This is a genomic window from Brachybacterium huguangmaarense (genome assembly GCF_025725725.1).
Taxonomy (GTDB): Bacteria; Actinomycetota; Actinomycetes; order Actinomycetales; family Dermabacteraceae; genus Brachybacterium; species Brachybacterium huguangmaarense.
Map to the genome: position 1 here is coordinate 57,672 of NZ_CP107020.1, position 55,887 is coordinate 113,558.

Annotated in this window: 52 protein-coding genes (2 of these 52 running past the window's edge); 23 read left to right on the plus strand and 29 right to left on the minus strand. The window is 73.2% G+C overall.

Annotated features, from left to right (window positions below; all coding sequences use genetic code 11):
- Positions 1-843, plus strand: the 3' portion of a protein-coding gene (locus BRM3_RS00300; RefSeq protein ID WP_263594129.1) for a DNA recombination protein RmuC. Its footprint begins 420 nt before the window's first position; 843 of the gene's 1,263 nt are visible here — the last part of the coding sequence; its start codon lies off the left edge, out of view; its stop codon occupies positions 841-843.
- Positions 844-1,002: 159 nt separating this feature from the next.
- On the opposite strand, the gene BRM3_RS00305 is transcribed toward BRM3_RS00300, so the two are convergent.
- A complete protein-coding gene (locus BRM3_RS00305; RefSeq protein WP_263595479.1) occupies positions 1,003-2,028 on the minus strand; it encodes a 4-hydroxy-3-methylbut-2-enyl diphosphate reductase in 1,026 nt (341 codons plus the stop codon).
- A gap of 137 nt (positions 2,029-2,165) precedes the next feature.
- On the opposite strand from BRM3_RS00305, the gene xseA reads away from it, so the two are divergent.
- Both xseA and BRM3_RS00315 read left to right on the plus strand, forming a co-directional pair.
- A complete protein-coding gene (gene xseA / locus BRM3_RS00310; protein ID WP_263594130.1) occupies positions 2,166-3,485 on the plus strand; it encodes an exodeoxyribonuclease VII large subunit in 1,320 nt (439 codons plus the stop codon).
- The gene (locus BRM3_RS00315; RefSeq protein WP_263594131.1) at positions 3,482-3,814 is read left to right on the plus strand and encodes an exodeoxyribonuclease VII small subunit; all 333 of its coding nucleotides are present in this window, start codon (positions 3,482-3,484) and stop codon (positions 3,812-3,814) included. Before xseA ends, BRM3_RS00315 begins: the two co-directional genes overlap by 4 nt.
- A 304-nt stretch (positions 3,815-4,118) precedes the next feature.
- On the opposite strand, the gene BRM3_RS00320 is transcribed toward BRM3_RS00315, so the two are convergent.
- Positions 4,119-4,766, minus strand: coding sequence for a DUF4245 family protein (locus tag BRM3_RS00320; RefSeq protein ID WP_263594132.1), 648 nt, complete (start codon positions 4,764-4,766; stop codon positions 4,119-4,121).
- Positions 4,767-4,906: 140 nt separating this feature from the next.
- Between BRM3_RS00320 and BRM3_RS00325 the strand changes: the two genes are divergently transcribed.
- The 4 genes from BRM3_RS00325 (at position 4,907) to BRM3_RS00340 (ending at position 10,574) form a co-directional block, all read left to right on the plus strand.
- Positions 4,907-5,818: a carbohydrate kinase family protein gene (locus BRM3_RS00325; RefSeq protein WP_263594133.1), complete on the plus strand. Its 912-nt coding sequence runs from the start codon at positions 4,907-4,909 to the stop codon at positions 5,816-5,818.
- Positions 5,819-5,935: 117 nt separating this feature from the next.
- Positions 5,936-7,330 carry a class II fumarate hydratase gene (locus BRM3_RS00330; RefSeq protein ID WP_263594134.1) on the plus strand — a complete coding sequence of 465 codons (1,395 nt, stop codon included), beginning with the start codon at positions 5,936-5,938 and terminating at the stop codon, positions 7,328-7,330.
- Between the two features lie 216 nt (positions 7,331-7,546).
- Complete coding sequence (locus BRM3_RS00335) at positions 7,547-9,022, plus strand: PhoH family protein (RefSeq protein WP_263594135.1); 1,476 nt, start codon at positions 7,547-7,549, stop codon at positions 9,020-9,022.
- Positions 9,023-9,653: 631 nt separating this feature from the next.
- Entirely contained in the window at positions 9,654-10,574 is a 921-nt protein-coding gene (locus tag BRM3_RS00340) for an endonuclease domain-containing protein (RefSeq protein ID WP_263594136.1), read from the plus strand.
- A gap of 659 nt (positions 10,575-11,233) precedes the next feature.
- Here BRM3_RS00340 and BRM3_RS00345 read toward each other — a convergent pair.
- Positions 11,234-11,992 (minus strand): isoprenyl transferase, encoded by a 759-nt coding sequence (locus tag BRM3_RS00345; RefSeq protein WP_263594137.1) that lies wholly within the window; start codon positions 11,990-11,992, stop codon positions 11,234-11,236.
- Positions 11,993-12,228: 236 nt separating this feature from the next.
- Between BRM3_RS00345 and trhA the strand changes: the two genes are divergently transcribed.
- Entirely contained in the window at positions 12,229-13,065 is an 837-nt protein-coding gene (gene trhA / locus BRM3_RS00350) for a PAQR family membrane homeostasis protein TrhA (protein WP_263594138.1), read from the plus strand.
- Positions 13,066-13,147: 82 nt separating this feature from the next.
- On the opposite strand, the gene BRM3_RS00355 is transcribed toward trhA, so the two are convergent.
- Positions 13,148-13,477, minus strand: a complete 330-nt coding sequence (locus BRM3_RS00355) for a hypothetical protein (RefSeq protein WP_263594139.1) — start codon at positions 13,475-13,477, stop codon at positions 13,148-13,150.
- Positions 13,474-14,358, minus strand: a complete 885-nt coding sequence (gene mca / locus BRM3_RS00360; protein WP_263594140.1) for a mycothiol conjugate amidase Mca — start codon at positions 14,356-14,358, stop codon at positions 13,474-13,476. Before mca ends, BRM3_RS00355 begins: the two co-directional genes overlap by 4 nt.
- Positions 14,359-14,616: 258 nt before the next feature.
- Here mca and BRM3_RS00365 point away from each other — a divergent pair, with 258 nt between their 5' ends.
- Together BRM3_RS00365 and greA are read left to right on the plus strand one after the other, a co-directional pair.
- Entirely contained in the window at positions 14,617-15,006 is a 390-nt protein-coding gene (locus BRM3_RS00365) for a DUF4307 domain-containing protein (protein WP_263594141.1), read from the plus strand.
- Between the two features lie 233 nt (positions 15,007-15,239).
- A complete protein-coding gene (gene greA / locus BRM3_RS00370) occupies positions 15,240-15,728 on the plus strand; it encodes a transcription elongation factor GreA (RefSeq protein WP_263594142.1) in 489 nt (162 codons plus the stop codon).
- 251 nt (positions 15,729-15,979) lie between these two features.
- Here greA and BRM3_RS00375 read toward each other — a convergent pair whose 3' ends face one another.
- Both BRM3_RS00375 and BRM3_RS00380 read right to left on the minus strand, forming a co-directional pair.
- Positions 15,980-17,176: an AI-2E family transporter gene (locus BRM3_RS00375; RefSeq protein WP_263594143.1), complete on the minus strand. Its 1,197-nt coding sequence runs from the start codon at positions 17,174-17,176 to the stop codon at positions 15,980-15,982.
- 42 nt (positions 17,177-17,218) lie between these two features.
- Entirely contained in the window at positions 17,219-18,400 is a 1,182-nt protein-coding gene (locus BRM3_RS00380) for an AI-2E family transporter (protein ID WP_263594144.1), read from the minus strand.
- Positions 18,401-18,572: 172 nt separating this feature from the next.
- Here BRM3_RS00380 and BRM3_RS00385 point away from each other — a divergent pair, with 172 nt between their 5' ends.
- The 3 genes from BRM3_RS00385 (at position 18,573) to BRM3_RS00395 (ending at position 22,379) form a co-directional block, all read left to right on the plus strand.
- A complete protein-coding gene (locus tag BRM3_RS00385; RefSeq protein ID WP_263594145.1) occupies positions 18,573-19,742 on the plus strand; it encodes a glutamate--cysteine ligase in 1,170 nt (389 codons plus the stop codon).
- A 109-nt stretch (positions 19,743-19,851) separates the two neighbouring features.
- Complete coding sequence (locus BRM3_RS00390; RefSeq protein WP_263594146.1) at positions 19,852-20,664, plus strand: ABC transporter ATP-binding protein; 813 nt, start codon at positions 19,852-19,854, stop codon at positions 20,662-20,664.
- Positions 20,661-22,379 carry a hypothetical protein gene (locus BRM3_RS00395; RefSeq protein WP_263594147.1) on the plus strand — a complete coding sequence of 573 codons (1,719 nt, stop codon included), beginning with the start codon at positions 20,661-20,663 and terminating at the stop codon, positions 22,377-22,379. The genes BRM3_RS00390 and BRM3_RS00395 overlap by 4 nt, the downstream gene beginning before the upstream one ends.
- A 48-nt stretch (positions 22,380-22,427) precedes the next feature.
- Here BRM3_RS00395 and BRM3_RS00400 read toward each other — a convergent pair whose 3' ends face one another.
- From BRM3_RS00400 to glmS, 7 genes are read right to left on the minus strand one after another with little or no spacing between them, the layout of a single operon-like run.
- On the minus strand, positions 22,428-22,919 hold the full coding sequence (locus tag BRM3_RS00400) for a GNAT family N-acetyltransferase (protein ID WP_263594148.1): 492 nt from the start codon (positions 22,917-22,919) through the stop codon (positions 22,428-22,430).
- A gap of 4 nt (positions 22,920-22,923) precedes the next feature.
- Entirely contained in the window at positions 22,924-23,646 is a 723-nt protein-coding gene (gene tsaB, locus BRM3_RS00405) for a tRNA (adenosine(37)-N6)-threonylcarbamoyltransferase complex dimerization subunit type 1 TsaB (protein WP_263594149.1), read from the minus strand.
- Position 23,647: 1 nt separating this feature from the next.
- The gene (gene tsaE, locus BRM3_RS00410; RefSeq protein WP_263594150.1) at positions 23,648-24,226 is read right to left on the minus strand and encodes a tRNA (adenosine(37)-N6)-threonylcarbamoyltransferase complex ATPase subunit type 1 TsaE; all 579 of its coding nucleotides are present in this window, start codon (positions 24,224-24,226) and stop codon (positions 23,648-23,650) included.
- A complete protein-coding gene (gene alr, locus BRM3_RS00415) occupies positions 24,223-25,404 on the minus strand; it encodes an alanine racemase (protein ID WP_263594151.1) in 1,182 nt (393 codons plus the stop codon). Before alr ends, tsaE begins: the two co-directional genes overlap by 4 nt.
- Positions 25,401-26,891 carry an NAD(P)H-hydrate epimerase gene (locus BRM3_RS00420; protein WP_263594152.1) on the minus strand — a complete coding sequence of 497 codons (1,491 nt, stop codon included), beginning with the start codon at positions 26,889-26,891 and terminating at the stop codon, positions 25,401-25,403. The genes alr and BRM3_RS00420 overlap by 4 nt, the downstream gene beginning before the upstream one ends.
- Positions 26,888-27,397, minus strand: coding sequence for a holo-ACP synthase (locus BRM3_RS00425; protein WP_318152420.1), 510 nt, complete (start codon positions 27,395-27,397; stop codon positions 26,888-26,890). The genes BRM3_RS00420 and BRM3_RS00425 overlap by 4 nt, the downstream gene beginning before the upstream one ends.
- A 10-nt stretch (positions 27,398-27,407) precedes the next feature.
- Positions 27,408-29,300, minus strand: coding sequence for a glutamine--fructose-6-phosphate transaminase (isomerizing) (glmS, locus tag BRM3_RS00430; protein ID WP_263594153.1), 1,893 nt, complete (start codon positions 29,298-29,300; stop codon positions 27,408-27,410).
- A gap of 200 nt (positions 29,301-29,500) precedes the next feature.
- On the opposite strand from glmS, the gene coaA reads away from it, so the two are divergent.
- Entirely contained in the window at positions 29,501-30,457 is a 957-nt protein-coding gene (gene coaA, locus BRM3_RS00435; RefSeq protein WP_263594154.1) for a type I pantothenate kinase, read from the plus strand.
- Between the two features lie 22 nt (positions 30,458-30,479).
- Here coaA and glmM read toward each other — a convergent pair whose 3' ends face one another.
- The 4 genes from glmM to truA all read right to left on the minus strand — a co-directional run bounded on the left by glmM (position 30,480) and on the right by truA (position 34,314).
- Complete coding sequence (glmM, locus tag BRM3_RS00440) at positions 30,480-31,826, minus strand: phosphoglucosamine mutase (protein WP_263594155.1); 1,347 nt, start codon at positions 31,824-31,826, stop codon at positions 30,480-30,482.
- A 119-nt stretch (positions 31,827-31,945) separates the two neighbouring features.
- Positions 31,946-32,437: a 30S ribosomal protein S9 gene (rpsI, locus tag BRM3_RS00445; protein WP_263594156.1), complete on the minus strand. Its 492-nt coding sequence runs from the start codon at positions 32,435-32,437 to the stop codon at positions 31,946-31,948.
- Positions 32,438-32,489: 52 nt separating this feature from the next.
- Complete coding sequence (rplM, locus tag BRM3_RS00450; RefSeq protein ID WP_263594157.1) at positions 32,490-32,933, minus strand: 50S ribosomal protein L13; 444 nt, start codon at positions 32,931-32,933, stop codon at positions 32,490-32,492.
- A 361-nt stretch (positions 32,934-33,294) separates the two neighbouring features.
- Positions 33,295-34,314 (minus strand): tRNA pseudouridine(38-40) synthase TruA, encoded by a 1,020-nt coding sequence (gene truA, locus BRM3_RS00455; protein ID WP_263594158.1) that lies wholly within the window; start codon positions 34,312-34,314, stop codon positions 33,295-33,297.
- 37 nt (positions 34,315-34,351) lie between these two features.
- On the opposite strand from truA, the gene purD reads away from it, so the two are divergent.
- The gene (gene purD, locus BRM3_RS00460) at positions 34,352-35,656 is read left to right on the plus strand and encodes a phosphoribosylamine--glycine ligase (protein WP_263594159.1); all 1,305 of its coding nucleotides are present in this window, start codon (positions 34,352-34,354) and stop codon (positions 35,654-35,656) included.
- A complete protein-coding gene (locus tag BRM3_RS00465) occupies positions 35,653-36,567 on the plus strand; it encodes a phosphoribosylaminoimidazolesuccinocarboxamide synthase (protein ID WP_263594160.1) in 915 nt (304 codons plus the stop codon). Before purD ends, BRM3_RS00465 begins: the two co-directional genes overlap by 4 nt.
- Positions 36,568-36,891: 324 nt before the next feature.
- On the opposite strand, the gene BRM3_RS00470 is transcribed toward BRM3_RS00465, so the two are convergent.
- The 5 genes from BRM3_RS00470 to BRM3_RS00490 form a co-directional block, all read right to left on the minus strand.
- The gene (locus tag BRM3_RS00470; RefSeq protein ID WP_263594161.1) at positions 36,892-37,608 is read right to left on the minus strand and encodes an MBL fold metallo-hydrolase; all 717 of its coding nucleotides are present in this window, start codon (positions 37,606-37,608) and stop codon (positions 36,892-36,894) included.
- Between the two features lie 97 nt (positions 37,609-37,705).
- Entirely contained in the window at positions 37,706-38,542 is an 837-nt protein-coding gene (locus tag BRM3_RS00475; protein ID WP_263594162.1) for a carbohydrate ABC transporter permease, read from the minus strand.
- Positions 38,539-39,489, minus strand: coding sequence for a carbohydrate ABC transporter permease (locus BRM3_RS00480; protein ID WP_263594163.1), 951 nt, complete (start codon positions 39,487-39,489; stop codon positions 38,539-38,541). The genes BRM3_RS00475 and BRM3_RS00480 overlap by 4 nt, the downstream gene beginning before the upstream one ends.
- A 4-nt stretch (positions 39,490-39,493) precedes the next feature.
- Complete coding sequence (locus tag BRM3_RS00485) at positions 39,494-40,795, minus strand: ABC transporter substrate-binding protein (protein WP_263594164.1); 1,302 nt, start codon at positions 40,793-40,795, stop codon at positions 39,494-39,496.
- Between the two features lie 22 nt (positions 40,796-40,817).
- On the minus strand, positions 40,818-42,080 hold the full coding sequence (locus BRM3_RS00490; RefSeq protein ID WP_263594165.1) for an aminotransferase class V-fold PLP-dependent enzyme: 1,263 nt from the start codon (positions 42,078-42,080) through the stop codon (positions 40,818-40,820).
- A 239-nt stretch (positions 42,081-42,319) separates the two neighbouring features.
- Between BRM3_RS00490 and BRM3_RS00495 the strand changes: the two genes are divergently transcribed.
- The 3 genes from BRM3_RS00495 (at position 42,320) to purQ (ending at position 44,141) form a co-directional block, all read left to right on the plus strand.
- A complete protein-coding gene (locus BRM3_RS00495; RefSeq protein WP_263594166.1) occupies positions 42,320-43,009 on the plus strand; it encodes a FadR/GntR family transcriptional regulator in 690 nt (229 codons plus the stop codon).
- 125 nt (positions 43,010-43,134) lie between these two features.
- Positions 43,135-43,416 carry a phosphoribosylformylglycinamidine synthase subunit PurS gene (purS, locus tag BRM3_RS00500; protein WP_263594167.1) on the plus strand — a complete coding sequence of 94 codons (282 nt, stop codon included), beginning with the start codon at positions 43,135-43,137 and terminating at the stop codon, positions 43,414-43,416.
- Complete coding sequence (gene purQ / locus BRM3_RS00505; RefSeq protein ID WP_263594168.1) at positions 43,416-44,141, plus strand: phosphoribosylformylglycinamidine synthase subunit PurQ; 726 nt, start codon at positions 43,416-43,418, stop codon at positions 44,139-44,141. Before purS ends, purQ begins: the two co-directional genes overlap by 1 nt.
- A 59-nt stretch (positions 44,142-44,200) precedes the next feature.
- On the opposite strand, the gene BRM3_RS00510 is transcribed toward purQ, so the two are convergent.
- From BRM3_RS00510 to BRM3_RS00520, 3 genes are all read right to left on the minus strand, one after another.
- Complete coding sequence (locus BRM3_RS00510) at positions 44,201-44,512, minus strand: winged helix-turn-helix domain-containing protein (protein WP_263594169.1); 312 nt, start codon at positions 44,510-44,512, stop codon at positions 44,201-44,203.
- Entirely contained in the window at positions 44,509-45,009 is a 501-nt protein-coding gene (locus tag BRM3_RS00515; RefSeq protein ID WP_263594170.1) for a hypothetical protein, read from the minus strand. The genes BRM3_RS00510 and BRM3_RS00515 overlap by 4 nt, the downstream gene beginning before the upstream one ends.
- Before the next feature lie 181 nt (positions 45,010-45,190).
- The gene (locus BRM3_RS00520) at positions 45,191-46,459 is read right to left on the minus strand and encodes a class I SAM-dependent methyltransferase (RefSeq protein ID WP_263594171.1); all 1,269 of its coding nucleotides are present in this window, start codon (positions 46,457-46,459) and stop codon (positions 45,191-45,193) included.
- A 47-nt stretch (positions 46,460-46,506) separates the two neighbouring features.
- Between BRM3_RS00520 and BRM3_RS00525 the strand changes: the two genes are divergently transcribed.
- Positions 46,507-47,490 (plus strand): nucleoside hydrolase, encoded by a 984-nt coding sequence (locus tag BRM3_RS00525; RefSeq protein WP_263594172.1) that lies wholly within the window; start codon positions 46,507-46,509, stop codon positions 47,488-47,490.
- On the opposite strand, the gene BRM3_RS00530 is transcribed toward BRM3_RS00525, so the two are convergent.
- From BRM3_RS00530 to BRM3_RS00540, 3 genes are read right to left on the minus strand one after another with little or no spacing between them, the layout of a single operon-like run.
- Positions 47,479-48,372, minus strand: coding sequence for a MaoC/PaaZ C-terminal domain-containing protein (locus BRM3_RS00530; RefSeq protein WP_263594173.1), 894 nt, complete (start codon positions 48,370-48,372; stop codon positions 47,479-47,481). The genes BRM3_RS00525 and BRM3_RS00530 overlap by 12 nt on opposite strands.
- 26 nt (positions 48,373-48,398) lie before the next feature.
- On the minus strand, positions 48,399-49,766 hold the full coding sequence (locus tag BRM3_RS00535) for a 3-oxoacyl-ACP reductase (protein ID WP_263594174.1): 1,368 nt from the start codon (positions 49,764-49,766) through the stop codon (positions 48,399-48,401).
- Position 49,767: 1 nt separating this feature from the next.
- Positions 49,768-51,138, minus strand: coding sequence for an acetyl-CoA C-acetyltransferase (locus BRM3_RS00540; RefSeq protein ID WP_263594175.1), 1,371 nt, complete (start codon positions 51,136-51,138; stop codon positions 49,768-49,770).
- Positions 51,139-51,212: 74 nt separating this feature from the next.
- Here BRM3_RS00540 and BRM3_RS00545 point away from each other — a divergent pair, with 74 nt between their 5' ends.
- From BRM3_RS00545 to purL, 3 genes are all read left to right on the plus strand, one after another.
- Positions 51,213-51,941: a TetR/AcrR family transcriptional regulator gene (locus BRM3_RS00545; RefSeq protein WP_263594176.1), complete on the plus strand. Its 729-nt coding sequence runs from the start codon at positions 51,213-51,215 to the stop codon at positions 51,939-51,941.
- A complete protein-coding gene (locus tag BRM3_RS00550) occupies positions 51,938-54,094 on the plus strand; it encodes an acyl-CoA dehydrogenase family protein (RefSeq protein ID WP_263594177.1) in 2,157 nt (718 codons plus the stop codon). The genes BRM3_RS00545 and BRM3_RS00550 overlap by 4 nt, the downstream gene beginning before the upstream one ends.
- Positions 54,095-54,207: 113 nt before the next feature.
- Positions 54,208-55,887: the 5' portion of a phosphoribosylformylglycinamidine synthase subunit PurL gene (gene purL / locus BRM3_RS00555; RefSeq protein WP_263594178.1), read on the plus strand. It continues 672 nt past the right edge of the window; only the first 1,680 of its 2,352 coding nucleotides appear in the window; it begins with the start codon at positions 54,208-54,210; its stop codon lies beyond the right edge, outside the window.

Below are 55,887 nucleotides of genomic sequence, written 5' to 3' on the forward strand. Positions count from 1 at the left end.
CTCACCGCAGCGCTGCGCGCGCCGACCGCCCGTGGACGCTGGGGCGAGGTCCAGCTGCGCCGGATCGTCGAGGCTGCGGGCATGCTCGACCACGTCGACTTCACCGAGCAGCACTCCGGGCGCGCCGTGTCCGGCGACGCCGGCCAACGCCCCGACATGGTCGTGCACCTCGCGGGCGACCGTCATGTGGTGATCGACGCCAAAGCCCCCATGGACGCCTACCTCGACGCGATCGAGGCCGACGACCCGCAGGCCTCGGCCTCGAGCCGTCGCGCGCACGCCAAGGCCCTGCGGGGGCACGTGGACCGGCTCGGCGCGAAGGCCTACTGGTCGGCGCTCGGGGACTCCCCCGAGTTCGTCGTGCTGTTCGTGCCGTCCGACGGGGTGCTCGCGGCGGCACTCGAGGCAGACCCGGGCCTGCTCGAGCACGCCTTCTCCCAGGATGTCGTGGTCGCCTCCCCCGCGACGCTGGTCGCGCTGCTGCGCACGGTCGCGCACACATGGCGCACCGACGCCCTCAACCGCGACGCGCGCACCGTGCTCGACGCCGGCCGCGAGCTGCACCATCGGCTGGGCACGATGACCTCGCACCTGAGCCGGCTGGGCAGGGCGCTCGACACGTCGGTCGCCTCGTTCAACGACACCGTCGGGTCGCTGCAGTCGCGTGTGCTCGTCACCGCGCGCCGCTTCGAGGAGATGTCGCTCGTGTCGTCGCCGCTCGAGGATCCCGAGCAGCTCACCCGCCGCGCCCGACGGCTGTCCGAGGAGGAGATCGCCGACCTCGCAGGGGGCAGTCGCTCCGAGGGGCGCGACGAGGAGGGGACGGCGAGCGCGACCGCCTGACGTCGGCGGGACCGGCCTCCGACGACGGCATCGTGGGGGCGCCGGGCAACTGCCTCGCGCACCGGATCGGCCGCACGCGACCGTCCCCCATCGGGCTCAGCTCGGGATCGGCTCCTGGTCGGCCGGGTCGCTCGGCGCCCGGCCAGCGTCGGCTCGGTCTCAGGCGACGCCGTCGTTGCAGGCGTCGGCCGCGCGCTGGGACGGGCGTGTACGCCGGTCCTTCTCGCCCTTGGCCTTCATGTCCTGGCGCAGCTCGCGCGGCAGGGAGAACATGAGGTCCTCGGTGGCGGTGCGCACCGGCACCACGTCCCCGTAGCCGCGCTCGGCGAGCGTGGCCAGCAGCTCCTCGACGAGCACCTCGGGCACCGACGCGCCGGAGGTGACCCCCACGGTCTCGACGCCCTCGAACCACTCGTCGCGCAGCTCGGCGACGTCGTCGATACGATGCGCGGCGGAGGCTCCCGCCTCCTTGGCGACCTCCATCAGGCGCACGGAGTTCGAGGAGTTCGAGGATCCCACCACGAGCACCAGATCGGAGTCGGGGGCGATCTTCTTGACCGCCACCTGCCGGTTCTGCGTCGCGTAGCAGATGTCGTCGCTCGGCGGCGAGGACAGCAGCGGGAACCGGGTGCGCAGACGGTCGACGGTCTCCATCGTCTCGTCCACGCTCAGGGTGGTCTGGGACAGCCACACCACCTTCGAGGGATCGCGCACCTCGATGTCGTCCACATCGTCGGGCGAGTTGACGATCCGGGTGTGGTCGGGCGCCTCGCCGGCCGTGCCCTCGACCTCCTCGTGGCCCGTGTGCCCCACGAGCAGGATGTCGTAGTCCTCCTTGGCGAAGCGCACGGCCTCCTTATGCACCTTCGTGACGAGGGGGCAGGTCGCGTCGATCGTGCGGAGGTTGCGGGCGGCGGCCATCTCCCGGACGCGCGGGGAGATCCCGTGCGCGGAGAAGATGACGAGGGAGCCCTCGGGCACCTCGTCGACCTCGGTCACGAAGACGGCACCCTGCTTGCGCAGGCGGTCGACCACGAACTTGTTGTGCACGATCTCGTGGCGCACGTACACGGTCTCGTCGTAGTGCTCGAGGGCCCGTTCGACGGCCACCACGGCTCGATCGACACCCGCGCAGTATCCGCGCGGCTCGGCCAGGAGGACTCGTCGTGTGCTCACGCCCTCCATCGTACGGAAGGCCCTGGTCCCGGGAAGATCGGTGCCGCGCATGTCACGGAACCTCCACACGTCCCGCTCATGCACACGCCTCCGTGCCGCCCGCGCCCGGCATCTCGAAAGTCGCCGCCCCGTGCCAGAGTGGACCCATGACCGATCCGACCGCCCCGCCGGGGGCCGAGAGCCCGCAGGAGCTCGCCGCGACCGCGGCTCAGACCACGCCGGAGAACCCGTGGCCCCTGCGTCTGCTGAGCGTCAAGGTCGGCGAGTACGTGGCCCGCATGTCCCCCATCTGGGTCGAGGGAGAGCTCGTGCAGCTCAACCGGCGCCCCGGCAGCGGCCTGGCGTTCATGACGCTGCGCGACGTCGAGGTCGACATGTCGTTCTCAGTGCCCGTGCGCGAGCACGTGCTGCGCACCCTCTCGATCGATCTCGTGCCCGGAGCCCGCGTGGTCATCCACGCCAAGCCCACCTTCTGGACCAAACGCGGCAGCCTGCAGCTCGAAGCCGACGACATCCGGCCCGTCGGTCTCGGCGAGCTGCTCGCGCGCCTCGAGCACATCAAACGGGTGCTCGCGGCCGAGGGCCTGTTCGACGCCTCCCGCAAGAAGCCGCTGCCGTTCCTGCCCACCGTCGTGGGCCTCATCTGCGGCCGCGCCTCCGCCGCCGAGCGCGACGTCGTGGTCAACGCCGAGCGCCGCTGGCCCGCCGTGCGCTTCGCGATCAGGGAGGTCGCCGTCCAGGGCGACCGGGCCGTGCGCGAGGTCTCCGCGGCGCTGCGCGAGCTCGACGCGATGGAGGACGTCGACGTCATCATCGTCTCGCGCGGGGGCGGCTCGATGGAGGACCTCCTGCCGTTCTCCGACGAGCAGCTGGTGCGGCTCGTCGCCGCGGCCCAGACCCCCATCGTCTCGGCGATCGGGCACGAGGTGGACACCCCGCTCGTGGACCTCGCCGCCGATGTCCGGGCCTCGACGCCCACCGACGCCGCCAAACGCGTCGTGCCCGACATCCAGGCCGAGCTCGAACAGCTGACGCTGGGCCGCACCCGCCTGCGCACGGCGATCCGAGGCCGCCTCGAGCGTGAGCAGTCAGCGCTCGACGCGATCCGCTCGCGTCCCGTGCTGGACCAGCCCATCTCGATCCTCGCGGGCCGCGCCGACGAGATCCGCTCCCGCATCAGCCTGGCCCGCACCATCGCCCGCGCCCGGCTCGACCGCGCCGACGACGAGGTCATGCACCTCGCCCGCCAGATCCGGGCGCTCTCGCCGCTCGCGACCCTCGAGCGCGGCTACGCGGTGGTCCAGGACGCCGCCGGCGCCGTGGTCCGCTCCCCCGAGCAGGCGCCCGTCGGCGCCGCCCTGTCGGTACGGGTCGCGAGCGGCCGCTTCGGCGCCGAGCGCACCGAGCTGGACCCGTACGAGTCCCCTGCCCCCAGCCCCGAACGATCCGCCGAGGAGAACGCATGAGCCCCGCCAAGAAGACCCCCGCCGCCGACGCCGAGCCGGCGGTCGAGATCGACGAGACGGCCACCGAGCCCGTGGAGACCACGGCCGAGGGCGAGGGCGCCCTGCCCGCCGACATCGCCGCGCTCAGCTATGAGGCGGCGCGCGACCAGCTGGTCGACATCGTGCGGCGTCTCGAGTCCGGGCAGGGCGGCCTCGAGGACTCGATCGGGCTGTGGGAGCGCGGCGAGCTGCTCGCCACGCGGTGCCAGCAGTGGCTCGACGGGGCGCGCGTCCGGCTCGACGAGGCGGTCGCAGCACGCGGCCGCGGCACGGACGGCCACGCCGGCTGAGACGACGGCGCGCCGAACGCCCGAGTAGACGGCGCCCCGCCGCCGACTGCCCGAGTGAGAAGGCGCCCCGCCGCCGACTGCCCGAGTGAGAAGACGCCCCGCCGCCGGCCGCCCGAGTGAGAAGACGCCGAACCGGCCGCCCGAGTGAGAGTGCGCGGCGCCGACCACTCGAGTGAGAAGGCGTCGAGCCGAGCGCCCGAGACCAGACACGCCTCCGGGGCGTACCGAGCCGTCCTGATCAGCCCGGGCGCGGCGGGCCGCACGGTGCGACACGAGTCCGGGCACCGCGCCGTGCCCGCCCTGGTCAGCCCCGCGCGGACTCGACCGCTGCCTGGGCCACCTGGGCGAGCTCGGCCTGTGTCGTCCGGCCCGTGACGAGCACGCCGGAGCCCTCGGCCGGGCACGCGAGGCCACGCGCGTCCGTCTCCTCGCCGCCGGTGTACACGTCGCACGTCATATCGCCGACGGCGACGGTGCCGTCGCTGCGGGCCCCGGGGATCGTGTCCTGCAGGAGCGCCGGCGTGATCTCCCCCGCCTGGGTGAGCGTCACGAGCGTGGCAGACGGCGAGGAGTAGCGGACGGTCCAGCGCGGGTCCGTGCCGTCGGCGTACCGCGCGTTCGAGGCGGTCCAGTCCGTGCCCAGGTCGGGCACCGCCACCGTGAACGGGGCGATCTCCTGGGCACGCTCGGCGCTCGCGGCCACGTCCACCCGGCTGTTCTCCGGCACCTCGCGATCGGGGTCGTTGCCCACCCCGAAGAACAGCATCCCGACCACGGCCACCAGCACGAGAGTGATGACGAGGGCCCACACCACGCTGCGCATCGTCGTGTTCTCCGCGAACGACGCGTACCGCGACTTCGTCGGCGCCGGCGGATCGGCCTGCGGCGGCTCGGTGATCTGCGCCGGCGCGGGCGACGGGGTCTGCTCGGAGGACGGCGTGGGCTCGGACATGGCTCCATTGTCCCCGCTCCCGCGTCCCACCCCGACATCACGGGGCCGCGAGCGCCGTCGGGCCCGCGGACGTGTCCTGTGGTTCCACCGCCCTTCGTGCATCGTTCGACCCGAGCGCCAGAACCTGCGATGATCGGAGCGTGAACGCGAGATTCCTCACCGTCGGCGAATCGCTGACCGACATCGTCGTCAATGCGGACGGCGTCCATTCCGAGTACCCGGGCGGCTCGCCCATGAACGTCGCCGTGGCGCTGGGGCGGCTGGGACACGAGTCCCACCTCCTGACGCGGATCGGCCCGGACGACCGTGGCCGCGAGATCAAGGACCACGTCGAGGCGTCGCACGTGCAGCTCACCCCGGGCAGCGTCGACGAGACCCCCACCTCGACCGCCCGGGCCACCCTCAAGGCCGACGGCGGGGCCGACTACGTCTTCGACCTCGTGTGGGATCCGGACTCCCGGGGCCTGCCCGAGCAGGTCGACGCGGTGCACACGTCCTCGATCGCCGCGGTCCTCGACCCGGGCGCCGCGACCGTCGCCGACGTCCTGGCCCGCTACGCGCCGTCGGCGACCATCAGCTACGACCCCAACGCCCGCCCCGACCTGATGGGGGATCCCACGCGCACCCGCGCCCTCGTCGAGGCGATCATCGCGCGGGCGGACGTCGTGAAGTCCTCCGACGAGGACGTCGCATGGCTCTACGGTACCGACGACCTCGAGGACGTCGTCGCCTCGTGGCGCGAGCTGGGCCCGGCGTTCACCGTCATGACCCGTGGCGGCAAGGGCGCCGTCGGCTTCGCCGCCTCCGGGCGCGTCGACATCGACCCCGTCCGCGTCGACGTCGCCGACACCGTGGGCGCCGGCGACACCTTCTCGGCCGGCATCCTGCACGCCCTCGGCGAGCGCGATCTGCTGGGCTCGACCCACGCCGAGCAGCTGCGCGCGATCGACACCGACGACCTCTCCGCCGTGCTCGGCTTCGCCGCCGGCCTGGCCGCCATCACGGTCTCCCGGCCGGGCGCCAACCCGCCCTGGTCGCACGAGCTCACCTGACCTCTCGGCCCGGGCGCGACGTTCGTGGCACCACCCTGCCCCTGCGCGTCCGGCCGCCTTGCCCCCATCCGCCCGGCCGCCCGCCGCGAGCGACCTCGACTCCCCCAGGAGACCCGCATGACCGACATCGACTACCGCATCGAGCACGACACCATGGGCGAGGTCCGCGTGCCCGCCTCGGCCCTCTACCGCGCCCAGACCCAGCGCGCCGTCGAGAACTTCCCCATCTCCGGCCAGGGTCTCGAGCCCGCGCACATCCACGCCCTCGCCCAGGTCAAGAAGGCCGCCGCCCGCGCCAACCTCGAGCTCGAGGTCCTGGACCAGGAGATCGCCGCCGCCATCGTCGCCGCCGCCGACTCCGTCATCGCGGGCGAGCACGACGACCAGTTCCCGGTCGACACCTACCAGACGGGCTCGGGCACGAGCTCGAACATGAACATGAACGAGGTGCTCGCGACCCTCGCCTCGACCGACACGCTGCAGGTCCACCCCAACGACCACGTGAATGCCTCGCAGTCCTCCAACGACGTGTTCCCGACCTCGGTGCACGTGGCCGTGACCTCGGCCGTCGTGAACCACCTGCTGCCCTCCCTCGACCACCTCGCCGCGTCGCTCGAGACCAAGGCCGAGGCCTGGAAGAACGTCGTGAAGTCCGGACGCACGCACCTCATGGACGCGACCCCCGTGACGCTCGGCCAGGAGTTCGGCGGGTACGCCGCCGCGATCCGCTACGGCATCGAGCGCGTCGAGGCGGCCCTGCCCCGCACCGCCGAGGTGCCCCTGGGCGGCACCGCCGTCGGCACCGGCATCAACACGCCCACCGGCTTCCCGCAGCGGGTGATCGAGCTGCTCGGCGAGCAGACCGAGCTCGAGCTCACCGAGGCGCGCAACCACTTCGAGGCGCAGGGCGCCCGCGACGGCCTCGTCGAGATGTCGGGGGCGCTGCGCACGATCGCCGTGTCCCTCACCAAGATCTGCAACGACCTGCGCTGGATGGGCTCGGGCCCCAACACCGGCCTCGGCGAGATCGCGATCCCGGACCTGCAGCCGGGCAGCTCGATCATGCCGGGCAAGGTCAACCCCGTGATCCCCGAGGCCGTCCTCATGGTCTGCGCGAAGGTCGTCGGCAACGACGCGACGGTCGCCTGGGGCGGCGCTCAGGGCTCGTTCGAGCTCAACGTGCAGATCCCGATCATGGGCACGAGCCTGCTGGAGTCCATCCGCCTGCTCGCCAACGCCGCGACCGCGCTCGCCGACAAGACGGTCGACGGTCTCGTGGCGAACGAGGAGAAGGCCCGCTTCTACGCCGAGGCCTCCCCGTCGATCGTCACCCCCCTCAACAAGCTGATCGGCTACGAGAACGCCGCCAAGATCGCCAAGCACGCCGTCGCCGAGGGCATCTCGGTGCGCGAGTCGACCCTCGACCTGGGCTTCGTCGAGCGCGGCGAGCTGACCGAGGAGCAGTTGGACGCCGCCCTCGACGTGCTGTCCATGACCTCCCCGAAGGCCTGATCCGCACCGCCGCATCCCGCCACCCGGCGCTGCGTCGGCGCCCCGTCCGTGTCACCGCTCGCGTGGTGGACCAGGCGGGGCGTCGTCGTGTCCGGGCCGGAGGCGACCGCCGGGTCACAGCTCGGTGAACTCTGGTCGGCCGCCGCGTCCTGGCCCGGATCGCACCGCGGGCGGGTCTAGTCTGCGAGACAGGCAGTGGACCAGACGGAGGAATCCATGGACGACACCGCAGCACCGACCCTGACCCTGGGATTCGACGGGACGGGGGTGACGGAGCAGCCCGGTGGCGTCGGGGCGGTCTCGACCGGATCGTCCTCCGCGAGCCTCTCCCCCGCCCCGCCCGTCGTGCCGTCGCTCGGCGCGAGCGCCGCCCAGGAGCAGATCGACGGGCTCGACGCCACGACCACCCTCACCTACGTGCTCGACACGTCCGTGCTGCTGGCCGACCCGCTCTCGCTGACCCGCTTCGCCGAGCACGACATCGTGCTGCCGATTGTCGTCATCACCGAGCTCGAGTCCAAGCGCCATCACCCCGAGCTCGGCTACTTCGCACGCCAGGCCCTGCGGATCCTCGACGACCTGCGGGACAAGCACGGCAACCTCTCGGTCCCCCTGCCCATCGGGGCCGACGGCGGTCACGTCCAGGTGGAGCTGAACCACCAGTCGGTCGCCGCCCTGCCGGACGGCTTCCGGCTCGGTGACAACGACACGCGCATCCTCGCGGTCGCCAAGAACCTGCAGCTCGAGGGCAAGCAGGTGGTCCTCGTGTCCAAGGACCTGCCGATGCGCATCAAGGCCTCGGCGTCCGGCATCCATGCGGAGGAGTACCGGGCCGAGCTCGCGCGCGACCGCGGCTACACCGGCATGGTCACGGCGAGCATCGATGAGGAGGCGATGAGCGCCCTCTACGACGGGCAGCCCATCACGGTCCCCGAGATCGCCCATCAGCCGGTGCACACCGGCGTCACCCTCACGAGCCCGCGCGGCTCCGCGCTCGGGCGGCTCACGCGCGGAGGCCAGGTGCGCCTCGTGCCGGGCGACCAGAGCGTGTTCGGGGTGACGGGTCGCAGCGCCGAGCAGCGCATCGCGATCGACCTGCTCCAGGACGACGCGATCGGCATCGTGAGCCTCGGCGGCCGCGCGGGCACCGGCAAGAGCGCCCTGGCGCTGTGCGCGGGGCTCGAGGCCGTGCTCGAGAGGCGCACGCAGCGCAAGATCATGGTGTTCCGGCCGCTGTACGCCGTGGGCGGGCAGGAGCTCGGCTACCTGCCCGGCGACCAGGGCGAGAAGATGGGCCCGTGGGGGCAGGCTGTGTTCGACACCCTCGGCTCGATGGTCTCGCAGAACGTCATCGACGAGGTGCTCTCCCGGGGCATGCTCGAGGTGCTTCCCCTGACCCACATCCGCGGGCGCTCCCTGCACGACGCCTTCGTGATCGTCGACGAGGCCCAGTCGCTCGAGCGCAACGTGCTGCTCACGATGCTCTCGCGGATCGGGCAGAACTCCCGCGTGGTCCTGACCCACGACATCGCCCAGCGCGACAACCTGCGGATCGGCCGCTACGACGGGATCGCGAGCGTGGTCGAGGCGCTCAAGGCCCACGAGCTGTTCGCCCACGTCACCCTCCAGCGCTCCGAGCGGTCCAAGGTCGCGGAGCTGGTCACGCACGTCCTCGACGAGCCGGTGCTGTGAGGTCTGGGCGGTGAGGTCTGCGCGGCGAGGTCTGTGCGGCGAGGTCTGTGCAGTAGGGCCTGGTGAAGGGCGAGTTCACGCCGGGTGAGGGCCGCATTCGCACCGCTCACGAGGATCCCCGGCCCGTGAGGAGACGTTCGCCGCGCGAGGGGTCGACGCTGAGGGGCACCGTACGGTCGGCAGTGCCTGACCGGGGGCGAGGGCTGATCAAGTTCCGCCCCGGCGACCGGGCGCGACGGCTGCTCGATTTCCGCCCCGCCCCCCACGAGAGCTGACCGCCGGGCGGTGTACTCGCCCCCGTGGTCGCGGGAGGGACGCTGGTGATGTGCACTGGCGATATAGCCAGTGCACATCACCAGCGTCCCATCCAGAACACAGGCGCCCGGTACATCGCCTGTCGCCAGCCCAGACCTCGCCGCCCCACACCTCGCCGGCCCGGGCCTCGCCGGCGACCGGCGACCAGGGACCGCCACCAGCCGACCAGCGACACTCGAGCACCGACGACTGGACTGCGCTCTGGCCGGCGCACAGCGAGCGCCGCCACCCGCAGCTCCTCCCTCCCCACGCACGAGTTGTTCACCGCTGCGGCCTGGGGCGGTCGACGCAGAGCCGCATCTGGTCCGATCGTCGGATGGACGTCCCCGGCATCACCCACAAATCCGCCCTGCCCCGACGAGGCATCGAGCACCGACAGATCCGCACGTGGCTGCGCACGGGCGCGATCCGTGGCGTCGGGGCGTGGTACGTGACGCCCGACGCTCCAACTGATCTGGTCGCGCTCCTCTCGCACGGCGTGCGTCCCACGTGCTTGGACGCGGCCGCGCTGCACGGGCTCTGGACTCCCCTCCACCCCGGCGTGCATGCCTTCCGGCCTCGACGCGCACCGAGCACACGGCCGGATGACCCGTTCCTGCTGCCCTTGCGCCGGCGTCTGGATCCGGTAACCGGCCGGCTTCTGCCTCCTCCCGATGCCGAGACCGGCCGAACCCGACAGCCCCAACCGCTGGTCCTGCACAGTCCGGCGCCTCGGACATGGCCCGACGACGACCCCGTGCCGTCCCTCGCGGTGACGCTCGCACACGCCGCGCGCTGCCTGCCGGCCGTGAAGACGGCGATCCTCATCGAGTCGGCGCTGAACCAGGGTCAGCTCAGCGCCCTGGACCTCGCCGACCTCCTGGGCGCCCTCCCCCAGAGGCTCCGCGTCCCTCTGTCCCGCGTGCGCGTCGATGCGCAGTCCGGAACGGAGACCGCCGTGCGCTGGTGGCTGGAAGGGCTGCGGGTCGCCGTCCGCTCTCAGGTGCAGCTGCTGCCCGCGGCCAGGGTCGACCTGCTCGTCGGCACGAACTGGGTGATCGAGTGCGACAGCCGTCGCTTCCACGATGCGCCGGAGCAGTATCGCGAGGACCGCCGACGCGATCTGGCCCTGATCGCCCGCGGCTACACCGTCACCCGGCTGACCTGGGAGCAGGTCTTCCTCGAGTGGGAGCAGACCGAGCAGATGCTGCTCACGATCCTCCACCGACGCGATCATCGGCGAGCCCTGCCTGCCTGACGCCGCCGGACCCGAGGTGCGGAGGGTCGGAGTGCGTGCTCGCGGGGGTCGGAGTGCGTGCTCGCGGGGGCCGGAGTGCGTGCTTGCGGGGGCCGGAGTGCGTGCTCGCGGGGGCCGGCGTGCGTGCTCGCGGGGGGCCGGAGTGCGTGCTCGCGGGGGCCGTGGTCGCGGACGGGACCCTGGTGATGTGCACTGGCCATATCGCCAGTGCACATCACCAGCATCCCGCGCAGAACACCGCACCGGCACAGGTGCCCTGGCACCCCCACTCCCAGAGGTCCCGGCACCCCGGCTCACCAGCCGGCGCGGCCCGGCGCCCCGTTTCACCAGCCCCGCCCGGCAGCCCGGCCTACCAGCCAGCCGGCCCGGCACCCCTGCTCACAGGCCGGCGCCTCCGCTCACGTCCCGGCCCAGCAGCCCAGCTCACCAGCCCGCCAGGCCGGGCACCCCGGCTCACCAGCCAGCCCGACCCGGCACCCCGGCTCACCAGCCGGCCCGACCCGGCACCCCGTTTCACCAGCCGGCCCGACCCGGCACCCCGGCTCACCAGCCGGCCCGACCCGGCACCCCGTTTCACCAGCCTGGCCCGAGCCAGTACCCAGGCTCGCTCGCCCGGCCCAACCCGGAACCCCGGCTCACCGACCCGACCACGTCCCCGCTCAGATGCCGAAACGGCGCTCGCGGCGGCAGTAGTCGCGCAGGGCGCGCAGGAAGTCGACCCGGCGGAAGCCCGGCCAGTAGGTCTCGCAGAACCAGTATTCGGAGTGCACGGACTGCCAGAGCAGGAACCCGGACATGCGCTGCTCGCCCGAGGTGCGGATGATGAGATCGGGGTCCGGCTGTCCTCGCGTGTACAGGTGCTCGGAGATCGCGTCGATGCTGATCGACTGCGCGACCTCCTCGGGACTCCTCCCGGCGGCGGCGCCGTCGAGGATCAGCTCGCGCACCGCGTCGACGATCTCCTGGCGCCCGCCGTAGCCGATGGCGAGGTTCACGACCAGGGTGCGGGTCACCTCGGCGTCGTCCAGCACGGCCGCGATGCGCTCGTGCACGCGCGGCGGCAGCAGCTCCGGGCTCCCGGCGATGCGCACCGAGTAGCCCGCGGCGGAGTACTCCTCGACCGCCTCGGCGATGATCTCGTAGAGCGCCTCGAGCTCCTCGGGCGGCCGCGAGAAGTTGTCGGTCGACAGCATCCACACCGTCACCAGCGGGATCGACAGCTCCTCGCACCAGGTGAGGAACTCGGTGATCTTGGCGGCGCCCTGGCGGTGCCCCTCGGCGGTGGTCGCCCCGGAGGCCTTGGCCCAGCGACGGTTGCCGTCGACGATCACGCCGACGTGCCGCGGCAGCCGGTCGGACCCCAGCTCCTTGGCCAGGCGACGCTCGTAGACGCGATGCAGGATCCCGTCGGCGTCCATGGGCCCTCCTCGTCGTCACTGCACGCGGCCCGCGCACGAGCCCCGTTCGGGTCGCGGCATCGGAGCCGACCGCGCCATTATGTCGGACCTGGGAGGGAGCCGAGTGCCGCACCACGCAGGATGCGCGCAATCGTCACGGGATCTTCGCCGCCCGCCGAGGCCGCCCCGCCCCGGAGATCACCCGGACGCGGCTCGCACCCCTCGATGGTTACGGAACCGTAGGTTACGCTGACGCCATGACCGGATCCTCCACCTCCCGTCCGGGGGCGACCGCGACCACCGGCCGCGCTCCGCACGCCGAGACCGCGCCCGACGACACCCGCGGCGCGACCACGCCGAGCGCGCCCGACGGATCCCACGCGGCCCCCGACCCCGCCGAGCCCGAGGCCGTCTCCCCCGGCGCGCACCGCGCCGCCCTCCGCCGGGCCCGGGCGCTCGGCCAGCAGCTGCCCAAGCCCCGCCTGCGCGGCATGATCCACCTGGTCACCTTCCCCACGGCCATGATCGCGGGGCTCCTGCTCGTGGCCTTCGGCGACGACCTGCCCACGCGCATGGCGTGCGTCGTGTTCGTGGTGACGTCGGGGCTGCTGTTCGGGATCAGCGCGACCTACCACCGCGGGACCTGGCGGCCCGAGCACGCGCTCATGCTGCGGCGCTTCGACCACGCCAACATCTTCATGATCATCGCGGGCACCTACACCCCGCTCGCGGTCTCCCTGCTCGACCGGCACGACGCGACGATCCTGCTCACGATCTGCTGGGCCGGAGCCGCCGTCGGCGTCGCCTTCCGGCTGCTGTGGACGGGCGCGCCGCGCTGGCTGTACGTGCCGGCGTACGTCGCGCTCGGCTGGGTCGCGATCTTCTACATGCCCGCGTTCCTCGCGGGAGGCGGCTGGGGCGTCGTGTCGCTCATCGTGGCCGGCGGCATCTGCTACACGCTCGGCGCCGTCGTCTACGGCATCAAGCGGCCCAACCCGTCACCGCGCTGGTTCGGGTTCCACGAGATCTTCCACGCGTTCACGGTCGGCGGCTTCGCGTGCCACTTCGCGGCCGTCGCCCTCGCGATCGCCTGAGGTCGACCGCTCCCGGCGCCGCTCCCGGCGCCTCACGGCGCGAGGCCCCTCGGCCCGTCAGCGCCGGACGGGCGGCGGAGTCTCAGCGACGCAGGTCGTCGCCCGGGTCCGGCGTCCGATCGGGCCCGCCGTCGCCGTGAGCCCGACGGTCCTCGTCGTCGGCGGCCGGGTCCTCGCCCGCCTCGCGTGCCGCGTCCTCGTCGCGATGGCGCTCGGCCACCCGGGCCCGCGCCTGCACCCGTCGGATGCGGCGGGTCATGTCCAGGATCAGCAGGAGCGTCGCGAGGCCGATGAGGAACACGACGATGAACCCCGCGACGCCCGGCGTCACCGAGGTGGGGGTGAAGTCCCCGCCGTCGGAAGGGCCCTCCGCCAGCACGGTCAGGCCGGCCGTCAGCAGCGCGCCGCTCATCGCAGTCCCGCGAACACGTCGGTCTCGGGCAGCGTGACACCGATGCGGGAGGTCCGCAGCTCGTAGTCGTCCGTCGGCCACGCCTCGTGCAGCACGTCGTTGCCGACCGCGAAGAAGAAGCCCTCCGGATCGACCTGGGTCGCGTGGGCGCGCAGCGCGTCGTCCCGCAGGTCGAGGTAGTCGCTCACGTCGACGCGGGTGGTGATGAGCCGGTCGGACTCCTCGTCGAAGTGCATGAGCATCTGCTCGATGTCGTCCGAGGCGCGATGGTGGGCCCGCAGGTAGCGGGCGATCGCCGAGAAGCGCTGCCGGGAGAAGCCGTTGATGTAGTAGAGCTTCGTGACGCTCCACGGCTCGCCCAGCTCGGGGGCGAATGCGGGGTCGGCGGCCCATTCGAAGGCGGCGATGCTCACCCGGTGGGTCATGATGTGATCCGGGTGGGGGTAGCCGCCGTTCTCGTCGTACGTGGTCATCACGTGCGGGCGCAGGCGCCGCACGGCCTCGACGAGCGGGCGCGCCGCGGTCTCGAGGTCGAGCGTCGCGAAGCTGCCCTCGGGCAGGGCCGGGAGCGGGTCGCCCTCGGGCAGCCCGGAGTCCACGAAGCCGAGCCACTCGTGGTCGAAGCCGATCACCTGCTGGGCCGCCGCCATCTCGCGGCGCCGCACGGCGGGGAGATCGGCGAGCGCCTCGGTGTCCTCGCGCATCTTGGGGTTCAGGATGTCCCCGCGCTCGCCGCCCGTGCACGTGATCACGGTGACCTTCACGCCCTCGCGCACATAGCGGGCCAGGGAGGCGGCCCCCTTGCTCGACTCGTCGTCGGGGTGAGCGTGAACGGCCACCAGGCGCAGCTGGTCGGTCGGCTCGGTCGCGGTCTCGGTCACGTGGTCCTCGGTTCGGTCTGGGCGGGCGCCGGCGAGCGGCGTCCGACGATGCTCGGGCAACCCCACGAGGCTACGCCACGCGCGTCCGCGTGCGATGCGCGCGCGGGGCTTTCGGACGCGGGACACATCAGGGCCTGCTCGGCCCGGACGGGGCCCCGGCTGCGCTCGAGACGGCATGACCCGGACCGCCCGCCGCGCCTGCCGTCTCGACGGTCCGGCCGCACCCCCGCGTCCAGCTGACTCTGGGAGACTGGGGCCATGTCTGCCGCCCCCGACCGTCTGCGCGACCGCTACGGCCGCCCGACCTCCCGCCGCCGCCCCATCGCCCTGCTCGTGGTGGTCGGCATCGTCTTCCTCGCCGTCGTCGTGTTCGTCGGGATCCGGTTCGCCGATCAGCCGGTCCGGGCCAAGGCCGTCTCCTACGACCACCTGGGCGCGCAGCGCATCTCCCTCACCTTCGAGCTGACGGCGAGTCCCGACACGCCCGTGCACTGCACGGTGCAGGCGCTCGACAAGACCCGTGGCCAGGTGGGCTTCATGGCCGTGGACATCCCGCCCCACAGCGAGCGGCAGTCCCTCCAGACGGTCGAGATCGCGACCCAGGGCGAGGCCGTCTCGGCCGACGTGGTCGAGTGCGAGAAGGCCTGACGCGGCCCTCCCGCACCGGGGCGGACGCATCCATCGGTGCGCCCGCCGCGGCGCCGGCAGCCGTGTCGTGGCGCACACGGTGTAAACTGTCCGAATTCACGGTGACGTGACACGCGGGGCACGTGCGAACAGCACATGTGCCCCGCTTCTTCATCACGTGGGGCCGATCCGCTCCGCACGGTCCGTCACCGGTCGCATCGACCATCACCATCCACCACGAACGAGGAGTACCCGTGAGCACTCAGCCCGGCGCCGCCTGGCTCACCCAGGAGGCATACGACCGTCTGTCCAAGGAGCTCGAGAACCTCGAGGGCCCGGGCCGCACGGAGATCGCCGAGCGCATCGCCGCGGCTCGCGACGAGGGCGATCTGAAGGAGAACGGCGGCTACCATGCGGCACGCGAGGAGCAGGGCAAGATGGAGGCACGCATCGCCGAGCTCCAGCGCCTGCTCAAGAACGCCGTCGTGGGCGAGTCCCCCAAGGACGACGGCGTCGTCGAGCCCGGCATGGTCGTGACGATCGACCTCGCCGGCCGCGAGCGCACCTTCCTGCTCGGCAACCGTGAGATCGCCGACGGCGACGACCTCGAGGTCTATTCGACGGAGTCGCCCCTGGGCGCCGCCATCGAGGGCTCGAAGGTCGGCGAGACCGTCGACTACACGGCCCCCAACGGCAACAAGCTCAGCATCAAGATCCTGAACGCCAAGCCCTACAAGGCCTGACCGCACCCGGCCCAGCACGACGGCCCGGCGCCTCTCGGTGCCGGGCCGTCGTCATGCCGGTTTATCATCACGCCGGCCGGTTGCCATGCCATGCCCGTCGTCACGCCGGGCTGTCACCACGCCGTACCCGTCGCAGGTGCCCGTCGTCCCGGGCCCGCGCCCGTCGTGGCGGGCGACAAGACGCGCGACCGCCCCGCTGCGCCGTCGCGTGCCGTCCTGATGCCGCGTGGGCGCGCGACCCCGGCGCCCCGTCAGCGGCGGCGGACCGGGCTCAGCGTGCGCAGCCGCGCGGCCGCCATCTCGCGGGCGCGTGAGGCGAACAGGGCGGCGGTGCCGGTGTCCCGGCCGAGCTCGGGGGCTGGGTCGCGCCCGGCGAGCTGCTGCAGCGTGGCGTTGAGGAAGGCGGCGAGCGGGATCGCGAAGAGGGCGCCCGGGATGCCTGCCGTCTCGGCGCCGAGGGCGACCCCGAGGAACACCCCCAGGGGGTGCAGGCTGACCGCGCGGCCCATCATGAACGGGTGCAGGATGTCCGCCTCGATGAAGTGCACGGCGATCACGATCGCGACCATCACGAGCGCCATCACCCACGACTTGAGCACGAGCACGAGCAGCACCGCGATCGCACCGGAGACCACGGCGCCGATGAGCGGGATGAACGAGAACAGGAACACGATCAGGAACACGGGCATGGCGTAGGAGCCGAGCCCGAGGGCCGCGGTCCCGATCCCGATGCCGGTGCCGTTGATCGTCGCCACCAGGATCTGCGTGCGGCAGTAGGCCGAGAGCGCCTTCCACCCGCGCCGGAACGCCTCGTGCGTGGGCACGCGGGCGGCCGCCGGCATCAGCCCGAGCACCCAGCGCCAGATGCGCTCGCCGTCCTTGAGCAGGAAGAACAGCGTGAACAGGCAGATGAGGATGCCGGTGATGGTGCTGCCGACCGTCTCCACCCCGGACAGCGCGCCCTGGACGAGCGCCTCGGAGTTGGCCTGGAGGCGCCGCACGAGCTCCTCCTCGGCCTGGGTCAGCGTCGGCTGGTCCAGGCCCAAGGTGTCCCTCGCGAAGGTCGTGAGCTGCTCGAAGCCGTGGACCGCCTTGTCCTGGATGTCGGCGAACTGGGTGAGCAGCTGCTGGCCCGCGAGCGTGGTCATGCCGACCACCACGAGGATGAGACCCACGAGCGCGATGCCGCTCGCCGCGCCGCGGCCGAGGAAGGTGTGGCGCGCGAGCAGGTTCACCAAGGGTGTCAGCAGGGCCGCGAGCAGGATGGCCACGAGGAAGGGCACGACGAGCGGCATGACCTGCCGCATCCCCCACAGCACGACCGCCACGAGGGCGATGACGAGCAGCAGGCGCCACGACCAGGCGGCGGCGCGCCGCATGCCGATCGGGATCTCCTCGACCTCCGGCGGCTGGGACGGGGTGCGAAGGGGACGGCGAATGCGGGCCATGGCGGCTGCCTCCAGAGCGGATCGGAGCGCCGCGCAGGTCTCTCAGGCGCGGCGCAAGGGCTTCGGGCGGGAAGCGTACGCCTCGGCGGCCGCATAGTCGGTCCCCAGCTCGGGCGAGGGATCGTGCCCGGCCAGATACAGCACCGTGGCGTTGACGAAGGCGATGAGCGGGATCGCGAACAGGGCGCCCGCGATGCCCGCGAGCATCGACCCCACCATGACGCCGAGGAACACGGCGAGCGGGTGCAGCTCGACGGCCTTGCCCATGAGGAAGGGCTGCAGCACGTTGCCTTCGATCTGCTGGACGGCGATCACGACGCCGACCATGACGATCGCGAGCACCCACGACTTGAGCACGAGCACGAGCAGGGCGGCGATCGCGCCCGAGACGATCGCGCCGACGAGCGGCACGAAGGAGAACAGGAAGACGATCAGCCACACCGGGACGGCGTAGCCCGCGAGCCCCATGGCGAGCATGCCGATGGAGATGCCGGTCGCGTCGACGGCGGCCACCAGGATCTGGGTGCGCATGTACGCCGAGAGGGCCTTCCAGCCGCGCCGCACGGCCTCGTGCGTGGGCACGCGCGCGGGCGCGGGGAGCAGACGGACCACCCAGCGCCAGATCCCGCTGCCGCCCGAGAGCAGGAAGAAGAGCGTGAACAGGGCGATCACGATGCCGGTGACGACGTTGCCCACCGTGGTCACGCCCGTCATCGCGCCCGAGGCGATCGTGCCGGCGTTCTCCTGGAGCTTCGTGACCAGCTCGGTGATCGCGTCGCTGATCGTCGAGTCGTCGATCTGGAGGGTCCCCGTGACCCAGTCCGCGAGCTGGTTGAAGCCCGTCACGGCCTTGTCCTGGATGTCGCTCCACTGCGAGAAGAGCTGTCGGCCGGCAAGCGTGAACATGCCGATCACGAGCAGGATCAGCCCCACCAGGGCGATGCCGCTCGCGGCCGCGCGGCCCAGGAAGGTGTGGTCGGTCAGCAGGCGCACGACCGGGGTCAGGATCGTCGCCAGCAGGATCGCGACGAGCAGCGGGATCACGATCGTCGCGACCTTGGTCAGCGCCCAGATCACGACCACGCCGAGGGCGAGGACGAGCAGGATCCGCCACGACCACGCGGCCGCTCGGCGCATCCCGATGGGGATCTCGCGCACCTCCTGCGGCTGTGCCGGGGCGTCCTCGCGATCGGAACGGAGCCGGGAGAGGGATCGGACGGACATCGGTGCTCCTTCGAGCGGGTGCGGGGCCAGGAGCACGGCCGGGCCGGGTCAGGGGAACTCTATCGAACGGCTCGCGCCGCGCCCGGGTCGCCCGACCGGATGATCGGTCGTCGGGCCCGTGCGCCCGGACGACGGGCCCGGCTCCACGGAGGTGCCTGCGACAATGGCGCGCATGGCCACCCCGGCACCCATCCCCGTCGCCCCCTCCCGCCGTTCGACGCTCGGCGTCGAGTGGGAGCTGCTGCTCGTCGACCGCGACTCCGGCCACGCCCGCCAGTGCGCGGCCGCCGTGCTCGAGGCCGTGCACGACGCGCACGCCGGTCACTCCGGCATCGTGGGCGAGCTGCTGCAGAACACCGTGGAGCTCGTAACGGGCGTGTGCACGACCGTGGGCGAGGCGGGCGAGGACCTTCAGCGCTCGCTCGACCGGGTGCGCCGGGCGGCCGGCCCGATGCGGGTCGACGTCACGGGCGCCGGCGCCCATCCCTTCTCCCGCTGGGAGGAGCAGCAGGTCACCGACGCCGACCGCTACTCGACGCTGATCGACCGCACCCAGTGGTGGGGGCGCCAGATGACGATCTACGGGGTCCACGTGCACGTCGGGATCGAGGATCCGTCGACGATGCTGCCGATCATGAACGCGCTCCTGACGGAGGCGGCGTCGCTCCTGTCGCTCTCGGCCTCGAGCCCCTACTGGCAGGGCGAGGCGACCCGCTACGCCTCCAACCGCTCCCTGCTGTTCCAGCAGCTGCCCACGGCGGGCCTCCCCTACCAGTTCGACACGTGGGCGGACTACGAGTCCTACGTGACCGACATGCTCACCATGGGCGTGATCGACCAGCTCAACGAGATCCGCTGGGACATCCGCCCGGTGCCCGCCTTCGGCACGATCGAGATGCGCGTCGCCGACTCCATGTCGACGCTGCGGGAGGTGCTCGCCGTGGCCGCTCTCGTGCAGTGCCTCGTCGAGGACTTCGCCACCCGGCTCGAGGCGGGCGAGGTGCTGCCGCGTCTGACGCCGTGGCAGGTGGCCGAGAACAAGTGGCGCGCCGCCCGCTACGGGATGGAGGCGATCCTCGTCGTGGGCGAGGACAACGCCGAGGAGCTCGTGACCGACCATGTGCGCGGCCTCCTGGACCGTCTCGCGCCCGTCGCGGAGCGTCTGGGATGCGATCGGGAGCTCGCGGGCGTCGAGGACATCCTGAGGCGCGGCGCCTCGTACCAGCGTCAGCTCGCGGTGGCCGCGCGCGAGGGCGCCACCGGGCGCGACATCGTGCGCCATCTCGTCGCCGAGACCGAGGGCGACGTCCTGCTCGGGCCCGACGGGCGCGCCGGCCGCTGAGCCCCGCACGACCTCGCCGCGAGGCCCGGGCCAGTCCCGACGAAAGTCGGGGTCGCCCTGGCCGCAGGAGGCGTCGCGATCCGTGTCACACGGACCGTAGCCTGAGCGCATGAGCAGCCAGACACTCCCCGCCCCCGAGCCCGCCGCACCTGCTGCGGGCGACATCGCCCTGGCGCTGCGGGGCCTCACGAAGTCCTTCGATCGCACCGAGGTGGTCCACCAGATCGGGCTCGACGTGCCCGCGGGATCGTTCTACGGGCTGGTCGGTCCCAACGGCGCCGGCAAGACCACGACCCTGTCGATGGCGACCGGCCTGCTGCGGCCCGACGCGGGCGAGGCGCACGTGCTCGGCGTCGACATGTGGCGCGAGCCGGAGCGCGCGAAAGCCCACCTGGGCGTGCTCGCCGACGGACTGCGGACCTTCGACCGCCTCACGGGGCGCGAGCTGCTGACCTACTGCGGGCTCATCCGCGGGATGGAGGCCTCCGTGGTCGAGGAGCGCACCGACTCCCTGCTGCAGGCGCTCGGCCTGGCCGACCAGGAGGGCAAGCTCGTGGTCGACTACTCGGCCGGCATGACCAAGAAGATCCTGCTCGCGTGCGCGCTCATCCATGCGCCGCGGCTGCTCGTCCTCGACGAGCCGCTCGAGGCCGTCGACCCGGTCTCGGGCGAGGTGATCCGCACGATCCTGCGCCGCTTCGTGGCGGGCGGCGGCACCGTGATCCTCTCGAGCCACGTCATGCAGCTCGTCGAGGAGCTGTGCAGCCACGTCGCGATCATCGCCGAGGGGCGCGTGCTCACCGCCGGCACGCTCGACGAGGTCCGAGCGGGCGGCTCCCTCGTCCAGCGCTTCGTGGACATGGTCGGCGGGGCCGACGTGTCCGAGGGCAGCCTGTCCTGGCTCGAGGAGGACGCGCGATGAGCGGCACCGCGACCTCGACCCCTGCGCTGCACGCGGTCGGCGGCGTCGGCTACGGCACCGTGCCGCCCGGCACGCTGGTGCGCCTGCTGGTCCGGCTCAAGTGGACGCTGTGGAAGCGCTCCTTCCGCAAGAACATCGGCAAGATCATCGGCACCGCGTTCGGCGCCCTCTACGGCCTCGGCGGTCTCGCCGGGCTGACGGCGGCGCTGCTGGCCACGGCGCTTCTGGTCGACGGGGCCGGGCCCGACGCGTTCGGGCTCGTGGTCCGCGGGCTCGGGGTGGCCGCGGTGCTGCTGTGGGTGCTCGTCCCCCTGTTCGCGTTCGGCCTCGACGACACCCTCGACCCGCGGCGCTTCGCGACCCTGCCGCGCAGCGCTCGCGAGCTGCAGGTGGGCCTGTTCGCCGCCGCCGCGCTGTCCCTGCCGTCGCTGTTCACCCTGGTCGGCGTGCTCATCGCCTCGGTGTGCGAGGCGATCTGGCTGCTCGTCTCGGCGGTCCCGGGCACGGGCGGCACGATCGGCGGCCTGATCGTGCTGCTGCCCGCGAACCTGCTCGGCCTCGCGCTGTGCCTGCTCCTGCCCCGTGCCGTGCTCGCGCAGTCCGCGACCCGGCAGTCCTCGCGGCGCGGCCGGGAGCTCGGCGGCATCATCGCGATGATCGTGATGATCGCGGCCATCTACGGGGCGTCGCTGCTGGGGCAGAGCCTCGGCGAGGGCGGCGTGGGCTTCTCGCTCTGGCTGCCGGTCGAGGCGATCGGGTGGCTCGCCTGGACGCCGTTCGGCGCGGCCTTCGCGGTCCCCGTCGACATCGCCGAGGGCCATGTCCTCACGGGCCTCGTGCGGCTCGTGATCGCCGCGGCGGCGGTCGTGCTCGTGTGGCTGTGGTGGCGGCGCTCGATCGCCCTCGCGCTGCGCTCGGCCCTGCTGGGCGAGGCGTCCTCGGGCAGCGCGAAGGTCACCGCCCTCGTGCCCCGTGGCCTGCCCTCGAACGCGCTGGGCGCCTCGACAGGCCGGTCCCTGCGGTACTGGCGACGCGACGCCCGCTACATCGCGGCGGTCGCGATCCTGCCGGTCCTCGTCGTGTTCTTCACGCTCATGGGGCTCATCACCGAGCCGCAGCAGTACGTCGCGATCGGCGCCGTGGTGTTCGTGTGCGGCATGTCGTCGATCTCGATCACCAACGAGCTGGGCTTCGACGGGCCGGCCGGCTGGGTCAACATCACGGCGGGCATGCCGACGCGTGCGAACCTGGCCGGTCGCATCCTCGCGATGGCCACGTTCGCGGTGCCCTTCGCCGTGATCGCCTCCGTGGTGGTGCCGCTCGTCTTCGGCCGCGCCCCGCTGATCCTGCCCGTCCTGCTCGGCAGCATCGGCGTGATGATGTCGGCGTGGGGCACGTCGTGCCTGGGCTCGGTGCTCCTGCCGTATCCCACGGCGGCGCCCGGCACCAACCCGCTGCGGGACCGGTCCTCGAGCTCGGCCGCCGCCATGCTCGGCACCTTCGCGGCGATGATCGGCATGTGGGTGCCCCAGCTCCCCTCGATCGCGCTCGCGATCGTGGCGATCGTCCTGGGCTCCACGGCGATGCTCGTGGGCGCCGGGGCCCTCGCGGTGGTCCTCGGGGCGCTCACCCTGTGGCTGTGCCTGCGGGGCGCGTCCTCGATCCTGTCGCGTCGCTACGTGGACGTGTTCCAGAAGGTGCGGGCCTTCGTCTGACCGCCCTCGCGGCGCCGGCTCCGGCAGGGCCCGCTCCCCGAGGCCCTGTCAGAGCTCGCGACGCATGACGAGGGCGTCGATGCGGCGGCCTCGGATCCGGTAGTAGCCGCGGCGCCGGCCGATCTCGGCGTAGCCGGCGCGCGTGTAGACGGCCCGGGCCCGGTCGTTGTCCTCGCGGACCTCGAGCAGGAGCGCCCCGGCCCCGCCCTCGCGGGCCCGTTCCTCGCACCAGCCCAGCAGGGCGCGTCCGATGCCCTCGCCGGGGCGGGCGGTGCCGATCGTGTGCAGGTCGGCGGTGTCGCCGGCGATCATGATGCCGGCGTAGCCGAGGATCTCGCCGGTCCCGCTCTCCTCGGCGATCACGTACCGCCGGTCGGGGTGCTCGATCTCCTCGGCGAGCTGGAACACGGTCCAGGCCTCGTCGGGGAACAGCTCGAGCTCGAGGAACGCGAGGGCCATGGCGTCGTCCACGATGGCCGGTCGCAGCGACCAGCCCGTCGGCCCCACGGCCTCGACGGCGCCGTCGAGGGGCGACGTCACGTGCTCAGCGCCCCAGGGCGCTCTTGCGCGCGGTCGGCTTGGCGGCGTCGGGCTCGCGCAGGTACAGCGGCGCGGTCGAGGAGAGGTCCTCCCCCGCGGCGCGCTCGAGCGCGGCGGCCCGCAGCAGATGACCGGCGTCGACGTGGCGCAGGTCCGCGGTGGCGGGCAGCAGCTCCGGGTACAGGTGGGCGCCGGAGCCGACGAGCACGTCGCACGCGCGCAGCGAGTCGGCGATGTCGGCGGGGGCGTGCACCGCGGGGCCGTCGGTGCGGCGCAGCGAGCCGGCCGACGCGACGTAGCGCGCGTGGTAGACCTCGCGGCGGCGCGCGTCGAGGGCGACGGCCACGGTGAGCTCCTCGGGTTCCTCGGCGGTCGCGACGGGCCCCGGCACGATGGCGCCGATCGCGGCCTGGTGGGCGAGGGCGTCGAGCGAGCACAGGCCCAGGAGCGGCACGTCGAGCACGGCCGACAGCGTGCGCGCGACGACCAGGCCCACCCGCAGCCCCGTGAAGGGCCCCGGTCCGCGGCCGGCGACGATGCCGGTGAGGTCGCCGCGTCCGATGCCGGCCCGTTCCAGGGCCTCGTCGACGAGGCCGAGGAGGACCTCGTCGTGGTGCCGGGCGCGGTCGTCTCCGACGACCGCGCGCACCGTGCAGTCGGCGGCGTCGCGCGGGTCGTCGGCGACGGCGACGCTCACGGCGCCGGAGGTGTCGATGCCGAGCCACATGTCAGTTCTCTCCTGGGATCGCGGTGAGGTCGGCGCGCAGCGCCGCGACGGCGTCCGCGTCCCAGCGGGGGCCGATCGGGGTGAGGCGGAGGGTGCGCGGCTCGTCGAGCGCGTCCCCGTCGCCGTCGGCCGGGGCGTCCACGACGTCGGGGCGCTCGAGCTCGAGCAGCAGGTGGGAGTCGGCGAGCTGCTCGACGCGGTCGCGGCCCCACTCGATCACGGTCACGGCGTCGTCGACGTCCGCGTCGAGGTCGAGGTCGTCGATGTCGACGCCGCCGCCCAGGCGGTAGGCGTCGACGTGCACGAGGGCGGGGCCGCCCGTGAGCGACGGGTGCACGCGCGAGATGACGAAGGTGGGCGAGGCCACGGCGCCGCGCACGCCGAGCGCCTGCCCGAGGCCCTGGGTGAAGGTGGTCTTGCCGGCGCCGAGCGGACCGTCGAGCACGAGCAGGTCTCCGGCGCGCAGGTGCCGGGCGAGCACCCGGGCCACCTCGCGGGAGCCCTCGGCGTTCGCCGTGCGCACCGTGAGGACGCCCGGTGCCGGCGTGCCGAGCCCGGTGCCGCCGGTCGCCTCCGTCACGACTGGACCTCCCGCGTCACCCGGCTGCTCACCGACGTGAGCATCTCGTAGGGGATGGTGCCGGCCGCGCGCGCCCAGTCCTCGGCGGTCGGCACGGTGCCGTCGTCCAGGACGGCCTGGGCGCGCTCGCCGAACAGGATCACCTGGTCGCCGGACTGCGCCTTGGAGTCGGGGCCGAGGTCTATCACGATCTGGTCCATCGAGATGCGGCCCACCTGGCGGGCGGTCTGGTCGCCGATGCGGGTGCGCACCATGACGTCGACCTGGCCGGAGGCCGCGCGGTGCAGCCCGTCGGCGTAGCCGATGGGCACGAGGCCGAGCCGGGTGGGGGCGGGCGTGGTGTAGGTGTGCCCGTAGCCGACGTGCTGACCGGCCTCGACGTCCTTGACGAGGGCGAGCCGGCTCGTGAGGGACATGGCCGGGCGCAGGCGCTTGCCGTCGGGCAGGGGCAGCGGCGGGTAGCCGTACAGGGCGATGCCGGGGCGCACGATATCGCGGTGGAGGTCGGGCCGCGAGATGGTGGCCGCGGAGTTGGCGACGTGCTGGAGCGGCACGGGGCCGGTCTCCTGGCCGAGGATCTCGCACGCGGCGTCGAACTCGTCGATCTGCCGGTCGGTCTCGGGGTCGGCGGGGTCGTCGGCGACCGACAGATGGGTCCAGGCCGCGACCAGCTGGACGTGGTCGTCCTCGCCGATCTCCCCTCCCAGGCCCGCGACCTGGGAGGTGAGCACGCCGTTGCGCCCCATGCCCGAGTCGATCTTGACGTGCACGCGCGCGCGCCGATCGACGGAGCGGGCGGCCTCGGAGACCAGGCGCAGCATCTTGAGGGAGCCGACGGACACGTCGATGCCCGCGTCGATCACCTCGGGCAGCACCTCGGCGGCCGTGACCGGCTCGTACAGCCACGTGAAGATGGGGACGTCGAGGCCCGCCCGCGCGAGCGCGAGCGCGGAGGCGGGATGGGCGACGCCGAGCCACGTGGCGCCGCCCTCGAGGGCGGCGCGGGCGGCGGTCAGCATGCCGTGCCCGTAGCCGTCGGCCTTGACGATCGCCATGAGCGCCGTCTGCTCCTCGAGCAGGGAGGCCATCGCCCGCGTGTTGTGCGTGATCGCGCCGGGATCGATCACCGCACGGTTGGGGATGTGCCGCGGGTCCTCCGCGGGTATGGCGACGCTCATGCTCCTCCTCGGGATGCGACCGTGGTGATCGCGCCGCCCAGGATAGCGGTGAGCACGGCGGGCACGTGCTCGGCCACGTCGAGGGCCACGAGCGGGGCGGTGCCGCCCCGGCTCGCCGCGACCCCGGCGCGGCCGTGCACGGAGGCGGCGAGCGCGGCGGCGAGGGGCCCTGGCAGGCCGGCGGCGAGCAGGGTGCCCAGGATGCCGCCGAGCACGTCGCCGGTGCCCGCGGTGCCGAGCCAGGGCGTGGCCTCGGCCTGGGAGTACAGGCGGTCGGGGGCGTCGCCGTCGGCCACGAGGGTGACCTCGCCCTTGAGCAGCACGGTCGCGCCCGTGGCCCGGGCGAGCTCGCCGGCCAGGCGCGCCGGCGGGAGCGACGAGGGCAGGTCGAGGGCCTCGGCGAGACGGGCCGCCTCGCCCGCGTGCGGGGTCAGGACCACGTGCGAGGGCAGGCGGTCGCCGGGGCGGATCGCGCTGAGCGCGCCGGCGTCGAGCACGCCGACCGCGTCCTCGGCGCACAGCTCCTCGACGCCCCGGCGGCAGCGGGGGTCCTCGGGGGACAGCCCGGAGCCGATCACGACGGCCTGGTGGCGGCCGTCGGCGCCGACCACCTCGGGGCGGCGCGCGAGGATCATGTCCCGCACGGCCGCGGGACCGCGGTAGCGGACCATGCCGGCGCCGGCCCGGGCGGCGCCGCTCGCCGAGAGGACCCCGGCGCCCGGGAAGTCGGCCGAGCCGGCGTCGATCGTCACGACCCCGCGCGAGTACTTCTGGTCGGCGGGACCGGGCACGGGCCACAGCTCGCGCACGTCCTCGGTCTCGAGGCGTCGCACGGCCGGCTCGGAGGGCAGGTGCGGGGCGAGCCCGAGGTCGACGAGGTCGACGCGTCCGACGTGCGCGGCCGCTCCGGGCAGGAGGAGGCCGGCCTTGACCGCCCCCATGGTGACGGTGAGCTCGGCGCGCACGGCGTCGTCGGCGGCCTCGCCCGTCGTGGCGTCCACGCCCGTGGGCACGTCGACCGCGACGACGGAGGCCGGGCTCGCGTTCGCGGCGGCGAGGATGGCCGCGAGCTCGTCGGACAGCTCGGGCCGGCCGCCGATGCCGAGCACGCCGTCCACGACGAGATCGGCGTCCCCGAGCAGGCGCGCGGTCTGCTCGTCGGCGCCGCGGGCTCGGTGGAGACAGCCCCCGGCACGGCTCAGGGCGGCGGCGCCGGCGTCGTGCAGGGCCGCCTCGGTCTGCACGGCGGTCACGGCCGCGCCGCGGCGGGCCAGGTGCGCGCCGGCGAAAAGGGCGTCGCCGCCGTTGGAGCCCGGGCCCACGAGCAGCACGACGCGCGAGCCGGGGACCGTCCCGGCGCGCTCGCGCAGGAGGGGCAGGCAGCGGGCGGCGAGCGCGGCCGCCGCCCGCTGCATGAGGGGCACGTCGGCGTCGAGCAGGGGGCGCTCCGCGCGCCGCACGTCCTCGGCCGTGTAGGCGGTGATCATCGGGGCTCCTTCGCGGTCGGGTCGTCGTCCGTGGCCGTGCGCACGGTCCGCTCGGCGACGACGATGGCGGTCGCGACCCCTCCGTCGTGCGACAGGGAGAGGTGCAGGTGGGTGACGCCGAGGGCGCGCGCACACCGCTCGGTCGCGCCGCGCAGCACGAGGTAGGGGCGCCCGTCCGCGGTGCGCTCGACCGTGACGTCCTGCCACGAGAAGTCCCCGGGATGGCCGAGCGCCTTGCCCACGGCCTCCTTGGCGGCGACGCGGCCGGCGCGCGAGGCGTCGGACAGGGACCGCTCGCTCGGGGTGAGCAGGCGGTCGACCAGCGCAGGCGTGCGGTGCAGGGAGTCGACGAGGCGCACGATGTCCACGACGTCGACGCCGACGCCCACCACCGTCCCGTCGAGGCGGGGGAGGTATCGGGCGCCGGCGTCGTCGTGCGGGTCGTCGGGGCTCGTCGAGCCCGTGGGCTCGGGGGTGTCGGAGGGCTCTGCCGCGGGTGTCAGCACACCGGCAGTATCACTCGACCGTGACCGACTTGGCGAGGTTGCGGGGCTGGTCGACGTCGAGGCCCTTGGCGGTTGCGAGCTCGCATGCGAAGATCTGCAGCGGGATGATCGTCAGCAGCGGCGCGAACAGGGCGCGGGTCGCGGGCACCCGGATCACGACGTCGGCGTACGGCTCGACGGCGGCGTCGCCCTCCTCGGCGATCACGAGGGTGCGGGCGCCGCGGGCGCGGATCTCCTGGATGTTGGAGACGACCTTGGAGTGCAGCGAGTCGCGGCCGCCCGGGGAGGGCACGATCACGAACACCGGCTGGCCCTCCTCGACCAGCGCGATCGGCCCGTGCTTGAGCTCGCCCGCGGCGAAACCCTCGGCGTGGATGTAGGCGATCTCCTTGAGCTTGAGGGCGCCCTCCATCGCGGTCGGGTACCCGACGTGGCGGCCGAGGAACAGCACCGAGGTGGCCTCGCGCATCTGGCGGGCGAGGTCCTCGACCTGGCCCGAGGCGTCGAGCACGTCCTGGACCTTCGCGGGGATCTCCTCGAGGTCGGCCATGATGGCGCCGATCTCGTCGGGGAACAGGTTGCCGCGCACCTGGGCGAGGTAGAGGCCCAGCAGGTAGCAGGCGGCGATCTGGCCGAGGTAGGCCTTGGTCGAGGCGACCGCGATCTCCGGGCCGACGTGCAGGTACAGGGCGGCGTCGGCCTCGCGCGGGATGGTCGAGCCGCGCGTGTTGCAGATCGCGACGACCTTGGCGCCCTGCTCCTGGGCGTGGCGCACGGCCATCAGGGTGTCCATGGTCTCGCCGGACTGGGAGATGGCCACGACGAGCGTCTTCTCGGTGACGACGGGGTCGCGGTAGCGGAACTCGTGGGCGAGCTCGACCTCGACCGGGATGCGGCACCAGTGCTCGATCGCGTACTTGACGACGGAGCCGGCGTTGGCGGCGGTGCCGCACGCGACCACGACGATCTTGTCGATGCTGCGCAGCACGGACTCGTCGATCTTCATCTCGTCGAGGTGGAGGCGCCCGTTCTCCATGCGGCCGCGCAGGGTGTCGGCGACGGCCGAGGCCTGCTCGTGGATCTCCTTGGCCATGAAGGACGGGTAGCCGCCCTTCTGGGCCGCGGTCGCGTCCCACTCGATCGTGTAGCGCTTGGCGTCGGTCACGGGGGCGCCGTCGAAGGTGATCACGGAGACGGCGTCGGCGGTGACGGTGACGATCTGGTCCTGACCGATCTCGAGCGCCTCCTTGGTGGCGTCGACGAAGGCGGCGACATCGGAGCCGAGGAAGTTCTCCCCCTCGCCGAGCCCGACCACGAGCGGGGAGTTGCGGCGGGCGGCGACCACCCGGTCCGGGGTGTCGATGTGCACGGCCAGCAGGGTGAAGGCGCCCTCGAGGTGCGCGACGACGCGGCGCATGGCCTCGGTCAGGTCGGTGTGGTCGGTGCCGGCCTCGTCCTCCATCCGCTCCATCTCGCGGGCGACGAGGTGCGCGGCGACCTCGGAGTCGGTCTCGGAGCGGAACTCGAAGCCCTCGGCCTCGAGCTCGGCCTTGAGCGGGGCGAAGTTCTCGATGATGCCGTTGTGCACGAGCGCGAGCTCGCCGTGGCGTCCGCCGCGGTGCGGGTGAGCGTTGCCGTCGGTGGGCGCGCCGTGGGTGGCCCAGCGGGTGTGGCCGATCGCGACCTGGCTGTCGGAGGCCTCGTGGCCCGCGACGGCCTCGCGGAGGTTGGCGATCTTGCCGGCGCGCTTGTCGATGCGCACCTGGTTCTCGTCGATCACGGCGACGCCCGCGGAGTCGTAGCCGCGGTACTCGAGGCGGGTCAGGCCCGCGAGCACGACCTCGACGGGGCGGGGGGAGGGGCTGGAGGGACGGGGCCCTGCGTATCCGACGATTCCACACATGGGCTCCACAGTAGTGAGGCGCATGCCCCTGGCCAGGGCGTTCGGCCGCTCCGAGCGAGGTGTCCGTCACGAACGCGCCGGTCGCTGCCCGGCCGTGCGCGAGCGTGCACGGGTCCCGTCACGATCGGGCACGCGTCCGGGAGCCCTCGGTCGTGGTGAATGCGCGCGAGGCGAGCGTGCGCCTGGAACAATGTCGCCCCATGAGCTACACCGGGGTGCGCAGCACCGCCACGCCGTTCGACGAGATCCCCCGCGAGGACTGGGCGCGGCTGTCGCGTCAGACCCCGCTGCCGCTGTCGGAGGACGACGTGGCCCGGCTGCGCGGCCTGGGCGACCGGCTGGACCTCCAGGAGGTCGACGACGTCTACCGTCCGATCTCCCGGCTGCTCGCGATGCAGGTCGAGGCGGCCCAGAGCCTGCGGCGTGCCCGCGAGGAGTTCCTCGCCGAGGACCAGCGCCGGACGCCGTACGTGATCGGCGTGGCCGGCTCGGTCGCGGCCGGCAAGTCCACGACGGCGCGCCTGCTGCGCGAGCTGATGGCGCGCTGGCCGTCCACGCCGCGGGTGCAGCTCGTGACGACCGACGGGTTCCTGCGCCCCAACGCCGAGCTCGAGCGGAGGGGCATCATGCACCGCAAGGGCTTCCCCGAGAGCTACGACCGGCGCGCGCTGCTGCGGTTCGTCGCCGACGTGAAGTCGGGGCAGGACCGCGTCGAGGCCCCCGTCTACTCCCACCTGGTCTACGACATCCTCGAGGACGAGAAGGTCGTGGTGGAGCGCCCGGACGTGCTGATCCTCGAGGGCCTCAACGTGCTGCAGCCGCCCCTGCCGCGGCGGGACGGGCGGATCGGGCTCGCGGTCTCGGACTACTTCGACTTCTCGGTGTACGTCGACGCGAAGGCCGAGGACGTGCGGCGCTGGTACGTCGACCGCTTCCTGCGCCTGCGCGAGACGGCGTTCACCGACCCGCAGTCGTACTTCCGGCGCTACGCGGCCCTCACCGACGGGGAGGCGCGCGCGACGGCGCACCGGATCTGGGACACGATCAACGGACCCAACCTGGTCGAGAACGTGCTGCCGACGCGCGGCCGCGCGGACCTCGTGCTGCGCAAGGGCGGCGACCACCAGGTGCACAGCGTGCTGCTGCGCCGGCTCTGAGGCCGCGCGCCCCGCGGCGGCGTCAGAGGGCGAGGCGCTCGGCGACGATCTCGGAGAGGCGGTCGGTGATGGTCTGGGCCTGCCCGAGGGTCGCGGCCTCGACCATCACGCGCACGACGGGCTCGGTGCCCGAGGGGCGCAGCAGCACCCGGCCGGTGTCGCCGAGCTCCTGCTCGGCCTCAGCGACGGCCTGGAGCACGCCGTGGTCGATGCCGGCGCGGGTCTTGTCGACGCCCTTGACGTTGACCATCACCTGCGGGAGGCGGTCGACCACGGCCGCGAGCTCGGCGAGCGTGGAGCCGGTCTCGGCCATGCGCTGCAGGAGGTGCAGGGCCGTCAGCTCGCCGTCGCCGGTCGTGGCGTGGCGGCTCATGACGACGTGCCCGGACTGCTCGCCGCCCAGGGGGTGGTTGCCGCGGCGCATCTCCTCGAGCACGTAGCGGTCCCCGACGGCGGTCTGCACGAGGGCGATGCCCGCCTTGCGCATCGCGATCCGCAGCCCCAGGTTCGACATCACGGTCGCCACGAGGGTGTGGTCGGGCAGCTCGCCGCGCTCGTCGAGCGCGAGCGCGAGGATGCCCATGATCTGGTCGCCGTCGACCACGGAGCCGTCGGCGTCGACCGCGAGGCAGCGGTCGGCGTCCCCGTCGAAGGCGACGCCCGCGTCGGCGCCGAGGCGGACCACGGCCTCCTGGAGACCCTCGAGGTGCGTCGAGCCGCAGTCCTCGTTGATGAGCTTGCCGTCGGTGCGGTCCCCGATCACGTGGACCGTCGCACCCGCCGCGCGCAGGGCCGCGGGCCCGCTCTCGTAGGCGGCGCCGTTGGCGCAGTCGGCGACGACGGTCAGGCCGTCGAGCGGACGCGACAGGGTCTGCACGAGGTGGCCGACGTACTGGTCGACGGCGTGGGGGTAGGGGCGGATGGTGCCGACGCGGTCCCCCTGCGGGCGGTCCCACTGCTCGTGCATGCGCGCCTCGACGGCGTCCTCGACCTCGTCGGGCAGCTTGGTGCCGCCGCGCGCGAAGAACTTGATGCCGTTGTCGGCGGCCGGGTTGTGGGACGCCGAGAGCATGACGCCCAGGTCGGCGCCGGAGGACTGCACGAGGTAGGCGAGGCCGGGGGTCGCGAGCACGCCCGCGTCCTCGACGTCGACGCCCGCGGAGGCGAGGCCCGCGCTCACCGCGGCGGCGAGGAAGTCGCCGGAGGGGCGCGTGTCGCGGGCGATGATCGCGCGCGGGCGGGCGCCGTCGAAGGCGCCCAGGGTCGCCAGGACGTGGGCGGCGGCGACGGACAGCTCGACGGCGAGCTCCGCCGTGATGTCCACGTTCGCGCGTCCGCGGACGCCGTCGGTGCCGAACAGTCGAGCCATGGGGATCCTCGTTCTCGTCTCGGGTCGGGGGGAACCGGTCGCACCCTATCGTGCCCGCATGCGACGAGACCCCCGACCGTGTCCGGTCGGGGGTCTCGGCTGCGAGATCGAGGGATCGATCAGCGCTTGGAGTACTGCGGCGCCTTGCGGGCCTTCTTGAGACCCGCCTTCTTGCGCTCGATGACGCGCGCGTCGCGCGTCAGGAAGCCGGCCTTCTTGAGGGCGGGGCGGTTGCTCTCCTCGTCGATCTGGTTGAGAGCGCGGGCGATGCCGAGGCGCAGCGCGCCGGCCTGCCCGGAGACGCCGCCGCCGTGGATGCGGGCGACCACGTCGAAGCGGCCCTGGAGGTCGAGCAGACGGAACGGCTCGTTGACCTCCTGCTGGTGGACCTTGTTGGGGAAGTAGGTCTCCAGGTCGCGGCCGTTGATGGTCCAGGTCCCGGTGCCGGGGACGAGGCGCACGCGGGCGACGGCCTCCTTGCGACGGCCGGTGCCGCCGCCGGGGGCGGTCACGGACGTGCCGCGGCCGACGGGGGCCTCATCCGTGGACTCGGTGGTGTAGCTGCTCGGGACGTTCTCGTCCTCGACGACAGTGGGGGTGGTCTCGGTCACGGTTCTCCTCAGTTGTGTCCGTGCTGCAGGGCGATGCGCGGGCGAGCGCCCGTCACTGCGCCACCTGATCGATGGTGAAGGGCTGCGGCTTCTGCGCCGCATGGGGGTGCTCGCCGCCCTTGTAGACCTTGAGCTTCTTGAGCTGCTCGCCGGCCAGCTTGTTGTGGGGGAGCATGCCCTTGATGGCCTTCTCCACCGCCATCTCCGGGCGCTTCTCGAGCAGCTCGGAGTACTTGACGCTGCGGAGACCGCCCGGGTAGCCGGAGTGACGGTAGGCCAGCTTGGTCTCCCGCTTGTTACCGGTCAGCGCGACCTTGTCGGCGTTAATGATGATGACGTAGTCGCCTGCATCCACGTGGGGTGCGAAGACCGGCTTGTGCTTGCCCCGGAGCAGCTGAGCAGCCTGGGAAGCGAGCCGGCCGAGGACGACATCCGTTGCGTCGATGACGTACCAGGAACGCTCGACATCGCCGGGCTTCGGGGTGAACGTACGCACTCGTGCCTTCTTCTCTCGTTGTGGCGAGTCGGACCCGTGCGTGCACGGCTGTGCACTCGGGGACCGCTCGCGATTCGATGGACCGTGGACACGCTTCCTTCGGTTAAAGCATGACCTCATCGCCGCGCCCTGATCCCCGAGCCGCGAGGGTTCGCGGGCGGATCGGCTGTGCGTGTGAGGAGCCCTTTCGCGCCGGGCGTGAGAAATCGGCAGCGTTCAGGCGCGCACAAGGCACGACAACGGTCAACAGTAGTGGTCCGCATCGGTGCGGGTCAACGCCGACTCATGCGCCCGCTCTCCCTCCGCACGCCCGTGACCTGCGGATCCTTCGTGCCTGCGCTCGAATGTGTCGGAGTCCACGTCAGGCGCGGCGGGCTCGCGTGCGCTGAGCCTGCGCGCCGAGCAGGTGATCGGGCGGGTACTCGACGTGCTCGAGGGTCAGCCCGGTCGGCGGCGCCATGGGCGCGGCGCCCACGTCGTCGCGGCGCGCGGCGCTGCGGGTGCGGGCGGCGAGCACCCGGCGCGGCCAGTCCTCGTCGCGCCGCCCCTCGCCGACGGCGAGCATCGTGCCCACCAGGGAGCGGACCATGTGATGGCAGAACGCGTCGGCCTGCACGGACGCGACGACGAGCCCCTCGTCGCGGCGGCCCGGCCCCGGCCGCTCCCACGTGAGCTCGCGCAGGGTGCGCACCGTGGTCGCCCCCTCGCGCGGACGGCAGAAGGACAGGAAGTCGTGCTCGCCGAGCAGGGCCGCGCTCGCGCGCGCCATCGCCGCGACGTCGAGGGCGCGCCGGTGGCGCAGCACGTCGTGGCGCACGGGGTCGTGCACGGCCGGGCCGTCGGAGATGCGATAGCGGTAGCGGCGGGAGACGGCGCCGAAGCGGGCGTCGAAGTCTGCGGAGACCTCGCGCGCGAAGCGGACCACGACGTCGGCGGGGAGGACCCCGGTCAGGCGCGTCAGCAGGGAGTCGGCCGCCGGGCGGTCCGAGCGGCCGGGCAGGGCCGCGACCACCTCGCGCGGCAGATCGAGGTGCACCACCTGGCCGCGCGCGTGCACGCCGGTGTCGGTGCGCCCGGCCACGGTCACCGTGACCAGGGTGCGGGTCACCCGGGCGAGCGCGGCCTCGAGCTCGCCCTGCACGGTGCGCAGGCCGGGCTGGGCGGCCCAGCCGTGGAAGTCCGTGCCGTCGTAGGCGAGGTCGAGGCGCAGTCTCACCGCGTCAGCGCCCGCGTCAGCGCCGGCGACCGAGCCGCCCGCGTCCGGGGCGGGTCCGCCGGCGACCGCGTCGTCCGGCGTCGCCGTCTCGTGGGCCCGGCTCGGACCGTCCGTGACAGCCTGGGGCGCCGGGGCTCGCTCGGCGTCGGACGGCTCTGGGACCATGGGGCCCGATGCTAGCTGGATCGGTACTGTGGGCGCTGTGAAGATCCTCGTCATCGGGACCGGCGGCCGCGAGCACGCGATCGTCCGCCGGCTCTCCCAGGACTCCCCCGCCCCCGAGCTGCACGCGGCCCCGGGCAACCCCGGCATCGCAGCGCTCGCGACCTGCCACGACGTCGCGCTCGGCGACCTCGACGCGCTCACGGCGCTCGCCGTCGAGCTCGCGGTCGACCTCGTCGTCGTCGGCCCCGAGGCGCCCCTCGTCGCGGGCCTCGCGGATCGCCTGCGGGAGGCCGGGCTCACCGTGTTCGGCCCCTCGCAGGCGGCCGCACGGCTCGAGGGCTCGAAGTCGTGGGCCAAGGACGTCATGGCCGGCGCGGGCGTGCCCACGGCGCGGGCCGTGACGGTCTCGCAGGCCGAGCGCCTCGCGGCGGGCCTCGACATCGTCAACCCGCTGGGCGACGTGCCCTTCGTGGTCAAGGCCGACGGGCTCGCGGCCGGCAAGGGCGTCGTCGTCACCGAGGACCGCGAGCTCGCCCTCGACCACGGCCGGGCGTGCATCGACGCCGGCGGGTCGGTCGTGCTCGAGGAGTATCTCGACGGCCCGGAGGTCTCGCTGTTCTGCATCGCCGACGGCACCCGGGTGGTGCCGCTGGCCCCCGCGCAGGACTTCAAGCGGGCCTTCGAGCACGACGAGGGTCCCAACACGGGCGGCATGGGTGCCTACTCCCCCCTCCCCTGGGCTCCCGAGGGTCTCGTCGACGAGGTGGTCCGCACCGTGGCCGAGCCGACCGTCGCCGAACTCGCGCGCCTCGGCGCCCCGTTCGTCGGCGTGCTCTACTGCGGGCTCGCGCTCACCGCGCGCGGGGTGCGCGTGGTCGAGTTCAACGCCCGCTTCGGCGATCCCGAGACCCAGGTCGTGCTCGAGCGCCTCGCCTCCCCACTGGGCCCGCTGCTGCTGGCCGCCGCGCGCGGTGACGTGCGCGCGGCGGGAGAGCCCGCCTGGCGCGACGAGTCCGCCGTCGCCGTGGTCGTGGCCTCCCAGGGATATCCGGCCTCCGCCCGCACCGGCGATCCGATCGACGGGGTCGAGGCCGCCGAGCGACAGGGCGCGCACGTCATCCACGCCGGCACCGCCCTCGATGCGACGGGTGCCCTCGTGAGTGCGGGCGGCCGCGTGCTGGCCGTCGTCGGCACCGGACGCGATCTCGCCGGCGCCCGCGAGGTCGCCCTCGCCGGCGCCGAGGCGATCGTGCTCGAGGGATCCCATCACCGCGGCGACATCGCCCTCGCCGCCGCCGAGGACGAGGCCCGCCGCCCCCACACCCCCCAGGAGAGCGCATGACCACCTCCGCCCATCCCCTGACCGAGGCTCCCGAGCTGCCCGGCTGGGACCGTGCCGTCAGCGGCAAGGTCCGCGAGCTGTACGTGCCCGCGGGCGAGGACCCCGCGAGCGCACAGCAGGTGCTCGTCGTCGCGACCGACCGCATCAGCGCGTACGACCACGCCCTGGCTCCCGGCATCCCCGACAAGGGCCGGATCCTCACGGCGATGAGCCTGTTCTGGTTCGAGCAGCTCGCCGACGTCGTCGCCCACCACGTGCTGTCCTCGACCGACGTGCCCGAGGCCGTCGCGGGGCGCGCCCTGCTGTGCCGGGGCCTGGACATGGTGCCCCTCGAGTGCGTCGTGCGCGGCTACCTGACCGGCTCGGGCCTCGCGGACTATCAGCGCGACGGCGCGGTGGGCGGCCACGCGCTGCCCGCGGGCCTCGTCGAGGCCTCGCGCCTCCCGCGCCCCCTGTTCACGCCGTCGACCAAGGCGGAGCAGGGCGAGCACGACGAGAACATCACGGTGGACTCCGCGCGCGCACGCCTCGGCGACGAGCTCGTCGAGCAGCTCGAGCAGCTCTCCCTCGCGGTCTACAACCGGGCCCAGCGGGTCGCGCTCGAGCGAGGGATCGTGCTCGCCGACACCAAGCTCGAGTTCGGCCACGCGCGCGCCGACGGCACCCTCACGCTCGGCGACGAGGTGCTCACCCCGGACTCCTCGCGCTTCTGGTTCAAGGACACCTACCGCGAGGGCCTGGTCCAGCCGAGCCTCGACAAGCAGTACGTGCGCGACTGGCTGACCTCGGACGCCTCGGGCTGGGACCGCGGCGGCGACGAGCCGCCGCCCGAGCTGCCCGCGCACGTGGTCGAGGCGACCCGCGACCGGTACGTCGAGGCCTACGAGCGCCTCACCGGCCGCACCTTCTGACCGCGTCGGCTCTGGCGCGGTCGAAGGCCCAGGGCGGGACGAACGTCGCGGGGCAGCACGAGAGGTCGCGGCACGAGAGGTGGCGGCACGAACGTCACACGGCCTCACGCACGAAAGGTCGCGGCACGGACGTCACGCAGCGGCACCTGGGCGCTCTGCGAGGAGCCGCCGCGTGACGCTCCGCTGCCCGGCCGCCCCGATGGTCGAATGCCACCTCACGGCACCTATCGGGCGAATAGGTGCCGTGAGGTGACATTCGCGGGTGATCGGACCGGACAGCGGGGCCAGGCTCACGACCCCGCCCACCTCAGAACCGCTCAGACCTCAGGCTCCCGGCCCCGCCACCTCGATCCAGCCGTCCTCGGGCCAGTCCCGCACCTCGGTGCCCTCGGGCGCGAGGTTCGTGGACTGGGAGACGAAGATCGGGCGTCCGGCGGGGCTGACGATCGCGTCGTGGACCGGGAGCGCGAGGCGCGGCGCGACCTCGCGCAGGAAGTCGATCGTCTCGTGCATCTTCGACCAGGGCGCGACGACGGCGAAGGCGAGCACGTCGATGCCCCGGAACTCCTCGATCACCTCGAGCGAGTCGCCCGTGACGCCCAGACGCGGCTCCCCCTCTCCCGAGATCACGAGGCCCGAGTTGCCCACCCGCGGGATGTCGGGGTGGATGACCGCGTGCCAGCCGCCGACCCCCGCCACGTCGAGGCCGCCCACGTGCGCGGTCCCGCCCGCCGGCAGGGGCACGAGCTGCCCCTCGGCGAAGGAGACCTCGACGGCGCCGCCGGGCAGCGCCTCCCCCGCCGCGAGCGCGGCGCAGGTCTGGGGCTCGGCCACCACGGGGATGCCGGGATGGGCCTCGAGCACCTCGGCGAGCAGGGCGGGCGCGACGTGATCGGCGTGCTGATGCGTGATCACGACGCCGTCGAGGGAGCGCAGCGCGCGCACCTCCTCGGCCGCGGCGAGGCTGCCGGGATCGATGAGCAGGCGCGTCCCGGCCGCCTCGACGAGGAGGCAGGAGTGCTGCAGATGACGGATCTTCATGACGGGTCTCCTTCGCGTCCGGACGGGCCGACGGCGGCGCGGGCGTGCCTCCCGCGCGAGCGCGCGACATGACAGGGAGCGCTCACGGCGGGCGCGGTCAGCCCTTCGTCGCGCCCGCCGTCAACCCTGCCACGATCCAGCGGCTCGCGAGACCGAACAGCACCATCGTGGGCAGCACCGTCAGCACCGCGGCCGCCGACAGCGGCCCCCACTCGATGTTGAAGCTCGTGATGAAGCCGTTGAGCGCCGTGGGGATGGTGCGCCGGTCGTCGGTGTTCATGAGCGTGACGGACAGGAACAGCTCGTTCCAGCAGTTCACGAAGTTGAAGATGAACGTCGCGATGAGGCCGGGCCCCATGATGGGCAGGACGATCCGCAGCAGCGCGCCGAAGCGGCTCAGGCCGTCGATCATGGCGGCCTCCTCGAGCTCCTCGGGCACGTTGTCGAAGAACCCCTTGAGCATGATCGAGGAGAACGGGATGCACACGGCGATGTAGACGAGCACGAGCCCCTGCCGGGTGTCGACCAGGCGGAAGTTCACCATCATCTGGTAGAGCGGCCCGAGCGCGATGAACGCGGGGATCATCTGGGTCACGAGGAAGGCGAGCATGACGGCGCCGCGGCCGCGGAAGGCGAAGCGCGACATGACGTACGCGCTCAGGATCGCGATCACCGTCGCCACCGCGGCGGCCGCGAGGCTCACCGTGAGGCTCGAGTACATGTTCCAGCCGAACGTGGTCTTGCGGAACAGGTCCACGTAGTTGACCAGCGTGGGCGCGTGGGGCAGGTACTGCACCGGGTAGGAGGCGATGTCCGCCGGGGACTTCAGGGAGCTCACCACGATCCAGTACAGCGGGAACAGGGTGATGAGCATCCAGATGCTGAGGCCGGCGACCCGGAGCACCTTGAGGGGCACGGTGTCCTTGTCGATCATCGGTCGTCCTTCGAGAGGGCCTTGAGGTAGACGCTGGCGAAGACCAGCAGCAGCACCATCACCGTGAGGCCGAGGGCCGAGGCCACGCCGTAGTTGCCCTGCTGGGTGAACTGGACCATCCAGGTGGTGGCGATGTGGGTCTGGTCGGCGGGTCCGCCGCCGGTCATGGCCCAGATCAGGTCGGGGAAGTTGAAGATCCAGATGACCCGCAGCAGCACCGTGAGCATGAGCGTGGAGCGGATGTAGGGGATCACCACGCTGAACAGGGTGCGGGCCCTGCCGGCGCCGTCGATCGCGGCGGCCTCGCGCAGCTCGTCGGGGACCGACTGCAGCGCCGCGAGGATCATCATCGCGAAGAAGGTGACCCCGTACCAGATGTTCGCGAGGATCACCGCCGTGAACGCGAGGTTGGGGTTGGCGAGCCACGGGATCGGCGAGTCGATCAGGCCGACCTTCGTGAGCAGGTCGTTGACCACGCCGAACTCGGAGTTGAACATCCAGCGAAACAGCAGGCCGATGAGGAAGCCCGAGACCGCCCACGGGTAGAACACGAGCGCCTGGTAGAGGCCGCGGAAGCGGAAGCTCTTGCGCAGCCACAGGGCGATCGCGAAGCCGATCACGAGCTGCGGCACGAGGGACGCCACGACCCACACGACCGTGTTCAGCAGGATCCTGCCGAAGGCGGGGTCCGCGAGGATCGTGCGGAAGTTCGCGAGCCCCACGAAGGGCGTCTCGGTGAGGTTCCAGAGGTTCCAGTCGCGGAAGGCCATCTGGCTGCCGCGGATCATCGGGTAGTAGGTGAACAGGACCACGAACACGATGGCCGGGGCGAGGAAGGCGAGGATGAGCAGCGCGGTGCGCACGCTGAACCGTCGCCGGCGGACCGGGGCTCCCGCGGCGGGGCGCCGGCCCCGGCCCGAGCCCCGGGCCGGGGCTGCGCTGCTCATCGGCTCACGCCTTCCACTTCTCGGTCCAGAACCCGTCCCAGCCCTTGAGCAGGTCGGCGGTGGTCATGCCGCCCGTGAGCACCTTCTGCAGATCCGCCTCGGAGCGCTGCATCCACTCGGTCCACCACGAGACGCCGCGGGGCTCCTCGCACGAGAGGTATGTGTCGGGCTCGGACGTCATGGTCACGTACGCGGCCCACGGGCCGGTCTTGAAGAACTCGTCCTCGGACGCCGACTTCTGGATCGGGACCAGGCTGTTCTTCTCGGCGAAGGTCGTGGACGGGTCCTTGCCGGCGAGCCACTGCACGAGCTTGACGGCGGCCTCCTTGTTCTTCGCGCTCTCGGCCACACCCCAGCCGGCGGTCGCCATCGGCCACGCCGCCTTGCCGGTGGGACCGGTGACGTTGGGGGCCACGTCCCACTGGTCGTCGGTCAGGGAGGACTCGCGCACGGCCGCGATCACCTCGGGGTCTTGGAGCAGGAAGGCCGTCGAGCCGTTGGTGAAGCCCTGCACCATCTCGGCGTAGCCCCACGCGACCGAGGACTCCGGGGAGCCGGTCGTGAACAGCTCGACGTAGGTGTCCAGGCCCTGCTGCGACTCGGGCGAGACGAAGATGGTCGAGCCGTCGGCGAGCTTGTAGGCGTTGGTCAGGTCGAGGTTGTCGGCGTTGTAGGCCTCGAGCACGCTCATGAGCTGGCCGGCCGAGTTGGTGCCGCCGCGGAAGGCGTAGCCGTAGCGATTCTTGGCGGGGTCCTGGATCTTCGCGGCCTGCTCGACGAGCGCGTCCCACGTGGCGGGCGGCCCGTCGAAGCCGGCCTCCTTCACGAGGTCCGTGCGGTAGTACAGGCTGAGCCCGTAGAAGCCGTACGGGATGAAGTAGCTCTTGCCGTCCTGGGCGGTCGAGAACTTCTGGGCCTGCTCGGTGAGGTCGGCGAAGCCCGACCACGCCTTGGTCTCCTTGGTCATGTCGTACAGCCAGCCGTTGTTGCTGAAGGGGCCGACGGTCAGGTCGCGCACCTCGAGCACGTCGATCCCGGAGCCGGCCTGCAGCATCTGCTGGATCTTCTGGTCGGCCTGCTCGGTGGGCGGGGAGACGAGCTTGACGGTGATGCCCTCGTTCTCCTTCTCGAACTGGTCGAGGAGGCTGCGCAGCAGCGCCGTCCGGTCCGGGCTGGTCAGGCTCTCCACCATCTGCAGCTCGTTGCCGGAGCTCGAGCCTCCCCCGGGGCTGTCGCACGCGGCCAGGGCGGTCACGGCGAGGCCGCCGGCACCCGCCATCATGAAGTCCCTGCGTCGAATGGTCATGGCCATTCCCTTTCCTGAGTGGTCAGCCGATCCCTCGAACGAGGGCCGGCACGCCCGACGAGGCCATCGCCTGGATGTCGTCGGGTGTCGTATAGGCATGGGCGGACAGCCGGACGTAGGCCCGGCCCTCGAACTCGGTGAACGAGACCACGAGCCCGGTGCTGTCCATGAAGGGGACCCGCAGCGCGTCCACCTCGTCGTGGGTCCAGGTCCTCTCGCCGGGCAGCCGCAGCAGCCGCATCGGGCCCACCGCCTGTCCGACGTCGGGCACGGGGTCCTCGACGCCGGACTCGGCGAGCGCGGCGCCCACCTCGTGCTCGGCGAGGTCCATCATCGCGGCGCTGTGGGAGCGGATCGCGTCCCAGCCGATCTCGTGCTCGAGATGCTCGGCGGCGTGGGGAGCGGCGAGCCACGCGGTGAGGTCGAGCGTGCCCTGGTGGTCGAAGCGCTCGGGGTAGCCCAGCGTCGCGCCCCACGAGTCGATGAGCGGCATCAGGTCGAGCGCCGGTCCGGCCGCGGTCTCGTGGGCCGCGATCACGGCGGTGCCGCGCGGCGCGCACCAGAACTTGTGGAGGTTGCCGACCCAGGCGTCGGCCTTGGTCTCGATCGCGGCGGGCAGCACGCCGGGGCTGTGGGCGCCGTCGACGAGCACGCGCACGCCGTGGGCGTGGGCCAGGTCGCAGATCGCCGCGGTCGGGAAGGCACGGGCGGTGGGCGAGGTGACCTGGTCGACGACCAGGAGGTCGGCCCGGTTCGCGGCGAGGTGGGTCTCGAGGCGACCGAGCACGTCCTCGGGCGTGGCGTCGAGCGGGATGTGCACGCGCGAGGCGGTGCCCCCGGACTCGCGGGCCAGGCGCTCGGCGCCCATGGTCACGGCGCCGTAGCCGTGGTCGGTCGTGACCACGTGTACGGGGCGGCGCTCGGCCAGCAGGGTCCGGTAGACGATCGAGGCGCCCGCGCTCGCGTTGGCGACGAGCGCGGCCGAGCCCGGCTCGGCGCCCAGGCGGTGCGCGACCGCGGCGCGCGCCCGGGCGACGTGCCCGGGGAGCTCGACGAACCACTTGACGGGGTTCGCCTCCATCTGCGCGCGGAACTCGGCCTGCTTCTCGAGCGTGGCCGTCGGCACGGCGCCGAAGGAGCCGTGGTTCAGATGCCGGTAGGCGGGGTCGAGCCGCCACAGCTGCGCCGCGGGCAGGCCGCTACGGGTGAGCAGCCCCGCGGACGGCGCGTCGGCCTGCTGTCGTGTGGATCGCTCCGATCCGATGAGCGTCTGCTCAGCTCCCATGCCGTCTCCGTCGTCCTCGCGCGATGGCGGCGCATGTGCGCCTGCCCAGATCGTCTGACAGGTTCGCTGAAACAGCGACGAAAACGCATCCTCCGTTACCAACTTGCAACTATCTGTCTGACAGATTCGTCGATCTGCGCCCCAGACCCACGGCTCGCACACGTGCGGCCACTACCATCGGAGGCGCCACCGGCGAGGATCCCGGCGGGGGCTGGGCCGAGGGCCCGAGGAGGGACACGATGAGCGCCAAGGTCGAGCAGGCCGTCGAGGGGCTGCGCGCGATGATCGCCTCCGGGCGCCTGCGGCCCGGCGACCGCCTGCCGAGCGAGGCGGATCTGTGCGAGCGCCTGGACGTGTCCCGCAGCTCCCTGCGCGAGGCGCAGAAGATGCTCGCCGTGGCCGGGGTGCTGATCTCGCGCACAGGCTCGGGCACCTATGTCTCCGCCCTCTCGGCCGACGACTTCATGTCGGGCCTGCGCATCGCCGTCCCGCTGCTCCCGCTCGAGCAGTTCCTCGAGCTCCTCGACCTGCGCTGCGTGCTCGAGGGGCACGCGGCGGCCGCCGCGGCGGCCTCGTTCGACGACGCCCGGCGCCATCGCCTCCTCGAGCTGGCCGCGAAGATCGCCGCCCAGCCGTGGGACGCGGACGCCGAGGGCCTCGACGACGCGTTCCACCGCCTGCTCGCCGACGGGACCGACAACGCCTCCTTGCGCACGCTGCTCGCGATCATCCGCGAGCGCAGCCACCACTACCGCCTGCTCGACGGCGCGAGCGGCGCGGAGCTCAAGCGCTCGAGCGACGAGGCGCATCGCCGGATCGCCGAGGCGGTGCTCGCGCGCGACCCCGAGGCCGCACGGGTCGAGGCGCAGCAACACGTCATGACCACGCGGCGCTGGCTCGCGAGCATGCGTCCGGACCCCGAGCCCTGAGACCGGGGCCCGGCGTCCCGATCGGGCCGGGCCGCGCGGTCTCCCGGCCTCCGGCGGGGCCAGCGGATCGCCTCGCCCCTCATCTAGACTGTCGACGCCCGAGCACCCTGGCCCCAGGAGATCCCATGCCACGAGTCGTGGTCCACGTCATGCCCAAGCCCGAGATCCTCGACCCGCAGGGCAAGGCGGTCGCCGGCGCCCTCCCCCGCCTGGGCTTCGACGGCATCTCGAACGTCCGCCAGGGCAAGCGCTTCGAGCTCGAGGTGGAGGGCGAGGTCACCGACACGGTCCTCGCCCGTCTGCGCGAGGCCGCCGAGACGCTCCTGTCCAACCCCGTGATCGAGGACGTCGTCGAGATCGAGGTCGACCGCACCGGGGCCTCGTCCGCGTCGGAGGCGAGCGCCTGATGCGCATCGGCGTCGTCACCTTCCCGGGCACGCTCGACGACCGGGACGCCCTGCGCGCCGTCCGCCTGGCCGGCGGGGAGGGCGTGCCCCTCTGGCATGCCGACGACGACCTGCTCGACGTCGACGCCGTGGTCCTGCCGGGAGGATTCTCCTACGGCGACTACCTGCGGGCCGGCGCGATCAGCCGCTTCGCGCCCATGATGGATCGCGTGGCCGACGCCGCCCGGGGCGGCATGCCCGTGCTCGGCATCTGCAACGGCTTCCAGATCCTGTGCGAGTCCCACCTCCTGCCGGGATCGATGATCAAGAACGCGCATCGCACGTTCATCTGCCGCGACCAGCCGCTGCGCGTCGAGAGCACCCGGACCGCCTGGACCACGGACTTCGAGCAGGGACAGGTCATCCGGGTCCCCCTGAAGAACCAGGACGGCCAGTTCGTGGCCGACCGGCGCACGCTCGACGAGCTCGAGGGCGAGGGCCGCGTGGTCTTCCGCTACGTCGGCGGCGCCACGCACGGACCCGCCGGCTTCGAGGACAACCCCAACGGCTCGTGGAACGACATCGCGGGGATCACGAACTCCTACGGCAACGTCGTGGGCCTCATGCCCCACCCCGAGCATGCCGTCGAGCCGGGCTTCGGCCCCGACGAGCCGGGCAAGGCCACGCGCACGGGCACGGACGGCCTGGGCGTCTTCACCTCGGTGCTGCGCAGCCTCGTCGCCTGAGCCCCGCCGCCTCCGCGCCGGGGCTGGCCGGGAGTCCGGCGAGGCTCCGTCGTGTGCCGTCAGGCGCTGCCGCCCGCGATGGCGCGCAGCGCCTCCAGGTGGAGTCGCCATCGCCGCAGCCCCTGGGCGGTCAGGGAGAGGGTGGTCCGCGGCCGCTTGCCCACGAACCCCTTCGCGACCTTGACGAATCCGGCCTTCTCGAGCTCGGTGATCTGCTTGGAGAGCACCGAGTCGGAGACCTGCAGCTCGTCCCGCAGCTCGCCGAAGGCCATGGACTCCACGGCGGCGAGCGCGGCCACGATCGAGAACCGGACGGGATGGGCCAGCTCGGACTCGAGCGCGAAGCGCGGGTGCCGGGTCTGCTGCGTCATCGCCGCTCACCACCGGCCGTGCGCTCTGCGCCCTGATCCTGGCGAGCCCGGGCGGCCTCCTGCGTGATCGCCACGACGAACAGCACCAGGAAGGCCGGGGCGAGGAAGATTGCCATGGTCGTGGTCGCGAGCACCACGCCGGCCACCCAGAACAGGGCCCACAGCCCGATGTACACGCCCCATCGGACGCCCAGTCCGCGGCGCCAGCGGTCCCGGAAGATCCAGATCGGGATCAGCGAGACCGCGACCCACGCGAAGGCCATGATGAGCACGAGCAACTTGGGGTCGACGCCCGGGGCGGCCGGGATCAGCTCCACCAGATGGAGGCCGATGGTCGTGAAGGTGCCCACCGCGCACAGCCCTGCGTAGGTGATGAGCACGGCCGGCGTGCCGCTGGGCAGCTTCCGCGCGACCCGCCCCGCGCGATCGAGCATCTGCTGCGCCTGCTCCGCCGTGAGGTCCGGTTGAGGGTGTGCCTGCGTCCCGTGGGCGTCCATGGTCCTGTCCTTCCGTCGTGTGCGACCCGGGCCCGTCGGAGGCGCCGGCTTCATCGGTCGGGGTCCCGATCGGGATCCGCTGACAGGACCAGTATCAGAAACTACTTTCCACTATGTCAAGTAGTTTCTGGCTATCACCGCATGACCGTCCGAGAACGGCGCGACCGGTCGCCGGAGGGGGTCAGGCCGAGCGCCGCACCGCTCGCAGCACGGTGAAGCGGCGGTCGCGCGCCCGCTGCTGGACCGGCCCCACGCGTCGTTCGACCTCGGGCCGATAGCGCAGGTGCGAGTTGTGCACGAACCACAGCGCACCGCCGGGGCGCAGCACGCGTGCCGCCGCGTCGAGCAGGCCTTGCACGAGGGTCGCGTCGACGGCCGTGCCGTCGTGGAAGGGCGGGTTCAGCACGATCAGGTCCGCGGACCCGTCGCGCTGCGAGGCGAGCGACGCCTCCCAGCGCACGTCGATCCCGGGGCGCTCGAGGCCGGATGCCGCGAGGGTCGCACGGGTCGAGGCCACCGCGTCGAGGTCGTCGTCGCTCCCGACGATCACGGCGTCTGGGAGAGCACGGGCGAGGTAGGCGGTCAGCAGCCCGTTGCCGCTGCCGAGGTCGAGGGCCCGCAACGGCGCGTCGTGCACGGCCGGGGCATGCTCCTTGAGGGCGGCGTCTTCCTCGAGGGCGGCGTCGAGGGCCCGCAGCAGGAGCAGGCTCCCGGCGTCCGCGCGGCCGCCGCCGAAGACGCCGCCGATGCCGCGCAGGGCGAGCGTCCCGGTCGCGCCGTGCACGTGCACCTCGGCGCTGCCGTGCTCGGCCGTCGCGGGGGCGGTGTCGGGGCGGGGCCGCGCCGCGACCAGACAGCGCGAGGACCCGCTCCCCCGCGTCGCGTGGACCTGCGCGAACGCGCCGCCGAGCACGTCGTTCTGCGTCCGCGACATGTGCTTGACGGCCCCGCCGCCGACCAGGACCAGGTCGGGGGTGCCTGTGCGGGCCACGGCGCGGGCGGTGGCCTCGAGCGAGCGGAGGGACTTGGGCAGGCGCACGAGCGCCGTCGCGAGCGCGATCCCGGTGGAGCGCACGAAGTCCTCGAGGCCCGCCGGCTCCCGGGCCGCGTCGCCGCGGTGGGGCAGCAGCAGGCGCCCCTCGGCGAGCGCCGGAGCATGCGCCCGCGCGGCCGCCTCGACGGCCAGGCCCGAGGTGTGGAAGGCGAGCACGGGTCCGGTGCCGCGCGCCAGGGCGGCCTCGGTGAGGGCCCCGGTGCGGTCGGCGACCACGAGCACGGCGGCGTCCTCGCTCCCCCACGCCCCCTCGTGCGAGGCGACCTCGAGGATCAGCCGGTCGGTGCGGTCGGCCGTCTCCGGGGCGAGCCCGTCGCCGGGAGCGGGCGCGGCGGCGGGGAAGTGCGGTGCCGGCTCGGGGGTCGCAGGGACGTCGGGCGCATCGGGGTGGGTCACGGTCCCCGAGGCTACCGGTCCGCCCCGCGCGGCCTATCGTGGGAGCCATGCCCGCTCCCGTGCTCCTGGACTGCGACACCGGCATCGACGACGCGATCGCGCTCACCTATCTCGCGGCGACGCCCGCGGCCCGTCTGGTCGGGATCGTCTCGACGGGCGGCAACGTGCCCGCCGCGCAGGTGGCCCGCAACAACCTCGACCTGTGCGCCCTGCTGGACCTCGACGTGCCCGTGGCCCTCGGGGCGAGCGCACCGCTCGTCGAGCCGGCGCGCTTCGCGGAGGACACGCACGGACCCACCGGCCTGGGGTACGCGAGCCTTCCCGCGTCGGATCGCGCGCTCGCGGACCGCAGCGGTGCCGAGCTGTGGGTCGACGCGGCCCGCGCCCATCCGGGCGAGCTCGTCGGCATCGTGATCGGCCCGCACACGAACCTCGCACTCGCCCTCGACCTCGAGCCCGAGCTCCCACATCTGCTGCGGCGCCTGCACATCATGGGCGGCGCGATCAACCATCGCGGCAACACGGGGCCGACGGGCGAGTGGAACATCGCGGTCGACCCCGAGGCGGCCCAGCGGGTGTTCGCGGCGTTCTCCTGGGCCCCGGCGCGGCCGGTGCTGGGGCCCCTCGACGTGACCGAGGAGGTCGTCTTCACGGCCGAGACCCTCGCCCGTCTCGGCGCAGCCTCGACGCATCCCGTGACGGCGGTGCTGCTGGACGCCCTGCGCTGGTACGTCGAGTTCCACGAGGCCGACGGCTTCGGGCCGATCGCGCACGTCCACGACCCCTTCGTCGTCGCCCACGCCGTCACGGGACGCTTCGCGCGCACGGCGCCCCTCGCGCTCGACGTGGAGCTGGACGGCACCCTCACTCGCGGGCAGACGGTGGGCGACTGGCTGGGCCGCTGGGGGCGCGAGCCGAACGTCGACGTGATGGTGCAGGCCGACGCCGCGGGCTTCGTCGACCATCTCGTCGAGACCCTCGGCCTGCTGCGCGTCGTCCCGCCCGCGGGCGGGCCGACCTCACGCCAGTGAGGTCACCTCGACCTCGAAGCAGCGCCGCGGCTCCCGTCCCTCGCGTCCCGGCCTCCAGCCCACGCAGCGCACCCGCTCGCCCGCCTCGTCCGCTCCCTCGTCGGTGAAGCGCACGAGGACGGTGCCCGGCAGCGTGACCGGGGCGTCGAAGCTGACGTCCCAGCGCAGCGGCCGGTGCAGGTCCACGCGCGCCTCGGTGAAGGCGCGCGAGGCGGTGTACATCCCGTGGGCGATCGCCGACGGGAAGCCGAACAGACGGGCCGACAGCGCCGACAGATGGATGGGGTTGGCGTCCCCCGAGACGGCCGCGTAGCGGCGCCCGGTGTCCGCGCCCAGCCGCCAGCGCGCCGTCGGCACGGGCGGCTCGAAGGCGCGGTACCGCGTCTCGTCGGCTCCCGAGCGTTCGGGGGCCGAGGAGGCGCCGCCGTCCCGCGTGAGATAGGTCGACACGTCCGTCGCCACGATCTCGCCGTCGACGCTCACGGTCGAGACGGCCTCGAAGGTCCGGCCCTTGCGGTGGGGGCGCAGGTTGCGCACGCGGCACTCGACGTCCACGAGCTCTCCCACGCGCACCGCGCGGTGCTGGAGCACCTGGTTGCTCACGTGGACGAGACCGAGCAGGGGCGCGGGGAAGCGGGGGCGCGCCATGAGGGCGAGCGAGACGGGGAAGGCGAGCACGTGCAGCACGCCGGGGTGGACGAGGTCGGTCGCGGCACCGCCCATGAGGTGGTCGAAGGCGGCGGCGCGGTCGGGGTCGATGCGGACGCGGCGCACGCGGTAGGCCACGTCGGGCAGCTCGCGGCTGCGGCGCACGCCGGGCCGCGGGGCGACGGCCGCGGTGTAGATCGCCGGGAAGGACGGGACGTCCGACAGCTCTCGCACGCGCTCGGATCCCGCCCGTGCGCCCGTCACCGGCCCACCAGGTTCTGGCCGCACACGCGCAGCGTCTCGCCGCGCAGGCCGCCGGCGGGTCCCGAGGCGAGGAACGCGACCGCCTCGGCCACGTCGACGGGGAGGCCGCCCTGCTGCAGCGAGTTGGCGCGCCGCGCGATCTCGCGCGGGATCGGGGGCATGCGGGCCGTCATGTCGGTCTCGATGAAGCCGGGGGCGACGGCGTTGGCGGTGCCCCCGCCCGCCTCGAGCGCGTGGGCGAGGGCGGGCATCAGGGTGATCACGCCCGCCTTGGAGGCGGCGTAGTTGGTCTGCCCGCGGTTGCCGGCGATGCCGCTCGTCGAGGCGAGCGACACGAAGCGGGGGGCGACGGCGAGCACGCCGGCCTCGGTCCCCTCGCCCGAGGCCAGGAGGGCCTCGTCGAGGGCGATCTGGCTCGCGAGGTTGACGGCGATGACCGGGTCCCAGCGCTCGGCCGTCATGTTCGCGAACAGCTTGTCGCGCGTGATCCCCGCGTTGTGCACGACGATGTCGAGCACGAGGCCGTGGCTGCGGCAGTGGGCGACCAGGCGGGCCCCCGCGTCGGGGGCCGTGACGTCGAGCTGGAGGGGCACGCCGCGCAGCTCGTTGGCCAGGCGGGCCAGGTCCGTGCCCGCCGCCGGCACGTCGAGCAGGACCACCCGTGCGCCGTCGGCGGCGAGGGTGCGGGCGATCGCCGCGCCGATGCCGCGGGCCGCCCCCGTGACGAGCGCGGTGCGCCCCTCGAGCGGGCGGTCCCAGGCGGTCGGCAGCTCGCCCGCGCTCGAGGCCACGGTGAGCAGCTGGCCGTCGACGAAGGCGCTGCGGCTGGACAGCAGGAAGCGCAGGGTGCCCGTCACGCCGGGGGCGTCGAGGGCGACCCCGTCGGCGACGAGGATGCCGCCCGCGGTTGCCCCGGCGCGCAGCTCGTGCGCGAGGGAGCGGACGAAGCCCTCGACGCCGCCGCGCGCGGCCTCGACGGCGGGCCGCTGCCGGCCTCCGGTCGCGGGCCGGGAGATCGTGACGACGCGGGCGGCGGGCGCGAGGCGGCGCATCGCGCGGGCCAGCGGCAGGAGCGCGTCCGACAGCTCGCGCGGATCGGCCAGCTCGTCGAGCACGACGACGACGGAGCCGACGGTGCGCACGTCCTCGAAGCGCCGGCGGACGTCGGCGCCCCAGCCCAGCAGGGTGCGCGCGACCTGGTCGGCACCGGCTGTCGAGCCGAGCACGACGACCGGGTCGAGCACGGCCGCGCTGCGATCGGCGCGGCGCGGCAGCCGCGCGGGCCGGGGCAGGCCGAGGCGGGAGGCGATCGCGGCGCCGGGCGCGGAGCGGACGAAGCGGGTGTAGGGGTCGGTCCGGGGCATCTCAGGCCCTCCCGTCGGACTCGAGCAGGGCGACCGTGCCCTGTCCGCCCGCGGCGCAGATCGACACCAGGCCGCGCTGGGTGCGGCCGGTCTCCCGGGCCGCCTCGTGCAGGAGCTTGGCGAGGGTCGCGACGATGCGGCCGCCGGTCGCGGCGAAGGGGTGGCCTGCGGCGAGCGAGCTGCCGGCCACGTTGAGACGGTCCTCGTCGATGCGGCCGACGGCGCCGTCGCGCCCGAGACGCTCGCGCCCGAAGCGCTCGGACTCCCAGGCCGCGAGGGTCGTGAGCACGGTCGAGGCGAAGGCCTCGTGGATCTCGACGAGGTCGAGGTCGGCGAGGGTGAGCCCGTGGGCGTCGAGCAGGGCGGGCACGGCGTAGGCGGGGGCCATCAGCAGGCCCTCGTCGCCGTGCACGAAGTCGACGGCGGCGGTGCGGGCGTCGACGAGGCGGGCGAGCGGCACGTGGCCGTGGCTCTCGGCCCAGTCGGCGCTCGCGAGCAGCACGGCGCTCGCGCCGTCCGTCAGCGGGGTCGAGTTGCCGGCGGTCATGGTGGGCTCGGCGACGGCGGGCGTGCTCGTGCCGAAGACGGGCCTCAGCGAGGCGAGCTTCTCGAGCGTCGAGTCGGGCCGGAGGTTCTCGTCGCGGGCCAGGCCCCGGTAGCCGCTCACGAGGTCGTCGAGGAACCCGCGGTCGTAGGCGGCCGCGAGGCGCTGGTGGGAGCGCAGGGCGAGCTCGTCCTGCGCGGTGCGCGTGATGCCCCAGGCTGCGGTGGTCAGCGCCTGGTGCTCCCCCATCGACATGCCGGTGCGGGGCTCGGCGTTGCGGGGCGGCTGCGGCGCGAGGTCGGCGGGGCGGAGGGCCGCGAGCGCCCGCAGCCGCCGGGCCGGGGTCTTCGCGGAGGAGACCCGGTGGAGGATCCGGCGCAGACGGTCGGAGACCTCGATGGGCGCGTCGGAGGCGGTGTCGACGCCGCATGCGATGCCCGCGTCGATCTGCCCCAGGCGGATCGCGTTGGAGATGTGCAGCGTCGTCTCGAGCCCCGTCGCGCACGCCTTGGAGAGGTCGAGGGCGGGGGTGCGGGGGTCCAGCGGCGTCCCCAGCGCGCTCTCGCGCGTGAGGTTGAGGTCGGCGGCCCGCTTGAGGACCGCGCCGCCGGCGACCTCGCCGAGCCGCTCGTCCTGGAGCGAGAAGCGGGCCACGAGGCCGTCGAGGGCCGCCGTCAGGAGGTCCTGGGCGGAGACCCCCGCATACGCGCCGCCGCTGCGGGCGAAGGGGATGCGGTTGCCGCCGAGCACGTAGGCGTCGCGGGGCGCGGGAGCGGGCGGGGCCTGCTCGTCGCTCGGGTGGTCTCGCACGGTGGCGGCATCGGCCATCGGGTACGCCTTCCCGGGGCGGCGGTCGCACACCCCTTTACATAGAACCGTGGGTACTTGGTACTCTAGGTTTCGTGAACCGGAGCACGCAACCCCCTGTCGCCGCGCCCGAGCTCGAACCGAGCTCCGGCGCGGATGCGATCGGCCTCGAGCTCGACACCGGCGGCGGCGCTCCGCCGGTCGACGGCCGCTCGGCCCGCTGGGCCCGTCATCGCGAGCAGCGTCGTGCCGAGCTGCTCCACATCGCGCGCCGCCTCATCCACACCCAGGGTCCGGACGTCACGATGGAGGGCATCGCGGCGGCGTCCGGGACCTCGAAGTCGATCGTCTACCGCTACTTCGCCGACAAGTCGCAGCTCCAGCGCGCGATCGGCATGCACATCCTGTCCGGCATGCACCGCCGGCTGGTCGAGCAGATGGACCAGGTCGAGGCCGAGTCCGGCCGCAGCGCCGGGCCCGAGCAGCGCATCCGGGCCATGATCGCCGCCTACGTCGCGGCGGCCGAGGCCTCGCCTCACGTCTACCGCTTCGTCACCCGCCCGAGCGAGGGCCTGAACCACTTCCTGACCTCGGTCGCCCGGCTCGTGGCGACCGCGCTGCCCGACGGCACCCCGGCGGCCGTCGCGGAGGTCTGGTCCTCGGGCGCCGTGGGCTTCGTCCAGGGCTCCGTGGACCGCTGGATGAACGCCGCCGCCCCCCGCCTCACCGCCGACGAGCTCACCGACGAGCTCGTCTCCTGGCTCATGCACGGGATCCTCGAGGACTCCGCGCTCCTGGCCGACATCGAGAAGGAGAACCGATGACCGCCCCCGCCGCCCGCGCCGTGCCCTCCCTGCCCTCGGGCTCCGGCGTCACGCCCACGCCGACCGGCCCGATCCCGGTCCCTCCGCCCGGCGCGCCGCGCGTCGACGTCGAGGCCCTGTCGACGACCCTGCTGGGCCGCTGGGCCGACGTGCGCCGGGCGGCCCGCGCCCGGGCCGCCCGGCCCGAGCTGCATCGCCTCGACGACCTCACCGTGGCCCAGCACCGCGAGCGCGTGCTCGAGCAGATGCACCTCCTCGCCCGCGAGGGCGTCTCCCGGATCATGCTCCCCGAGTCGCTCGGAGGCCCCAACGACAACGGCGGCAACGTCGCCGGCTTCGAGGAGCTCGTCGTCGCCGACCCGTCGCTGCAGATCAAGGCCGGCGTGCAGTGGGGCCTGTACACCTCGGCGATCCTCCAGCTGGGCACGGCCGAGCACCACGCACGGTGGATCGAGGACGCGATGACGCTCGCGACCCCCGGCGCCTTCGCGATGACGGAGACGGGCCACGGCTCCGACGTGCAGTCCCTCGCGACCACGGCGACCTACGACCCCGAGACCCAGGAGTGGGTCGTGCACACGCCGTTCCGCGCCGCCTGGAAGGACTATCTCGGCAACGCGGCCCTGCACGCCCGGGCGGCGACCGTCTTCGCGCGACTCATCACGAACGGCGTCGATCACGGCGTGCACTGCTTCTACGTGCCCGTGCGCGACGAGCACGGCGCCATGATGCCCGGCGTGCGCAGCGAGGACGACGGGCCCAAGGGCGGGCTCAACGGCATCGACAACGGCCGCCTCGCCTTCGACCACGTGCGCATCCCGCGCACGAACCTGCTCAACCGCTACGGCGACGTGGCCCCCGACGGCACCTACACCTCCCCGATCGACTCTCCCGGGCGCCGCTTCTTCACCATGCTGGGCACGCTCGTGCAGGGGCGCGTCTCGCTCGACGGCGCCGCCAACCGGGCCTCGCAGCTGGCCCTGCACATCGCGATCACCTACGCGTCCCAGCGTCGCCAGTTCACGGGCGCCTCGCCCACCGAGGAGACCGTGCTGCTGGACTACCAGAGCCATCTCGCGCGCCTGCTCCCCCGCCTCGCCGAGACCTACGCGGGCGCGTTCGCGCACGAGCAGCTCCTGATCGCGTTCGACGACGTGTTCTCCGGTCGCGGGGACTCCCCCGAGGCGCGGGAGGACCTCGAGACCCTCGCCGCCGCGCTCAAGCCGACCTCCACCCGCCTCGCGCTCGACACCGTCCAGGAGTGCCGCGAGGCCTGCGGCGGCCAGGGGTTCCTCGCCGAGAACCGCCTCGTGGGACTCCATCAGGACCTCGACGTGTACGCGACCTTCGAGGGCGACAACACGGTGCTCCTGCAGCTCGTGGGCAAGCGTCTGCTGTCGGACTACACCGACGAGCTGCGCAGCATCGACCGGGCCGGCGTCGGCCGCTTCATCGCCCAGCGGGCCGAGGCCCTCTCGCGGCGGCACACCCCGTGGAACCGGCTCGTGCAGACCGCGAGCGACGCCGGGAGCATGCGCCGCTCCTCGGAGTCGCTGCGCCTACCCGAGTTCCAGGAGGCGATGCTCACCGAGCGCGCCCGTCTGAAGGTCGAGGAGGTCGCGCTGGCCCTGCGCTCGGCGGCCGGCAAGGAGCCCGCCGAGGCGGCCGCGATCGTCAACAAGCACCAGGTCGAGCTGCTGGACGCCGCACGCGCCCACGCCGATCTCGTGCGGTGGGAGGCGTTCACCGCGGGGATCGCGGGGATCGACGACGAGGGCACGCGCCTCGTGCTCACGGACCTGCGCGATCTGCTCGGGCTGACCCTGATCGAGCGGGACCTGGCGTGGTTCCTGCTGGACGGCATGATCTCGGCGCAGCGAGGACGCACGGTGTCCAAGGACATCCGCCGCCTGCTGTGGCGTCTGCGCCCGCACGCCCTCGACCTCGTCGACGCCTTCGGCCTCGAGCCCGGCCACGTGCGTGCCCCGATCGCGCTCGGCGCCGAGCGGGAGCGCCAGGACGAGGCGGCCGCGTACGTGCGCGCCCGCCGGGCGAGCGCCGACGCGCCGCTGAGCGAGAAGGCGCAGAAGGCGGCGCTCGCCGAGGCCGAGCGCGCCTCCGCGCGGCAGGGACGGGGCCGCCGGCGTCCGTGATCGCCGCGCATGCCGCGCACGGCCCGGGACATAGGATGTGACCCGTCGTCCCGGGCCCGAGCGCGCCCGGGCGAGGCCCTGCCCGTCCGAGCCGAACGGATGCCCCCGCAGCGATGAACCAGCCTGGACCGACCCCGCACTCCGACCCGCACGACCCGCTGGACCCGGTGGACGCCGCGAGCGACCTCGACACGGTCGAGCATGCCGCGGCGACGCCCGAGCAGCCCCAGCCCTCCGCGGACCTCGGCCTCACGGACGACGAGTACGCCCGGATCCGGGAGATCCTGGGCCGCCGCCCGACCAACGCCGAGCTCGCGATGTACTCGGTCATGTGGTCCGAGCACTGCTCGTACAAGTCCTCCAAGACGCACCTGCGCATCTTCGGGGAGAAGACGACGGAGGCGATGCGCGAGCACCTGCTCGTGGGGATCGGCGAGAACGCGGGCGTGGTCGACATCGGCGACGGCTGGGCGGTGACCTTCAAGGTCGAGTCCCACAACCATCCCAGCTACGTCGAGCCCCATCAGGGTGCCGCGACCGGCGTCGGCGGCATCGTGCGCGACATCATCGCGATGGGCGCCCGCCCCGTCGCCGTCATGGATCAGCTGCGCTTCGGCGCGATCGACGCCCCCGACACGGCGCGCGTGGTCCACGGCGTCGTCTCCGGGGTGGGCGGCTACGGCAACTCGCTCGGCCTGCCCAACATCGGCGGCGAGACCGTGTTCGACGCCGCGTACCAGACCAACCCGCTCGTCAACGCGCTCGCGATCGGCGTGCTGCGCCACGAGGACATCCACCTCGCCTCGGCGACCGGGACCGGCAACAAGGTGGTCCTGTTCGGGGCCCGCACGGGCGGCGACGGGATCGGCGGCGCCTCGATCCTCGCCTCGGAGACCTTCGAGGAGGGCGGACCGGCCAAGCGGCCGAGCGTGCAGGTGGGCGACCCCTTCATGGAGAAGGTGCTCATCGAGTGCTGCCTCGAGCTGTTCGCGGCCGACGTCGTCGAGGGCATCCAGGACCTCGGCGCGGCCGGCATCTCGTGCGCGACGAGCGAGCTCGCCTCCAACGGCGGCTCGGGCATGCACGTGGACCTCGAGAACGTGCTGCTGCGCGACCCGACGCTGAACGCCGGCGAGATCCTCATGAGCGAGTCCCAGGAGCGGATGATGGCCGTCGTCCGCCCCGAGCGGCTCGAGGAGTTCCTGGCCATCACGCGCCGCTGGGACGTCGAGACCGCCGTGATCGGCGAGGTGACGGGCGACGGACGCCTCACGATCGACCACTTCGGGCGCCGCATCGTCGACGTCGACCCGGTGACCGTGGCCCACGGCGGCCCCAGCTACGAGCGCCCCTACGCCCGACCCGCCTGGCAGGACGCGCTCCAGGCCGACCGTGCCGAGGCGCTGCCCCGGCCCGTCGGGGCCGAGGAGATCGCCGCGCAGATCCGCACCCTGATCGCCTCGCCGAACCTCGCGTCCGCCCAATGGATCACCGACCAGTACGACCGCTACGTCGGCGGCAACACGGCCCTGGCCATGCCCGATGACGCGGGCGTGCTCCGCATCGACGAGGCCACCGGGCGGGGGGTCGCGCTCGCGACCGACGCCAACGGCCGCTACACCAAGCTCGACCCCCGCACCGGCGCCCGGCTCGCGCTCGCCGAGGCCTACCGCAACGTCGCGACCACGGGCGCCGTCCCGCTCGCCGTCACCGACTGCCTGAACTTCGGCTCCCCCGAGGACCCGGGCCCCATGTGGCAGCTGGTCGAGGCGATCGACGGTCTCGCCGACGGC

What these genes read in the sequence shown, in the direction of transcription:
- BRM3_RS00390 (WP_263594146.1), top strand. Translation starts at nt 19,852, where the DNA reads ATGAGCAGCCAGACACTCCCCGCCCCCGAGCCCGCCGCACCTGCTGCG.
- BRM3_RS00535 (WP_263594174.1), bottom strand. Translation starts at nt 49,766, where the DNA reads ATGCCCCGGACCGACCCCTACACCCGCTTCGTCCGCTCCGCGCCCGGC.
- BRM3_RS00485 (WP_263594164.1), bottom strand. Translation starts at nt 40,795, where the DNA reads ATGACCATTCGACGCAGGGACTTCATGATGGCGGGTGCCGGCGGCCTC.
- BRM3_RS00375 (WP_263594143.1), bottom strand. Translation starts at nt 17,176, where the DNA reads ATGGCCCGCATTCGCCGTCCCCTTCGCACCCCGTCCCAGCCGCCGGAG.
- truA (WP_263594158.1), bottom strand. Translation starts at nt 34,314, where the DNA reads ATGGTCCCAGAGCCGTCCGACGCCGAGCGAGCCCCGGCGCCCCAGGCT.
- purQ (WP_263594168.1), top strand. Translation starts at nt 43,416, where the DNA reads ATGCGCATCGGCGTCGTCACCTTCCCGGGCACGCTCGACGACCGGGAC.
- BRM3_RS00510 (WP_263594169.1), bottom strand. Translation starts at nt 44,512, where the DNA reads ATGACGCAGCAGACCCGGCACCCGCGCTTCGCGCTCGAGTCCGAGCTG.
- BRM3_RS00395 (WP_263594147.1), top strand. Translation starts at nt 20,661, where the DNA reads ATGAGCGGCACCGCGACCTCGACCCCTGCGCTGCACGCGGTCGGCGGC.
- tsaB (WP_263594149.1), bottom strand. Translation starts at nt 23,646, where the DNA reads ATGTGGCTCGGCATCGACACCTCCGGCGCCGTGAGCGTCGCCGTCGCC.
- BRM3_RS00365 (WP_263594141.1), top strand. Translation starts at nt 14,617, where the DNA reads ATGTCTGCCGCCCCCGACCGTCTGCGCGACCGCTACGGCCGCCCGACC.
- BRM3_RS00330 (WP_263594134.1), top strand. Translation starts at nt 5,936, where the DNA reads ATGACCGACATCGACTACCGCATCGAGCACGACACCATGGGCGAGGTC.
- BRM3_RS00540 (WP_263594175.1), bottom strand. Translation starts at nt 51,138, where the DNA reads ATGGCCGATGCCGCCACCGTGCGAGACCACCCGAGCGACGAGCAGGCC.
- BRM3_RS00550 (WP_263594177.1), top strand. Translation starts at nt 51,938, where the DNA reads ATGACCGCCCCCGCCGCCCGCGCCGTGCCCTCCCTGCCCTCGGGCTCC.
- BRM3_RS00420 (WP_263594152.1), bottom strand. Translation starts at nt 26,891, where the DNA reads ATGATCACCGCCTACACGGCCGAGGACGTGCGGCGCGCGGAGCGCCCC.
- BRM3_RS00385 (WP_263594145.1), top strand. Translation starts at nt 18,573, where the DNA reads ATGGCCACCCCGGCACCCATCCCCGTCGCCCCCTCCCGCCGTTCGACG.
- alr (WP_263594151.1), bottom strand. Translation starts at nt 25,404, where the DNA reads ATGAGCGTCGCCATACCCGCGGAGGACCCGCGGCACATCCCCAACCGT.
- BRM3_RS00315 (WP_263594131.1), top strand. Translation starts at nt 3,482, where the DNA reads ATGAGCCCCGCCAAGAAGACCCCCGCCGCCGACGCCGAGCCGGCGGTC.
- glmM (WP_263594155.1), bottom strand. Translation starts at nt 31,826, where the DNA reads ATGGCTCGACTGTTCGGCACCGACGGCGTCCGCGGACGCGCGAACGTG.
- BRM3_RS00340 (WP_263594136.1), top strand. Translation starts at nt 9,654, where the DNA reads ATGGACGTCCCCGGCATCACCCACAAATCCGCCCTGCCCCGACGAGGC.
- purS (WP_263594167.1), top strand. Translation starts at nt 43,135, where the DNA reads ATGCCACGAGTCGTGGTCCACGTCATGCCCAAGCCCGAGATCCTCGAC.
- BRM3_RS00525 (WP_263594172.1), top strand. Translation starts at nt 46,507, where the DNA reads ATGCCCGCTCCCGTGCTCCTGGACTGCGACACCGGCATCGACGACGCG.
- trhA (WP_263594138.1), top strand. Translation starts at nt 12,229, where the DNA reads ATGACCGGATCCTCCACCTCCCGTCCGGGGGCGACCGCGACCACCGGC.
- BRM3_RS00475 (WP_263594162.1), bottom strand. Translation starts at nt 38,542, where the DNA reads ATGATCGACAAGGACACCGTGCCCCTCAAGGTGCTCCGGGTCGCCGGC.
- BRM3_RS00490 (WP_263594165.1), bottom strand. Translation starts at nt 42,080, where the DNA reads ATGGGAGCTGAGCAGACGCTCATCGGATCGGAGCGATCCACACGACAG.
- BRM3_RS00470 (WP_263594161.1), bottom strand. Translation starts at nt 37,608, where the DNA reads ATGAAGATCCGTCATCTGCAGCACTCCTGCCTCCTCGTCGAGGCGGCC.
- BRM3_RS00320 (WP_263594132.1), bottom strand. Translation starts at nt 4,766, where the DNA reads ATGTCCGAGCCCACGCCGTCCTCCGAGCAGACCCCGTCGCCCGCGCCG.
- xseA (WP_263594130.1), top strand. Translation starts at nt 2,166, where the DNA reads ATGACCGATCCGACCGCCCCGCCGGGGGCCGAGAGCCCGCAGGAGCTC.
- glmS (WP_263594153.1), bottom strand. Translation starts at nt 29,300, where the DNA reads ATGTGTGGAATCGTCGGATACGCAGGGCCCCGTCCCTCCAGCCCCTCC.
- BRM3_RS00380 (WP_263594144.1), bottom strand. Translation starts at nt 18,400, where the DNA reads ATGTCCGTCCGATCCCTCTCCCGGCTCCGTTCCGATCGCGAGGACGCC.
- BRM3_RS00305 (WP_263595479.1), bottom strand. Translation starts at nt 2,028, where the DNA reads ATGGAGGGCGTGAGCACACGACGAGTCCTCCTGGCCGAGCCGCGCGGA.
- BRM3_RS00355 (WP_263594139.1), bottom strand. Translation starts at nt 13,477, where the DNA reads ATGAGCGGCGCGCTGCTGACGGCCGGCCTGACCGTGCTGGCGGAGGGC.
- BRM3_RS00480 (WP_263594163.1), bottom strand. Translation starts at nt 39,489, where the DNA reads ATGAGCAGCGCAGCCCCGGCCCGGGGCTCGGGCCGGGGCCGGCGCCCC.
- BRM3_RS00495 (WP_263594166.1), top strand. Translation starts at nt 42,320, where the DNA reads ATGAGCGCCAAGGTCGAGCAGGCCGTCGAGGGGCTGCGCGCGATGATC.
- BRM3_RS00345 (WP_263594137.1), bottom strand. Translation starts at nt 11,992, where the DNA reads ATGGACGCCGACGGGATCCTGCATCGCGTCTACGAGCGTCGCCTGGCC.
- BRM3_RS00335 (WP_263594135.1), top strand. Translation starts at nt 7,547, where the DNA reads ATGGACGACACCGCAGCACCGACCCTGACCCTGGGATTCGACGGGACG.
- BRM3_RS00465 (WP_263594160.1), top strand. Translation starts at nt 35,653, where the DNA reads ATGACCACCTCCGCCCATCCCCTGACCGAGGCTCCCGAGCTGCCCGGC.
- coaA (WP_263594154.1), top strand. Translation starts at nt 29,501, where the DNA reads ATGAGCTACACCGGGGTGCGCAGCACCGCCACGCCGTTCGACGAGATC.
- BRM3_RS00515 (WP_263594170.1), bottom strand. Translation starts at nt 45,009, where the DNA reads ATGGACGCCCACGGGACGCAGGCACACCCTCAACCGGACCTCACGGCG.